Origin of the sequence: Hymenobacter metallilatus (assembly GCF_003944705.1) — a bacterium.
Taxonomy (GTDB): domain Bacteria; phylum Bacteroidota; class Bacteroidia; order Cytophagales; family Hymenobacteraceae; genus Hymenobacter; species Hymenobacter metallilatus.
Window position 1 is genome coordinate 1 of record NZ_RWIS01000001.1, and the last position, 57,671, is coordinate 57,671.

The following is a 57,671-nucleotide window of genomic DNA, read 5'->3' on the forward strand; positions in this document are numbered from 1 at the left end:
ACCGCTGCAAGCACTACTGGCTCACCCCGGACGACTATCGCACCGAGCAAACCCTACGCGACAAGCTCGACTACCTCATGCCCAGAGTCGGAACTGAGTATACGGTTACTTTTAGCTGACCACTTAAGCCGGTGCTACTCCGGCACTCCAACGCCCGCTTTTGAAAACAACCTAGCTCTGTTCCCTGCCCGCTATTCAAGCAAAAAGCCCGCAACGGTAGTTGCGGGCTTTTTGCTTGAATAGCGGGTGCCACTTAGTCGGCAATGCCGTCGTGGTTGCGGTCCTTGGTGTCGGCAGCTTGCTCATACTGCTGGCGGCCGGTGGGGCCGGCGCTGGTGTCGCGGCGGAGGCCGGAAGCGGCCGAATCGTCGGCTACGGTAGCGGGTTGGTTGTTAGCCGGGTCGAGGCTTTTTTCGGCCCCGCGTTCTACATTGGTATCACCGGTGCCAGTACCCGTGTTACAGGCCGATACGGTAGTGACCAGCAGTACGGCCACGGCCAGCGGACGAAGAAAGTTGAGCGTTTTCATGGGAGTATGAAATTGGAAGAGCAGTAAGAGACGAACTATTTTGGGCTGTACGGCTGACCGTCGGGCTGGTTTTTGCGTATGATGATTTCTGCATTGATACTACTGCCAACTCACCGTTTCTATTCGCTGTTTTATGCTTCGTCCACCTTCCTAGTCAGCCACTAACTGCCTGTGTCCAGCGGGTATGCAACAGTCAGTTATCTTTGCCTGTCTGTAGTACCCCCATGGCCCGATCCTCCTCCCCGCCCTTCGCCTACCACCTGCTCCTGCGAAAAGTTGCCTATTTGGCCGGAAGCAGCCTGTTGCTGGCGGTGTTGCTGACCGGCTACCTGTTCGGAACGCAGGACCATTTCTTTGGTCGACTTTTCGGAGCTTTTTTCGTATTTTTCTGGCTACTGGCTGTAACATTCCTGGGGGTGGTTCCCTTTGTGAATTGGGCGGCAGCCAACTGGTTTGGGAAACAATGGGCAGAGCCCGCGCCGGAACGTACCCGGCGGGCAAAGCCTACCGCTTCCCCACCTGCTTCTCGTAAACCAACGCGCACCGCAACGCGGTTGAACTCAACTCAACATCCGTGAAAACGACGCTTCTGCACATTAAGAACATGGTTTGCCCACGCTGCATTGATGCCGTGCGCAACCTTCTCGAACAAGCGGGCTACCGCCCCACCGATGTAACGCTGGGCCAGGCACAGCTGGATACCAGCACCCCCGCCGATCCAGTTTCAGTAGCTCCTATGTTGCGTGAGGCTGGTTTCGACGTGATTATGGGCCGCGCTGATCAGCTTACGGAGCAAATAAAATCGGCGCTGGTTGAGTACCTGGAGCACCTGCGCACGGCCCGTATGCCCCTAACTACTTCGGCCTTCCTCACCGACCGGTTTGCAGCCACGTATTCGCATCTGAGCAAGGTGTTTTCGCGCACGGCTAACCTTACCATTGAGAAATACCTGATTCGGCTGAAAATTGAGAGGGTAAAGGAAATGCTGAGCTATAATGAAATGACGCTAAGCGAAATTGCTGAGCAGATGCGCTATAGCTCAGGCCAGCACCTGAGCAACCAATTCCGCCAGGTTACCGGCCGCTCGGTAAGCGAGTTCCGCCGTGACCTGATGCCCCGCCGTCTTTCTCTGGACCAGCTGGTATAGGAAGGAAGTCAAAGAGAAAGGCCCGTATGCCAACGCCTCATTCGGTTATCCGGAACGGGGGCATTGGCATACGGGCCTTTCTCTTTGACTTCAACTTAGGCTTTACCTTTGCGGGCACCTTTACCGCCAGTTGGCGGTTGCTGTTCCCGTGTCGTCTTCTGCCCAACCCCGCATCCTGCTCGTTACGCCGCCGCTCACGCAGCTGAACACGCCCTACCCGGCTACTGCCTACCTCAAGGGTTTTCTGGGTGGGCGCGGCTACCAGGTCACGCAGGCTGATCTGGGGCTGGAATTGGTATTAAAGCTGTTTTCGAAGGAAGGCTTGGGGAGGGTATTTGCTGCAATTGAACGTGGCCACTTTGCGCTCAGCGACAATGCCCGGCGCATGGTGCGCCTCAAAAACAGCTACCAGAGCACGGTGGAGCCGGTTATCCGGTTTTTGCAGAACAAGGACAATACGCTGGCCCCGCGCATCTGCCACAGCCGGTTTCTGCCAGAAGCCAGCCGCTTCGACAACGTGGCCGACCTGGAAACGGCTTTTGGAACCATGGGCCTTACCGACCAGGCCCGCCACCTGGCCACGCTCTACCTTGAGGACCTGGGCGACCTGATAAAAGAAACCGTTGGTCCGCAGTTTGGCTTTTCGCGCTACGCCGAGAAGCTGGCTATGTCGGCCACTACTTTTGATGCTTTGCACGAGGCCCTGCAGGCCCCGCCCAACCTGCTCGACCAGATGCTGCTGGAGCTGCTGGACACGCTGCTGGTACGTACTCAGCCCGACATTGTGGGTTTCACGGTGCCGTTCCCTGGCAATCTGTACGGGGCGCTGCGACTGGCGGCCCGCGTGAAGCAGCTGCACCCCGGCACTTTCACCATGATGGGCGGCGGCTACCCCAACACCGAGCTGCGCAGTATCCGGGAGCCCCGCTTCTTCGATTATATTGATTTCCTGACCCTGGACGACGGCGAAGGTCCGTGGCTGCGGCTGTTGGAAGCACTAGGCAGTGAGTTATCAGTTGCTGATTGTCAGTTGTCAGATAACCAGAGTTTACTGGCAACCGCCAGCCAGCAACCAACAACTCCCAACTGCAACCTAACAACTGACAACCAGCAACTAACAACTAGAAACCTCCAACGCACTTTCCTGCGCAACGCGGCCGGGGAGGTGCAGTACGTTAATTACCCGCACCCCGACATTCCGCACCCTGAGGTAGGTGCACCCGACTATTCGGATTTGTCCCTGGCGGAGTATTTATCGGTGATTGAGGTATTGAACCCCATGCACCGGCTCTGGAGCGACGGGCGTTGGAACAAGCTTACTATTGCCCACGGGTGCTACTGGAAACGGTGCTCCTTCTGCGACGTGACGCTGGACTACATTGCGCGCTACGAAACCGCCCCGGCTACCTTGCTGGTGGACCGCATCGAGCAGATTATTGCCCAGACCGGACAAACGGGTTTTCATTTTGTGGATGAAGCAGCCCCTCCCCTGGCCCTGCGCGACCTGGCCGTGGAGCTTCTGAAGCGACGGGTAAGCATTACCTGGTGGGGTAATATTCGGTTTGAGAAAACCTTCACCCCCGACCTGTGCCGCCTGCTGGCCGCCAGCGGCTGCATTGCCGTAAGCGGGGGACTAGAAGTAGCATCCGACCGGCTGCTGGCCCTCATGGAAAAGGGCGTCACCATTGCCCAGGTGGCCCGCGTGACGGATGGTTTTACGCAGGCCGGCATTATGGTACACGCCTACCTGATGTACGGTTTTCCGACCCAAACCGCCCAGGAAACCATTGACTCCCTGGAAGTAGTACGCCAGCTGTTTCAGGCGGGCATTGTGCAGAGCGGTTACTGGCACCGGTTCTCGATGACGGCGCATTCGCCAGTGGGAAAAAACCCAGCCAAGTACCAGGTGGCTGCCGTCGGTCCCGAGCCCGGCCCCTTTGCCTGGAACGACCTGTGGCACGACGACCCAACCGGCACCGACCACGAGCAGTTTGGGGCCGGCCTTACCAAAGCCCTGTACAATTACCTCCACGGCGTGGCATTGCAGGAGCCACTGGGCTTCTGGTTTGATTTCCGGGTACCTAAAACCACTGTGCCCCGCCACCTGATTGCGCAGGCCTTACAGGAACCCGCCCGGCCCGATGCCAGCCGGCCCAACAACCGCCTGTTCTGGCTGGGCAATGCCCCCGAGCTGCGCCAGGAGTCCGGCAAGAAAGGCAACCGGGCCGTACTTACCTTTTATGAGCAGGCCGAGGATTTCGAAGTAAGCGTCCCGGCCGTCCTCGGCCCCTGGCTGCAGGAGCTGCTCACCCGCCTCAGTGCCGACTACGATGCAAAAGTGCTGCTGAAAGATGCTGCCGCCAGCTATCCTGCCGCCGCTAATCAGCCCTGGGAGCAGTTCCTGCAGAGCCAGGCTTGGCAGCAGCTACGCGAAAAGGGCCTGTTAGTACTGTAGAACGTGCACCTTCGAGCCGGTCTTTAAGGTACTAGGGCAACAACAGGTAGAATACCGCACCGAAGCACGCTTACCGCTGCCGCAGCCACTCCAGCATACCAGCCCAGTAGCCAGCAGCCGGTTGGGGCCATTGCCACTGTCCGTCGGGGCGGGTACGGCCGGGCTGCACAAAGTCAGGAGTAGCCTGGGGCAGGATGCGCACCTGCGTGCCACGGCGGTATCCCAGAGCTGTGCGCAGGCGGCGGGCACTTTCCCGCACCTGCACGGTAGTATCCAAGGCACCATAGCAGGCCAGCACCGGAACCCGAAGCCGGTTGAATACACTGTAGAGTTGAGCTTCGTCCCGGGTATCGGCAGCTGCGCCTTCCAGCAGCACAAATTCTGGCCGGGGGCTTAGGCTGGCGGCTGCAGCCACCATGCTGGTGGTACGGCCCCGGCCCCAGTACCCTACTTTGCTGGAGTCGACGCCGGCCTGCTGCCGTAGCACGGCCAGCACGGCCGCCAGCGCCACGCCCCCCGCCGAATCCGGAAGAGTTGCCGAGGCAGGCAGCACCAGCGCTGCAATGCCGTGGCGGGCCAGATACATGGCCCGCTGCCCCGCCGCTGCCGCCGTGGCCGGCGAGGCTACCAGGGCCAGTGTAACGTGCCGGGCAAGGGTATCATCGGGGAGCAGAAGCCGCAGTTGCTGATAGCCGGGAAGCGCCTGCTCCCGAAAGCCCCGGGGAGCAGCTTCCCCACGCCGGGCCCACACAAAATCAGCCTGCAAACTGTCCCAGCTCAACACACCCCGCAGAAAATCACCTTCCTGCACTGCCTGTACCTGTATGCCCCCGGAACCCGTAGCCTGCTGTGCCACCCGAAGCTGTGGGGCCTGGTAGGAAACCCGGGCGGGCTCAAACCCTAATTCCGGCAGCTGCGGAAAGCGTACTTCTGCCTGCAGCTGTCCGGGGCGGATTTCGCGTAGCTCCAGAGCCACCCGCAACTCACTTCCCTGGTAAGTAATGGGTCCCTCGTAGTGCCCGGTTGGTGGCGGAGCGGCAGTCTTGTTTTCAGGTCCGGTGTTGCCGGAGCAGGCCACTGCCAACCCCAGGCTTACTCCGCCTCCAACGCGCCAGGCAACGGAATACATGATTCGGCTGAAATGCATACGCGGCGTGCGGAGGAAACTAAACACAGGGAGGTTGCTAGTGGGGCCGCTAATATAAAGGAGCTGCCTAAAGTCCTTTGCGCAGAATCAGGTCGTTTTGCACGTCAGAGCCGATGGTAAACGTATGCTCCCCGATTTGCTTAAACCCAAACCGTTGGTAGAACATCCGGGCCCGCTCATTCTTCTCCCATACGCCTAGTACCACCGCCCGGCTACCCTGCTGCCGGGCTTCTTCAATGGCCCGGCGCATTAGCGCGGCGCCTAAACCGGTACCAATCCAGTCTTCGGCCACGTACAACCGCTCAATTTCCAGCCGATCTTCCGGGGTTTTCGTGGGGTCGAGGCCCAGGGCGGAGTGCAGCCTAAGCTTGGCATAGCCCACTATTTCCTGCACCAGGTAGGCCACCAGAAAAATCGTGTCAGGGTCCTGCAGCTCGGCCAGCTGTTTATCGGGACCAAAAGCAGCCGCTTCGTACGCGGCCATATCTTCGGGGCTGTTTTGGGTAGCATATGTATCGTGAAACATGCGCTGGCCGATTTCAGCCAATCGGGCAGCAGCGGCAGCAGTTCGTTTGGCTACCTGAATTTGGAGCGGAGAGGACATACAGAGGATATAGCCGCAAACCCACGGCCCGGCAAAGGTAGGAGTGTTAGTCCACGGTATCGTTGCCGCGCCGCTCACGCCAGCCGTAGCGCAGCATCATAACCCCGCCAATCACCATCATCAGGGATAGAATTAGCTGGGTAGAGCCCACAGCATCGGCCCCCAGGCGCTGGTAGGCATCGTATATCACATACAAGCGCAGCGCAACCCCAAGCAGCAGCAGGAAGCCCGCAATCAGAAACAACAAGCCCACCAGACGGCGGGTAGCGGGAGGAAGCGGCCAGGCCATAAGGAGATGTCAGCAGTTAATGCGCAGCTGCACCGCGCCGTTTAGCAGCAAGATGATACTCTTCCCGATACGCAAGCGGTTGGATTTTGATTTTTCACCCGTACTTTTGCTTCACTCCAGAAGCGGGAGTAGCTCAGTTGGTAGAGCATCAGCTTCCCAAGCTGAGGGTCGCGAGTTCGAATCTCGTTTCCCGCTCATTCAGCAAACGGCCTGACACATTCCTTGTGTCAGGCCGTTTGGTTTATGCTTGGTCTAGCGCCTGCTGCAACGCCTCCACAAACAGCCCCACATGGTAGCCGTCGGCCAGGCCGTGGTGCACGTTAATGGCTACAGGCATGAGTTGACGGCCATTTTCGGGGCGAATACGGCCTACCGAAATTTTGGGGATGCTATCGGGGTGGGCGAAGGCGCGGGCGTGGGTGAGGCCGGTGAAGGACAGCCAAGGCATGGCCGAAAAGTGAATGACATCCGTACGGCCCGTCTCGGGTCCGAGGCGCAGGCCCTGACTGGCGTGTACGGCGGCTATTTCGGCCCGCAGCCCTTCCCCAAAAGCCGCCAGCTCCGGGTGGTAGGGCACAAAACCAAAACCAAAGGTATGATCGGGCCGGCCCAGGGTGGGCGAGGCGTGAATCTGGTCGTAACACACTACCTGGCCCTCTTCGATACGGTAGCGCAGGTTCTCCACCTGATTGACGGCTTGAAGGGTGCAGTGCAGGTACAGTTGAAAAAACGAACAGCCCAGGTCCCGGGCGCGTTGCAAAGCCTGTGTGGCATCCACGTCCGTCACAACGCCCCAGAAAGGCTCCTCAAAGCCCGAAAAGAAGGTAAAATGCTCCCGCCGGTTCCAGGTACTTAGGTCAATCAACTGCTTCATGGGCCGCAAGTTCGGTAACTTCGCGCTACCAATTTCCCTTGCCGCCATGCCTGCACCCCGCCTCATTGCCTTCGACGCCGACGATACTCTCTGGCCCAATCAACCTCACTTCGACCGGGCCGAGGAGCGCCTGTACGAACTGCTGAGCCACTATGGCACCGCCGACGAGCTTAGCGGGCAGTTCTTTGAGGTGCAGCGCGAAAACATGCCCTTATTTGGGTACGGGGCCAAGTCGTTTATGCTATCCATGATTGAAACCGTTATCCGGCTCACTAATGGGCAGGTAAGCGGCCAGGAAATTCAGCACATCCTTGACTACGGCAAACGTCTGCTGGACTATCCAATTGAATTGCTGCCCCACGTACCGGAAGTGCTGGCCGCCGTGCAGGCCCAGGGAATACCGCTCATGCTGCTCACCAAAGGCGACCTGTTTGATCAGGAGAGCAAGCTGGCCCGCTCCGGCCTCGGCGACCTGTTCGAGCACGTAGAAATTGTAAGTGAGAAAAATGAGGCTACGTACCGCCGTCTGCTGACCCGCTACGGCGTAGCTGCCGAGGAATTTGTTATGATTGGAAACTCGCTGAAATCGGACGTGCTGCCGGTGGCGCGCCTGGGCGGGCGGGCCGTGTATGTGCCTTACTACACCACTTGGGTAATGGAGCGGGTTTCGGAGGCCGATGTAGCAGGCGTGTCGTTCCAGGAAGTGGCTTCCCTGGCCGAGGTACCAGCCTGGCTGGCACAATTGGGGTAACAGCCCGGCCACTGACACTCATGGGCCGGGCCGAGGAGGTTCTCTGATTGTGCGCCCTCTGGAGTATAGTCAGAGCGAGGCGAGAAGCTGGCAGAACAAGTGTTGGACCCAGCTCTAGTTGGCTGCACTACACGCGGCCAATCCACCACCAGCAAAAAGCCAATCCAGCATTAGTATTATCCCATGAAAGGAAATAAGAAATTTTACCTTTGCATATAGTACCAAACTACAGCAAGTCATCTAGTTAGTCCGGAATGAGAAACCTTTTATGCTACGTAAGCGGCCTGGCCGCTTTTTTTGGGCTCCTGCCGCAGCATCCGTTGCGGGCCCAAACCATCAGCGGCACCGTGTTCGAGGATGTGAACTATGGAGGTGGGGCCGGCCGGCCGCTGGGCGGTACTGCCGGGGCGGTGGCAGTGGGGCGCATAGCAGGTACTACCACCGTTACGGCCGGAGCGCGGGTGGAACTCTATGACGGGGCAGGCAACTTCGTGGCTACTACTACCACCAGCACGGCGGCCAGCCCGGCGTTGGGCACCTACTCGTTCAGCACCGGCCTCACGGCGGGAGCCACCTACACAGTGCGGGTAACCAGCGGGTCGGTTCGCTCGACGCGCACGGGCACCACCAGCGGCCTGCTGCCGGTGCTCACCTACGTAAACGGGCAAACCGACCGGGTGGGCGGCCAGGACCCGGCCCGGGGCGACGCCGCCAACGGCGCCGGCGGCACCACCCTCACCAGCCTCGACGTGGCTACCAGCGGCGGCACCATCGGCACCCTGGCCCAGAACGTGGCAACTGTGACGGCCACCAGCGGCACCGTGAGCGGAGTTGATTTCGGCTTTAGCTTCGATGTAATAGTGAATACCAACGACGCTGGCCTGGGCTCGTTGCGGCAGTTCATAGCCAACGCCAACGCCCTTACGGGTGAGGCCAGCCTGGCACAGAGCGGCTTTTTCCGGGATGCCGTAGCAGGCAACGCGACGCCGAATACTGCTTTGCCGTCGGGAAAGGAAACCAGCATTTTCATGATACCGGACGGGCTGGCGCACCCGGGTCTGCGGGCCGCCACGGCCGGGGGGCCAGCTTCGCAGCTAAGCAGCGGCGTGGCCGTAGTGGCACCCCTCACCGGGTATTCACTGCTGAGCACCAGCACCAACCTCGACGGCCGTACGCAGTCCTACAACGTGGGCAACACCAACGCGGCCGTGCTGGGCACGGGCGGCACGGTGGGCACCAGCGCCACCACCCTATCCCAACTCGACGGCCCCGAAGTACAGCTGAGCGGCCCGCGCCTGAGCGGCAACGGGGCTACCATCAACCTGGGCCTGAGCCTGAGCGGAGCCAACAGCGGGGTGTTTGGTCTGGCGCTGGTGGGCTTCACCGGCGGCGACTCGGACACCCAAGGGGCGCTGCGGCTAACTGGCAGCAGCAACATTACGGCCAGCCAGAACGTGCTGGGGGCCACGGCTACCAGCTTTGCCAGCCCCGGTGCGGCGGCCCGCACCACCAGCAGCAACCTCATCGTGAACAGCACCACGGGCAGCGTCGTCAATCAGAACCTGATTGGCTTCGGGGGCGTGGTGGGTATCCGGCTGGTGGCCAGCGCGGTGAGCAGCCTCACCATCAGTGGCAACGAGGTAACCAGCCACGACCAGGATAACCTGCTGGTGCGCGGCAGTACCATCAGCATCAGCGGCAACCTGATTACGGGGGCCAGCACCGGCTTTGGCATTGATATGCTCAGCTCGGCCGGCAGCACCAGCATCCTCGACAACACCATCAGCAACAACTCGGGCGGCAGCACGGGCACCACCGCCGATAAGGGCGGGGTGCGGGTGTTTGGCACCGGCAACGAGCTGCGCCGCAACCTCATCAGCAACAACGCCGGCTCGGGCGTGCTGGCTACCTTCGTGACGGGCTCCCAGACCCAGAACACCATCCTCAGCCAGAACAGCTTCGTGGGCAACGCCTTTCTGGGCATTGATCTGGTGAGCACCTTGTCGGGTGGCCCTACGGCCGCGGCCCAGACCCAGGGCGTGACGCCCTTCGTTTCGGTGAATGCCGACGGCAAAACCACCAGCAGCGGGGCCAACAGTCTGCTCAACTTTCCAGTGCTGGAATCGGCGACGGTGGTGGGCACGAACCTGGTGGTGCGCGGCTTTGCTCCGACCGGGGCCACGGTGGAGGTGTACCTGGCCAGCCCCGGCGCTACCAACGCCAGCACCACGGCCGGTATTGATACCCGCAACTTCGGGCAGGGCCAGACCTTCCTGTTCGGGGCCGCCGAGGGCAGCGGCTCCGACGCCGACGGGGGCACCGGCAGCTACTCGGCTCCTTTCAATGGCTTCAACCAGGGCACCGAAACGGGGGCCAGCCGGTTTTCCTTCACGGTGCCGCTGGCATCCTTGCCGGGCGGCGGGGCAGGCCTTGCGGCTGGCTCTTCGCTGCTCACGGCCACGGCCACGGTGGTGGGCACCGGTACCTCGGAGTTTGGGGGCAACGTAGTGCTGAACGCGCCGCCGGTAGCCAATAACGCCACCAACGTGCAGCTTTCCACCATCAGCGGCACGGTGGCCCTGAGCCCGGGCCTATCGGGCACGGCATCGGGGCCCGGCAACGCGGTGGCTTCCTACACCATTCTGAGCCTGCCCAGCGGCGGTACCCTGAGCTATTTCGACGGCACCACGACCACGCCGGTAGCGGCCAACCAGGTAATCCTGGCGGCCAACATCGGGGGGTTGCGCTACACCCCGGCCGCCGGTACTACGGGCTCGTTCACGTTCCAGTTCAGCGTAACGGACCAATTTGGCACGGCCAGCACCCAGAACAGCACCGGCGGCACGCTGGCGGCGGGTCCGGCCACCTACACCCTGCCGGTGCGGGCCGCCGCCGACGTGGCCACCAGCATAACGCCCACGCCCGCCGGCTCGGTAAATGCAGGGGCCAGCCTGAGCTTCGCGGTGACGTTTACGAATGCCGGACCCGATGCGGCTACCGGCTACGCCCGTACGCTCACGCTCACGCCCGGCCTGGGCACGGGCAGCAACGTTACTATTACGGGCAGCGGCTTCACCGCCAGTTATAACAATACCAGCGGCGCGGTAACTTTTACCCCGAGTGCCACCTCGCTGGCCAGCGGAGCCAACTTGAACGTGACGGTAACCATTACCGCCGTGCCGGCCGCCCTGAGCGCCGTAACGGCCAGCACCACTACCAGCACTACCGCCGACCAGGGCGCCGACGTGGGCCCCAACTCGGCCACGGCCACGGTAACCGTAACGCCCATTGCCGACGTGACGACGACCCTAACGGCTGTCACGGGCCAGACCCAGTTTCTGCCGGGCGGTACGGGTGTGGTGACGGTGAACTTCCGCAACGCCGGCCCCAGCTCCGCCGCCGACCCTACCCGCACCGTGACGGTGCCGGCGGGCTTCACGGTGGTTTCGGCCCCCGGCAGCACATCGGTAGTCGGCAGCACCATCACCTACCCGGCGGCCAACCCGGTGGGCGTGAGCACCGCAGGTATCAACTACGATATTACCCTGCAAGCCCCTACGCCCACCGCGCAAACCGATTATACACTTAGCAGCCTGGCTACTACCAGCACCAGTCAGGGCACCAACGCACTGGCCGACCAGGCCACGCTAAACCTGAACGTTATCGGGCCCAACCTGGGCTGCACGGCTTCGTTTTACCGGGTGCGCCAGCCCAACGGCTCCAACGCCTCGGTGCTGGAGCGGGTGGACCGCACCGGCTCGGGCTCTACCATTACCTACTCGGCTACACCCATCTACACCGTCAACCGCAACGGGGATGTGGCCCTGAACGCGCTGTCGTACAACGCCGCCGATGGCTACCTCTACGCGGTGGTAATCGGCTCTAACCGCCTCTACCGCCTGGGCCTGGACAGCTACCAGGACCTGGGGCCGGTAGCGGGCCTATCATCCGTTAACTCGGCCAGCGCCGATGCGGCGGGTGTGCTTTACCTGGCCAACGACAATTCTACTACCCTCTTCCGGCTGGTAGTAGCCACCCGCACCCTTACAACCGTTACCCTGCCCGCCTCGGTGCGCGTGGGCGACCTGGCTCTGAATCCGCTCGACGGGCTGATTTATGCTACCCGCTACTATAACTCGGCCGGCAACAACGGGCTGATTCGCATCAACCCCAGCACCGGCGCTACTTCCACGCTGGCCCCCAGCGGTACGCTCACCACCACGGGGCAGGATGTGGGGGCACTGTTTTTTGATGCAGCCGGCACCCTCTACGCCGCCACCAACCAAGGCACCCTGGTACTCTACAGCACCGCCGATGGCTCGGTAACCGACATTGGCGTGGTAGATGGGGCGGCCCAGGCCGACGGAGCCTCCTGCGCCAACCCGCCCCAGCGCCTTGATGTAGTGCGCACGGCTTCCCAGCCAATAGTGGTAGCACGCGGCAGCGCCAGCAGTCAGGTTATCATTGATGTGCCCTTTACGGTGCAGCTCCAGAACACGAGTCCGGTAGATGCCCCGGTGGTTCAAATCAACGACTTCCTGGCCCGGGTGTTTACGCAGGGCAGCCCCACGCTCAGCATTGCGGTAGCACCCAGCGTAACGGGCGGGATACTGGTGGCCAACACCGGCTTCACGGGCCAGAATGGCAATTCCAACCTGCTCACGGGCCAGGTAGCCCTGCCCAGCGGCGCCAGTGCCATCATCACCTACACCCTACGCCTCACCTACGCCAACACCGGCGCCGTACCCCGCACGGTAATCAACACGCAGTCGTTGGCCAGCACAGTGGGCAGCAGCAGCAACCAAGGATATACCATTGTAAACAGTGCCCTGGTACCCCCGGCCGTGGTACTGGCCGTAGACCAGTCGACCAATTCGGCCAGTCTGCCGGCATCGGCCAACGCCGACCAGGCTTCGCCCACGCCCGTATCGTTTGCCGATACGCCGCTGCCCGTGACGCTGGTGAGTTTCCGGGCTACCGTCGCCGCGTCGGATGCGCTGCTAACCTGGGCCACGGCCGCCGAGTTGCGCAACGACCGGTTTGAGGTGGAGCGCTCCAACGATGGCCGCCGCTTCGAGCGGGTGGGCACCGTAGCCGGCCGTGGCACCACCAGCCAGGGCCAACAGTATAGCTTCCGCGACGCAGGGGTGGCCCGCCTGGGCCAGCAGCTCTACTACCGCCTCCGCCAAGTAGACACCGACGGTACCAGCAGCCTGAGCGGCGTGCAGGTTGTGGCCTTCTCCGACGCGGCTGCCTCGTTCAACGTAGCGCCCAACCCCGCCACCGACCAGGTGACGCTCACCCTGAACACGCCGGCCCGGACCTATACCGTGGTGCTATTCGATGTGCACGGGCGTGAGCTGCGGCAGTGGCAGCTTGGCGGCGGGCAGCAGCACCCGCTGCCACTCAGCAGCCTGCCCACCGGCGTGTATCTGCTGCGCGTAGCCGGCCTGCCCGGCGTGCAGCGGCTGGTGAAGCTGTAAGCTGCCTTTTGGCTGCGCAAACAAAGCGCCCGGTTACTTCAGTAGCCGGGCGCTTTGTTTATACCTGAGGTTGCTGTACCAAAGTACCAACCATCGTGCTGGTTCATTTCTCGCAGTGTTTCGCAGAGGGTTACGCAGTGTTGCGCAGTGTTTCGCAGTGCGCTAACGACCCATTGCGTAAGTTCTGTGCACTGCACACGACAAGCATTTTCGCGAATTGGCCTTACAACCCAGCTTATCAAGCTGACTGCGTACGGGCCAGGTGCACGGCGAACTGCTGGCCCAGGGCCAGCAGGCGGGGAGTGTCTTTGCGGAACACCAGCAGCACTTGTAACTCGTCGCTGTAGGAGTCGCCGAACTCCAGCAGTTCGTAGCCGCCGGGCTGGGGGCCGCGTCGTTGCAATTCGGTATCCAACAAATGCAGGTATTCGTGCAGGTAGCGGTAGTGCGAAGGAGCTTCCGGCAGGGGCTCACTGAACTGCTCACTCACTTGCTCGTACAGCTCATCGGCTTTGTCGGAGCGGCACAGGTCCTGCCCAATGGCTTCCGTCAGGGCCACCTCCACCATCGACGCGCCACAGTCGCGCAGCCAGCCGTGCTCCTCTTCGTTCAGGTACTGGTCGAAGTAGGCGTCCGGGTCGTGGGCGGCCAGCAGCACGGCCTCCGTGGCAGCTGTCAACTCCTCGGCGGAGAGCGTGCCGGTGGTAAGCAGCGTCAGTAGTTCGGCCGCATCGGCAGCTACTGGAGCGGAGGTCATACAGTAAAGAGGATTGGGGCCAAAGCAAACAGTTGGGCAGAGCGGGGAACAACAGTCTGGTAAGCAGCCGCCGAAAACAAAAAACTGCCCGGCTTCCGTAGCGGGCGGCAGCCGGGCAGTTGCGTATTTTTAATCCGATAATCTACTTAATCCAAGTTGCGAATTAGAGCTAGAGGCCAGTTCCCCTTCTTGGAAAGGAGGGACTAGAGGTGGTTGATAGACGCCAGAACAGTTTTTAGAATTAGCTCTAGCATCGTTCAATAAATATCGACCACCCCTAGCCCCTCCTTTCCAAGAAGGGGAACTGGCCTCTAGCTCTAGTCCGTAACCCAAATTCCTTTACTCCCGCTTGGTTTTCAGTACTTGCTTGAGGCCGGCCAGCTCGTCGCGGAGCTTGGCGGCAGTGAGGAAGTCCAGGTCTTTGGCGGCGGCTTCCATCTGCTTCTCGGTCTGCTTGATGAGCTTCTCCAGGTCCGTTCGGTTCATCATCGACACCACCGGCTCGGCGGCAATGGCCAAGGCCGTGTCGGTATCGGGGCCGGCGTAAGCGGTGCCTTCCTGAATCCGGTAATCCGACAGAGAAGTTTGCTCCATGATGGCCTCCCGCGACTTACGCACCGTGCGCGGCGTGATGCCGTGGGCCTCGTTGTAGGCCATTTGAGTGGCGCGGCGGCGGTTGGTTTCATCAATGGCCCGCTGCATGGAGCCCGTGATACGGTCGGCGTACATAATCACCTTGCCCCGGTCGTTACGGGCGGCGCGGCCCATCGTCTGGATCAGGCTGCGCTGGTCGCGCAGGAAGCCTTCCTTGTCGGCATCCAGAATGGCCACGAGCGAAACTTCCGGCAAATCCAGACCCTCGCGGAGCAGGTTTACGCCAATCAGCACGTCAATTTCGCCCAGACGCAGCTGCCGCAGGATTTCTACCCGGTCCAGGGTTTTCACGTCGGAGTGTACGTACTGCGACTTGATGCCCAGGCGCTCCATGTACTTTTGCAGCTCCTCGGCCATGCGCTTGGTGAGGGTGGTTACCAGCACCCGGTCGCCCATTTTCACGCGGTTGTCCACTTCGTCCAGCAAGTCGTCAATCTGATTGGCGCTGGGCCGCAGGTCGATTTCGGGGTCGAGCAGACCGGTGGGCCGGATAATCTGCTCCACGATGATGCCGTTGGCCTGCGCCAACTCGTAGTCGGCGGGCGTGGCACTCACGTACACGGCCTGCCGGTACATGCTTTCAAACTCGTTGAAGGTAAGCGGACGGTTATCGAAGGCCGAGGGCAGGCGAAACCCGTACTCAATCAGGGCGGTTTTGCGGCTCCGGTCGCCGCCCCACATGGCCCGGATCTGGGGCATGGTGGCGTGGCTTTCGTCCACCACCAACAGGTAATCATCGGGGAAGTAGTCGAGCAGGCAGAAGGGTCGGCTGCCGGGCTGGCGGCCGTCAAAGTAGCGCGAGTAGTTCTCGATGCCCGAGCAGTAGCCCAGCTCCCGGATCATTTCCAAATCAAACTCGGTGCGCTCCATGATGCGCTTGGCCTCCTGGTCGCGGCCTTCCTTCTCGAAGTAGGCGTGCTGCTGCACCAAGTCAAACTGGATTTCCCGGATGGCCTGATTGAGCGTGTCCTTGCCGGTCACGAACAGCTGGGCCGGGTACAGCGTCACCGACTTCTCATCGGCCAGCTTCTTGCCGCTCTGGGGGTCAATCTTGTGGATAGCCTCAATTTCGTCGCCGAAAAAAAAGATGCGGTAGGCGTGGTCGGCGTAGGCCGGAAACACGTCTACAGTGTCGCCCTTTACCCGGAATGTGCCGCGCGTGAACTCCATCTCGGTGCGCGAGTACAAAATCTGCACGAACGAATAGAGCAGGTTGTTGCGCGAGTATTTCAGGCCGGGGGCCAGGTAAATCACATTTTTGCCGAACTCCTCGGGGTTGCCGATACCGTAGATGCACGATACCGACGCCACCACAATCACGTCGCGGCGGCCCGAGAGCAGCGTGGAGGTAGTGTGCAGCCGCAGCTTCTCAATTTCCTGGTTGATGGCCAGGTCTTTCTCGATGAATACGTCGGTGCTGGCAATGTAGGCCTCGGGCTGGTAGTAGTCGTAGTAGCTGATGTAGTACTCAACGGCGTTGTTGGGGAAGAACTGCTTGAACTCGCCGTAGAGCTGGGCGGCCAGGGTTTTGTTGTGGCAGAGCACCAGGGCCGGCTTGCCGGTTTCGGCAATGACGTTGGCCATGGTGAAGGTTTTGCCCGTGCCCGTGGCCCCGAGCAGCACCTGGGCCGGCTCGCCGTTGTTCACGCCTTCCACCAGCTGCTTAATGGCCTGGGGCTGGTCGCCGGTGGGTTTGAATTCCGAGGTCAGTTGATACTTCATGCAGGGGAAGAGAAACGTCGAACCGCCGGGCGGCGGGCTGGAAAATACCAGCCTTTGATAACTGCTTTAGCAAAGTGTAGGTTTCCCGGGAAACAAAAAAACCTGTCCGGACAACCGACAGGTTTTGTGCACCGCTCCGCCTTCCGCCCCGCTATCCGCCGGGCTGAATTCGGATGATGTTGTTGAGCTGGGCCCATTTCACCAGGTTGTGCTGCTGCATCTGGGCAACCCAGTATTTTTCGGAGCATACGCTTACGCCCAGGTGGCAGGAGGTAGCTCCCGCATTCTGCTGCTGGAGCTGCAGCCGCGCAACGGTTGCCTGCCAGTCCTGCTGGTTGGCCACGGTCATGTCCATCAGGCGCGGAATTACCGTCAGGGCCCGGGTCTGGAAGTGCAGATACACGTTGCCGTTCTTCACCGCTTTCCAGCCACCGGCGTTGATGTAGGACTTGCGGTTCAGCTCCCGAATAACGTAGTCGATGCTGTCGGCGGGCAGCGCGGAAATGTAGACCGTTCCCGTCAGGGACTTAATGACGAAAGCGTGGCCGTTGAACAGCTGCAGGGCCTGGGGCAGCATGGTTGTTTCCTTCATGCCTACCAGCACATCACCCGCTACGTAGCTGCCATCGGAGCACTCCATGGGCGGGCAGAATGGCAGCTCGGGTTCCACATCCGTCTGTTTCTGGCAGCCGGCCAGCCCTGTTACGGTAAACACGAAGCAGTAGAAGTAACGCATGGATACGGGTTGGGCATGAAACAATGTAGAGCACAATACCTGCCCCCCCAAACTGCTGCCCTATCGGGGGTCGCGCCAGAGCAGCTGGGGGTTGGTAGCCGTGGCCGAGAAATCGGGGCAGCGGCCGTCGCCGGTGCTGTTGGGTCCCACGGCAGCCGAACAGATAACCTGCCCGCAGGCATCAAATACGTAGCTGCTGTTGCCTCCCGTTACCAGGTACACAGTTTGGTTGCGGTACAGGTACTGCGTTACTTCGGCCGCCGGAGTTTGCTTGGGCTTTTGCTTGAGCTGCTCAATGAGCATATCAGCAAAATTGCCGGCGCACGAGGGCTCGGCGGCATCGTTGGTGGAAGAACAGGCGGTGGCTCCCCCCATCAGGAGGAGCCACAATAAACAAAAACTTATAAAGCGGTTCATGGGGTTTGCGGCAGCTGGCCACTACTACTGTACACCTGGCATGGGTTTGGGCGTACCAAATTCTACACTGGCTTCAATACCCAGGCTATACGGACGACTTTGGTTGACGGCTCGCTGGTTGGGGTGGGCATTGAGGGTGGTGAAGTACGCCTCGGCCACCGGGCCTACCGCCAGGCTCCAGCCCGCCGCAACGGGTTGATACCGCATACCAGCCCCGCCGCGGCCCGCCACCAGTACCTGCCGGTAGGGCGAATCGGGGGAAGAAGCCGTGTAGTTACGGGCGGCTTCCGGGGAGCCTTCCAGCTCGGAGCGGCTGCTGAGCAGTACGCTCACGGCAGCACCAACTTTAGCGTATAGCGAAAGGCCTGCCTTATTAGTACCATAGCGCACTCCTACTGGTACGGAGGCCGTCCGGTAACGGTAAGCTGTGGTGCGGGGCTGCGCCGGCGCAAAGCTATACGCCGCCGGCCGGTTGAAGATATCAGCCGCCTGAGGGCCCACCTGCTTCCCATCGATGAACCCGTAGGTGGTAGCCGAGGTAGCCCGCTGGTCGGCAGCTTCCACTCCGGAGGTCAGGGTCCAGTGCTTATTGAGGGCGTAGGAGGCCGTAAGGGCCACGCGCTGGCTGAAACCGGCGCGCAGGTTGCGGCGGTACTCATCTTCGGCTTCTTCCTGGTAGTAGGAGCGCAGAGCCGTCGAAACCGGGTCGGATTTTACGCGGCCATCGGTGCGGGAAAAGTTGATATTGGGGTTGAATGCCCCCACGGCGTAGCTGCCGCCCAGGCGCAGGCGCTTCCATAGTCTCGGGGTTTCCTTCTGCTCCGGCTCTACGGCAGCCAAGGCTTCTGCGGAGGGCTGGGGTACGGCCATCAGCGCGGGTTTCAATGTATCGGGGCGGCCCAGGCCTAGCAGATTCCGCAGGTAAGCCGTACGGGGTGCCAGCAGGCCTGCGCCAGAGAATGCGCTGCTCTCAGCAGTACCTGCACCCGCCTCACTCCCGGAGAAAAGCCCCCCAGTGGTGCCGGTTGTGTACCCTCCGTTTGAATAGCCCGCGGTGGTGTAGCCATACGGCTGACGCTGGCTGGCGACATTGCTGTAACCGGAGGCGGTGTAGCTGCCAGCCCCTTCGTAGCGGCCGTAGTACCGCTCAGCATCGGCAGGCAGTATGGTTCCGCTTCGGCTGGCTTCGGCGGCCCCGGCGGCCAGGTTGCTCAGGGCGGCTGCCATATCGGCGGCCCCGGAATACGCTTGCTCGCCCTCAATTGCCGGAGTATTGGTAGTGGCGCCGCGCTGGGCGGAGGCTCCAATCCGTAGCCCGGCCGGGTGGCTGCCCCCCGGCTGCGCGGCGAAATCCTGACCGGAGCCCAGGGGCTGCATGTTCAGGTAGGCCCAGCTGCCGAAGCCCAGGGCCAGCAACAGACAGGCGGCGGCAACCCAGCGGTGCAGCACTAAACGGCGGCGGTAGGCCGTGTTTTCCTGCATTACCTGCTCATGTTGCTGCACCACCAGCTCGTGGTCGAGCTGGTCCCAGAAGCCGGCACGCGGGGTTACCTCGGCCTCGGCAAACTTTTGCCGGAACAGGTGCTCCAGGTCGCCGGTGGGGTGCGGGGGCTGGTGGTTGGTATCGTTAGGAGCGGAAGCTGCCATGGGAGCGGTGAGCGTCCAAACGCTCGACTTTACTTTTCAAAATGGCCCGGGCCCGGGAGTACTGTGATTTGCTGGTGCCTTCGGAAATGCCCAGCATGTCGCCGATTTCCTTGTGCCCGTAGCCTTCAATGGCAAACAGGTTGAACACCATACGGTAGCGGGGCGCCAGTTCCTGGATCAGGTTCAGGAGCTCCTCAAAATTATAGTTGGAGAGCGTAAATTCTTCGCCGGCCAAGTCCTCGGGGTACTCGCCCCCGTCGCTGACGGCTACCAGCGGGGCGTTGCGGCGGTGCTGGCGCAGGGCGGCATTCACCATGATACGGCGAATCCAGAACTCCAGCGGGCACTCGCGGCGGAAGCTGCCCAGGTTTTTGAACACCGTCAGAAATCCTTCCTGCAGCACATCCTCGGCCTCGAAGGTGGTTTGAGCGTAGCGCAGGCATACAGCCATCATGCGGCCGGCAAACCGTTCGTACAGATACTTCTGCATCAGGCGGCTGCCCGCCAGGCAACCGTCGAGCAGCTCCAGGTCGGAGAGCTGGGAAGGCGGGGTAAGGGTGCGCACGGGAGCGGATAACGACGAGGATAGGGACTCCGGACGCTCGGCGGCGACGGGCAGCAGGCTGCGCAGCCCACCTCCACCCAATGTGGCCGACAGGGCGCTCATCGACGGTTCCGGCCCCGGCAGGGGCTGGCGTTAGGGTGCACACTAGCGGGATTCTCGGTGGAGAGGCGGGCCCCGCACAAGTACGAATGCTGCATATGCTGCAAAGTCGGATAACTGGTTAGCTGCTTCCGGCATAGCCACCAGAAGCATTACACCCACAAGAGCTTGCCAGCCCCGCCAGAGGTTGCATGGAAGACATGGTTTTTCGGCACCAGCAAGGTAAGCTTTTCACTCACAGCATACTACCCCTACACAATTTCGGCTTTTGCAACCCGCAGGCAGGTAACCAGGTAGGTACATACACTGCTTCAGCCACTTACTGAAGCAGGTGGTATTCATTTTTTCACTCAACTGCTTTTTTCATGAAAACCCTGGTGCTGTTTTACTCCACGTATGGTCACGTGTACAAACTGGCCGAAGCCGTTGCCGAAGGAGCCCGTCAGGTTCCGGGCAATGAGGTCGTTATCAAAAAAGTACCCGAAACCCTGCCCGCCGAGCTGCTCGACCAGATTGGAGCCACCCAGGCACAGAAAGCATTTGAGCACATCCCGGTAGCGAAGCCGGAAGAGCTGGACCAGTACGATGCCATTATCATCGGGACCCCCACCCGCTATGGCAACGTGTGCAGCCAGATTCAGGCATTTCTGGACGGTACGGGGGCACTGTGGGCCCAAGGGAAACTGGTAGGTAAGGTAGGTGGGGGCTTCGTGAGCACCGCCACGCAGCACGGCGGCCAGGAAGTAACGCTACGCAGCCTGCACACCGAAATGCTGCACCACGGCCTCGTAATTGTGGGCTTGCCCTACGCCTGGCAGGGCCAGATGGGCCATACAGACGTAACCGGCGGCACGCCCTACGGCGCCAGCACCGTGGCCGGTGGCCAGGGTGAGCGGCAGCCCAGCGACAATGAGTTGGAAGGTGCCCGTTTCCAGGGCCGTCACACCGCCGAAATTGCCCAGAAGCTGGCGAAGTAGGAGCCAGGAATAATTCTGTCATCCTGAGCTTGCGAAGGACCTTATTACGCTGGAACAAGACTCGTAACAACGACTCGAGCTAACGTGATAAGGTCCTTCGCAAGCTCAGGATGACAGAATTATTCCTGGCTCTTACCTTCTTTCCTTCTCTCTACAACAAATTATACGCTTTGATGAGGGCGTTAAACGAGTCCCGGTAGGTGTCGCCGATGGGCAGGAGGCGGCCGGCTACCTGCACTTTGCCGCGCTCCACATGCTCAATGCGACTCAAGGCCACCAGAAACGACTTGTGAATGCGGGCAAACCGCTCGGGCGGCAGCACCTCCTCTACCCGCCGGAACGACTGCAGCGTGAGCACCTTGCCGGTGGTGGTGTAAATCATCAGGTACTCCTTCATGCCCTCGATGTAGAGAATATCGTCGAAGGCGACGCGCTGGAGGCGGTGGTCGTTTTTCACGAACATGGCATCCGGCGCGGTGGGTGTAGCCTCAGAGTGCGCAGCAGTTACGGCCGGGGCACCCGTTGCGGGTGCTGTTGGCTGCAGTTGCTGACGTAGCTTCTGCACCGTTTGCACAAACCGCTCGAAGGCAATGGGCTTGAGCAGGTAATCGGCGGCGTTCAGCTCGTAGCTGCGCACGGCGTACTGGTCGTAGGCGGTGGTAAACACGATGCGGGGGCCGGGCTGGGGCAGCAGCTGCGCCAGCTGCACGCCTGTAAGCCGGGGCATGTGAATATCCAGAAACACCACATCCACGGGGTTATCCTGCAGGTAGGCCAAGCCCTGGAGCGCATCATCGAACTGCCCTTTCAGCTCCAGGCCGGGCACCTGGGCGCAATAGTCAGCCAGCAAATCGAGGGCCAGGGGTTCATCATCAAGGATAACGCAGGTCATCTTTCTTAGGGTATGAAGGTAAGAGAGTAGAAGGGTGCGAATTTGGGAAGGTAAGATAGAACGTCATTCCGAGCAGAGAGAGGAATTTCGCGTGCTGACTTGGAGGTGGCAATAAGTAGCCGGCGGGTGCAGAGATGCATCTACTGCCGCATCCTCCCACCCTCATACCCCCAAACCCTCCTACCCTATCTTACTGCAACAACACCAGCGTTACCACGTGCTGGCCGGGGGGAGTTTGCACATCAAGGGCGTAGCGGCCGGGATAGAGCAGCTCCAGGCGGCGGTGCAGGTTTACCAGGCCTACCCCGCCGGGCTGTTTAGGAAGCTCCCGCTCGGCATCGGCGGGGGCCACGTGGTTGAGCACGGTAAAGCGCAGCAGCCCATCGGAGGCCAGCAGCAGGGAAATATGCACGGCGTGGGGCCGGGCCGTCAGGTCGCCGTGCTTGAAGGCATTTTCTACCAGGGGCAGCAGCAGCAGGGGCGCAATGGGGTGGGCGCAATCGGGCGAAGTGCCTTCTACCTCAAACTGAATAGCCTCCTGGGCCGAGGCCGGCAGCCGCAGCCGCTGCAAGTCCAGGAAGCTGCGCAGGTGGGCAATTTCCCGGCTCAGGGGTACAGTATCGGTGCTGCTTTCATACAGCAGGTAGCGCATAATCTCGGCCAGGCGCAGCACGGCCTCCGGAGCTTTATCGGACTTGCGGCTGGTAAGGGAGTAGATGTTGTTGAGCGTATTGAAGAGAAAATGCGGGTTGATCTGGGTTTTGAGCATGGCCAGCTCCGTGAGCAGCTGCTGCCGCTCCATTTCGCGGCGGTTGCGCTGACCCCGCACATAGTCGGTGGTAATGCGCAGGGCTGAGCTGCTCCCGATGATGAACACCCCCACAATGGCCGAGCTGAAGATGCGCGCCCATACCTCGGGGGTAGCGGCGGCGGGTTTGCGGCCCTGCACAATGGTGGTTACCTGCCGGCCGTTGGGGCCCACCGGGCGGGTTACGCGGTAGGCCGAAATCTGCACGCCTTTACGGGAGGTCTGGGCCGTGAGCCAGCCGATGGCCACCGCGTAGGGCAACACCAGCAGTACCGTGAGCAGGGCATACTGTACCACCCGGGCCCGGCCCAGGGTACGCGGAATCAGCCAGCGCCAGGTGAGGTAGAACAACGTGGCCGCGCAGATGTCCTCTGTCACCAGGCGCCCCACCATGGGCCACAGCGGCTGCCACTCGGGTAGTGTGGCCGGAAAGCGCGGCAGCACGTTGATAACACTGGCCAGCTTGAGGCCATCCAGCAGCAGCAGCACCACCCACAGCACCCCATGAATCCAGCGGGGCACGCGCAGGTTTTCCTGGGCCGCCGACCACGTATCGGGCCGGAGCCAGGCGCGCAGGCGCTTGCGCCAGCCCCGGTGGGCAGCAACGGCATCTTTCCCAGACGAGGCCCTTAGGGGAGCCGACAGAACTTCCATCATCGAAAATAGTACGTAGTGGGGCTTTTTACGGCTTTTTTTCAATCAACCCGCCCGTAACTGCCGCCAACGCCCACTGCCGTGGGCCAAACATGAACAGCAGCCCGGCAGGTGGGTGAAAATCGATTTTGAGCGAAAAAAACCGTCGTTTCGGGGCTGGGCCGGTGGGTTGGTTGAATAGCCGGCGGCAGCAATACCCAGGCCCTTAGGTTTGCTGCCGTTCTATCTGTCTTTCTGGGCTATGAAGTCAACTACTCCCCTGCTGCTGGAAACCCGCAGCCTGCATTTCCGCTTCGGCCAGCGGCCTATCCTGCACGATGTACACCTGCAAGTGGAACCGGGCAGCCTCTACGGTTTTCTGGGGCCGAACGGAGCCGGCAAAAGCACGACCATGCGCCTGCTGCTGGGGCTGCTGCGGCCGGCCAGCGGCTCGGTGCACCTGTTTGGGCACGATCTGGCCCGCCACCGCGTGGCCCTGCTGGACCGGGTGGGTGCCCTCATCGAAAACCCTTCCCTCTACGACCACCTCTCGGGCCGTGAAAACGTGGAAGCCACCCGTCGTTTGCGGGGCGTGGCGGCCGGCCGCACGGCCGAGGTACTGGAGCTGGTAGGCCTCACGGATAATGCTCACCGTCCTGCCAAGGAGTATTCCCTGGGAATGCGGCAGCGCCTGGGGCTGGCCATTGCCCTGCTCTCCGACCCCGACCTGCTGTTGCTGGATGAGCCTACCAACGGCCTCGACCCCAACGGCATTATAGAAATGCGGGAGCTGCTGCAGCACCTGTGCCGGCAGCACGGCAAAACTATTGTGGTGAGCAGCCACCTCATCAGCGAAATTGAAAAGATGGCCACCCACGTGGGCGTAATTCAGGAGGGCCGGCTAGTGTTTCAGGGCAGCCTGCCCGATTTACGCCGTCTGCAAACCGGCCGCTCCCGTTTGGTAGTAGAAACCCAGGACGCGGAAAGCTGCCGCAACCTGCTGCCCCGCCTGCTGGCCGGGGCCACCGTAGCTGCCCCCGGTACGCTGTGGCTGCCCTGGCTGAGCCAGGAGCACACGGCAGCCCTGGCCGCCGAGCTGGTAGCGGCCAACCAGCCGCTATACGGCCTGCGCCTGGAGCAGCCCACGCTGGAAGATACCTTCCTGCACCTCACCGAATCCCGCACGGCAGCCGTGTAAGCTCACTTGTTGTTTTGAGCGAGGCAAGAAATCTGGGGCCCCGTCCCGCACATAGCCTGAAGGCAAAACCAGATTCCTTGCTTCGCTTGCAATGACGACTACCTCCTATCCACTCTCTCCTATGGAAGCTACCCTCCTCCCCGCCCCCACCGACTTTACCCTGCTGCCTGCTGCCCCGGCTCCACTCACGCAGCTGCGCCGCAGCCTGGCCGCCGATACACTGAAGCTGAAGCGCACGGCTGCCCTGCGGCTTACCCTGCTCAGCGGTGCCTTCCCGGTGCTCATTACGTTTCTGATTTTCTTTTTCAAGGGCGACATCATCATGAAAACCGGAGGGAGCCCCTGGCCCCGGTTTATCAGCACCAGTTGGCAGACGGCGGGCACCCTGCTGCTGCCGCTGTTTGTGGTGCTGCTCACCAGCCTGGTAGTGCACATTGAAACCAAAGCCACGGCCTGGAAGCATCTGTACGCTCAGCCCGTGGGGCGCGGGGCAGTATTTGTATCCAAGCTCCTGTTGATTCTGGCCCTGAACGCCGTGGCCCTGCTGCTGTTTGCGGCCCTGGTGCTGGGCGCTGGCCTACTGCTGAGCGTGCTCCGGCCCAAGCTGGGGTTTGTGCTGGCCACTATTCCTTTCGAAACCGTGGTGTGGATGCTGCTGCGCACCTACGTGGCCACGCTGGGTTTGCTGGCGGTGCAGTACGTGGTGAGTTTGTTCTGGCGCTCCTTTGTAGTGCCGGTGGGCGTGGGCATGGGCGCCGTAGTGGCTACTATTGCCCTGCTCAGCTGGGAGCACGCCGATAAAATTCCCTACGCTGCGCCCCTGGGCACCGCCATGGCCATGAAAATGGAGAAGGCCACTCTCACCGTGGCCCATGAGCTGGCCAAGCACGAGTGGTACTCCTTGGGCTGGTTTGCCGGGGTGCTGGTGCTGGGCTACGTGCTGCTGCTGCGCCGCAACGTGAGTTAATGGTTCCGCCCTGCGTTTCCGCATACGCCCCTGCCGGTTATCCGGCAGGGGCTTTTTTGTGCTGGTATATGGCAGTGTTTCAGAGTGAAGACACTTGCCCGTCAGGCAGGGCGCACTTCTTACCTACCTTGATTTTTTTCTGAAAAGCAAGAAAAACTGCGTTTCATCCGGCGTAACGGCCTTTTGCGCTACTGAAGTACAAATACGGACGGGGCTGAGAAAAATATTTTTCGGGGGGCGTGTAACGAATGGTTATTTACCCGGTAATCGAAGCAAACACCACTATTCGCAGCACCGCGTGGCAGCTACTTCTCCTCTCAGCGACGAGCACCTGATGCTTCAGGTTCAGGCCGACGACCTGGACCAGCTCACGCTGCTGTTTGAGCGGTACCACGGCCCCCTGTTCGGCTTCCTGACCCGCCTCAACGGCGGCAACCGGGAAGTGGGGCGGGATCTGACCCAAAACGTGTTTCTGCGGGTACTCAAGTACCGCCACACCTTTCAGCCCACTCTCAGCTTCCGCACCTGGGTGTACCAGCTGGCCCGGCACGTACACGCCGACCATTGGCAGCGCCACCGCCCCACCACCGACCTCGACCACCTGGAGCAAACCCCCGGCTACCACCACGCCGCCCAGCACCACCACGCCACCACCGACTGCGCCCAATCGGTGCAGGAGGCGCTGAGTTTACTGCCGGCGGCCCAGCGCGAAGTGCTGCTGCTGCACCGCTTCCAGGGCTTCAGCTACGCCGAAATCGGGGAGATGCTGGGGTGCTCGGAGGGAGCAGCCCGGGTAAAAGCCCACCGGGCGCTGGAGGCTTTGCGGGCGGTGTATTTCCACTAACTCTTATGGGCTTCGTACCCCTGATGCGTATGGCTACTTTTCCTGCTACTGCCACCGAACTACCCGAATGCTCGACGTTGCGGCCGTTGCTGCCCGCCTTTGTGGAGCAGGAGCTGCCCACCAGCGACAGTGCCGCCGTGGCCGCCCACCTGCCCCGGTGCCCGGCCTGCCAGCAGCAGGTACAGCAGCTCCGCACCCTCCTCCATGCCCTCGACGACGAGCCGCTGCTGCTGCCCCCGCCGGCCCTGCACGATGCGCTGCTGGCCGCCATTGCCCACGAAAAGCAGCACCTGCCCCACTCCGCTCCCGCCTTAGCCCCTGCTGAAGCGCCCGCCACCCCCCAGCCGGGCCGGGTGCTGCCGCTGTGGGAAGCCAGCCCGGCCGGCGCGTGGCTGCGGGTAGCCGCCTCGGTGGCGCTGCTGGCGGTGGGCATGGTGCTGGGGCTGCTGTTGCGGCCCAGCCAGCCGGAAGTAGCCAGCCAGCCCGCACCCGACTCGGGGGTGGCGGCCCGGCTCACGGCGGCCATAGTGCAGTCGGCCCCGGCCAGCCGACGGCTGAGCCTGGTGAGTGCCGTGCCCGCGCAGGTGCAGCCCGGCGACCCGGCCGTGCAGGTGCTCATTACCCTGCTCAACGCCGACCCCAACCCCAATGTGCGCCTGGCTGCGGCCGAAGCCCTGTTTCAGCTCCGTACCGACCCGCGCGTGGGCCCGGCCCTGGTGCAGGCCCTGCCCAACCAAACCGATCCGAACGTGCAGATTACGCTGATTGAGCTGCTCATCAGCCTGCGCGACAAGCGGGCCGTGGCCCCGCTGGAGCAGCTGGCCCGGCAGCCCGGAGTGCTGCCCCCCGTGCGGCAACAGGCCGAGCGGGGCCTGGGCCTGCTTATCTAACTCTTTCCACTCTCTGCTTGCTCACCGTGCTGCGGGCGCGCCCTGGGGCGTTGCCGGGTGGCGCCTACCCCACAGTTTTTCCTTCATCTCCCTTTTTTCATTCTGTATGAAACAGCTCCTACTGCTGGCCTTACTGACGGCCGGCGTGGCCCCTACCCTACGGGCCCAGGAATACAAAACCCGCTTCGCTAACCGCCAGGACCGCCGCCTGATTATGGAAATGCGCGGCAGCGACGTGGTGGTAGAAACCTACGACGGCGACGAAGTGCTCATCAAAGGCGGTACGTACGAGGCCCCGCCCAAGCGCGCCGAGGGCCTGCGGCCAGTGTATCAGTCGACCGAGGACAACACGCGCCAGGGCCTGGCCGTGAGTGCTGAGGGCAATACCCTGCGGGTGCAGCAGGTGGCGCGCAAGGAGGCCATCTATACCTTGCGCGTACCCCGCAATACCAGCCTCACGTTTCGGGAAGGCACCTGGACGGGCAGCAACCTTACCGTAACCAACCTCAGCGGCAGCCTGGAGCTGGCCATGAAAAACGGTAATGCTACGCTCCTGGGTATTACAGGGCCGGTAGTGGCCAACAGCACCAGCGGCGACGTGACCCTGCAGCTTGCCCCGGGTGCTCAGGGCCCCACGGCCGTGTCGCTGATCAGCGGCAACCTCGATGTGACCCTGCCTACTGCTACCAAAGCCACGGTGAGCCTGCGCTCCATGTCGGGAGAGGTGTACACCGATTTCGACCTGAACCCCAAACCTACCCCCGATGGCCTGGCCCGCGTGGGTGGCCAAACCGTAACGGTGCCCCTGAACGGGGGAGGCTTTAAGATGACGCTGAATACTATCAGCGGCAACGTTTTTCTGCGCAAAGCCAAATAAGGCGGCCCGCACCTACTCCGTTTCACCTTTTCTCTTCCAACTCGTCATGGTTCGTTTTCTGCTGCTGGGGCTGCTGGCCCTCTTCACTGCTCAGGCCGCCCGGGCCCAAACCGTTACCGAGCAACGCGCCCCCATAGCACCCTCGCAGATGGTGCTGCTGAACCTGAAGTTTGCGAATACCATCCGGGTGCGGCCCGCCACCGATGGGCAGCTGCGGGTGCGAGCTACCGTAAACATCAACCAGAACACCCTCAACGATGCCTTTCAGCTGAACCTGAGCCGCACCGACTCGCAGCTGACGGTAACCTCCAACCTGGATACGCAGCGTTTAGCCCAGGCTCAGTCCGGCAACTGCCCCGACAGCGCCTCCTGGTACTACGGCGGCAAAAATTCTGCCCGCGTATGCGCTGATATTGTGTGCGAGGTAACGCTACCGGCCAACACCAGCATGCGCATCAGCACTATCAATGGCAACGTGGAGGTGCAGGGCCTTACGGGCGAGCTGTATGCCAAGTCCATCAGCGGCTTTGTGGATGTGAGCTGGCCAGCCAACCGCAGTGCCCAAGTGGCCCTGAAATCCATTACGGGCGAGGTATATACTAGTCCGTCGGTGGCGTTTCAGCAACAGCAGCGGTACAGCTCCCCGGTGGGCTACGAGGTGCGCGGTAGCCTGCGCGGGGGTACAGGCCCGGCGCTGCGCCTGGAATCCATTAGTGGGGACGTGTTTTTCCGGGAAGCCCGGTAGCCCGCGCCGGGGCCTTATTGGCGGGAGGTGCGGGGGCGTTGCCGGTTGTCAGTATCGGATTTGTTGAATAAACCGGCGTGACAAACGTGAGCGGCAGAGCTTTGTCTCACTGAACTACCTATCCGCCCTGCCTGCTACGGGCCCTTACCACAACCACCCCCGGCACGATTCTGCTCCTGGTCATTGCGGCCACCACACTTCGGAATCCGCCTGCTACACTTCAGCCAATTTTTCTTGTCTTCCGCCTTGGTGGCGGCTCTCTTTGTCTACTCATTCCTGGCTACCCATTTCTATGAAGACTGTTACCCTCCCGCTGCTGCTTACCGGTTTGCTGGCAACCCCGGTGCTGGCCCAGACTACGCCCCCGGCCGGCGCGCCCCCGGCCACGGGCCAGCGCCCCGCCGGGGCCCCGGGCCAGCCCGGCACCGCGGCTCCGGCCAAGCCAATTCTGCCCACGGCAGCCAAAGGCAGCGGCCGGCTGGAGGGCACCGTGCTGGATGCCGCTACCAAGAAGCCCGTGGAGTTTGCTACCATTACGCTGCTACCGCTAAGCGGCACTACGCCCCTGGATGGGGGCGTGTGCGACGAGCGGGGCCGCTTTAAGCTGCAGGGCCTGGCCGCCGGCGAGTTCCGGCTCCAGATCAGCTTTATCGGGTATGCCACCCAGACGCGCAACGTAACTATTGGCGCGGGCCTGACCACGGTGCCCACCATCAGCCTGGAAAGCTCGGCCCAGAAGCTGGGGGAAGTAACCGTGACCGGGGAACGGGATGTTATTGAAACGAAGCCGGACCGCATTGTGTACAATGCTGAGAAGGACCTGACCAACACCGGCGGCACGGCGGCCGACGTGCTGCGCAAAGTGCCGCTGGTAAACGTGGACCCCGACGGCAACGTGGAGCTGCGCGGCACCAGCAACGTGCGGGTACTCATCAACAACAAGCCCTCGGGCATTGTGGCCTCCTCCGTGGCCGATGCCATGAAGCAGATTCCGGCCGACCAGATTAAGAGCGTGGAGGTGATTACCACGCCCTCGGCCAAGTACGACGCGGAAGGTACGGGCGGCATCATCAACATCACGCTCAAAAAGAACAACCTGGAGGGCGTGAACGGCTCGGTGGGGCTGGCGGCTGGTACCCGTAGCTCCAACGGCAACGCCTCACTCAACTACCGCAAGGGCAAAGTGGGCCTCACCAGCTCCGTCAGCGGCTTTATGTTTTACAGCCCCAACCGCAACGACCTCACCCGCTACCTCAAGGACGGCAACGGTCAGGAGCGCCTTTCCCTGGAGCAGCAAGGCGACGGGAATACCATCGGGGGTGGCGGTTTTGGGCGCCTGGGCCTGGATTATGACCCTGCCCAGTACCACAACCTCACGCTGAACGTGCAGGGCAACCTGTTTCGCAACAGCGGCAACTACGACCAGTTCAACAACGTGCTGCTGCCAGTGAGCAGCCCTTTTACCCGCGACACGGAGCGCCGCTTCCGCACCCAGAGCTACGACATGAGCGGCTCCTACACCCGCACCTTTGCCGAAAAGCGCCGGGAGTGGAGCGTACTGGCCCAGCACACCCGCAACCGCAACGTGCAGGCCTACCACCTCGATCAGTTTGCGGGCAATACCACCGAGAACCAGGCCAAAAACTACCGGGAGGAGTCGGATAACCTCTCGCGCAACGTGGAAACCACCCTCCAGACCGACTACGCCCACCCTTTTTCGGAAACGGCGTTGCTGGAAACCGGAGCCAAGGCCATTCTGCGCCGCGTGAGCAGCGACTATGACGTGTTCAACAGCCCGGCTACGGGCAGCAGCCTCGACCCGGTGTACAACCCCAGTCGCTCCAACCTGTTCGACTACAACCAGGATGTGCTGTCGGGCTACGGGACCTACGGGTTTTCGGCCAGCAAGAAAGTGAGCTTTAAACTGGGGGCCCGGGTGGAGAATACGCGCATTAACGGCAACTTCCAGCAGCAGCAGAGCGAAAACTCGGCCGTGCAGCAGAACTACACCAACCTGCTGCCCAACCTGAGCCTGAGCTACCAGCCCCAAAACCCCAAGAAACCGGGCCAAACCCTGCGGCTGGCCTACTCCAAGCGCATCCAGCGCCCCCAGATTTTCTACCTGAACCCCTTCCGCAACACCTCCGATACGCTGAATGTGAGCTACGGTAACCCCCAGTTGGAGCCCGAGCTGACGGATAGCTACGAAATCAACTATACCACCTTCATCAAAGGCTCGGTGCTGAATATGTCGGCCTACACCCGCCGCACCGGCAACGCCATTGAAAGCTACCGGTTCGTGGAGAATGGGGTGAACAACCAGACCTTCCGCAACATCGGCCGCAACGCCACCTACGGCATCAGCCTGTTTGGCTCGGTGAAGCCAGTGCCGAAGTGGGATGTGAGCGGCAACGTGAATGTGTACTACGTGTCCTTAAAAAGCGCGGCCCTGGGCCTTAACAACAGCGGGGTGATGTACAACCTGAACCTGAACTCAGGCTACAAGTTTGAGAAGGGCCTGAGCGTGCAGTTCTTCGGGGGTCTAAACTCGCCCCGGGTGCAGTTGCAGGGCCGCCAGGCGGCCTGGACGTTCTACTCCCTGGGCCTGCGTAAAAATTTGCTCAAGGACAAGGCTGATTTGACCTTGAACGCCGACAACTTCCTGCAGGCAACCCGCAACCTGAGCACCACCCTCAACACCGACCAGTTCCGCCAGGAGAGTAACAATTACATCTACCTGCGCGGGGTGCGCCTGGCCTTCAACTACCGCTTCGGTAAAGTGTCGCAGCAACCCCAGAAACGCCGCAAGAGCATTCAGAACGACGACGTGAAGCAGGGCGGCGACGGGCAGCAAGGGAATTGAGTCAATTAATAATTGAGAATTAAAAATTAAAAATGAGCCGTTGGACGAAGCCGAAACCGGACCGTCCAACGGCTCATTTTTAATTTTTAATTGATTTCACAGCTTTCCATGATACCGCAGCAGTTCCAGGAATGCCTCCCGGTAGGTTTCGCCGATGGGCAGGCTGGCGCCGTGCACCTGCACGCGGTGGCGCTCCACAAACTCCAGGTGGCGCAGGTTAATGAGGTAGGATTTATGGATGCGGGCAAAGCGGCCGGCCGGTAACAGCTCCTCCAGCTTGCGGAAGGACTGTAGGGTTAGCACTTTGCCGGTGGCCGTATAGTACATCAGGTATTCCTTCTGACCCTCGGCGTAGTAGAGCTCATCAATGGGTACGCGGCGCAGGCGGCTGTCCTGCTTCACGAACAGAGCCTCGCCGGGCTCGGCGGTTTCGGCCGGCTCCGGCTGGCCCGCCGCCGCGGGAGCTGGCAGCAGGGCGGCGCGGGCCCGGTGGGCCGCCTGCACAAACCGCTCGAAGGAAATAGGCTTAAGTAGGTAATCGAGAGCGGGCAGCTCGTAGCTCTGCACGGCATAATCGGGGTGGGCGGTGGTGAAGATGATGAGCGGGCGGGGCACGGGCAGCAGCTGGGCCAGTTGCAGGCCCGTAAGGCGGGGCATCTGAATGTCCAGAAATACTACATCCACGGGGTTATCCTGCAGAAACGCCACCGCCGTCAGTGCCTCCTGAAACTGCCCCCGCAGCTCCAGAAACGGTACCTGCGCGCAGTAGTCAGCCAGCACTTTTAGGGCCAGCGGCTCATCATCCACCACCACGCAGCTCAGCGGGCGACGAGTATTGGCTTCGGGAAGGGACATGGCGGATTGGTTGCTGCTAGTTGGTGGTTAATTGTTGTTGTTCCGTTATGCTTCATCTGTCGTCCGCCTGCGAGGGACCTTCTCACATTGGAACGACAAGCTACTGAACAGCCTCTGCTCTCCTCTCTGCGCATCCCTCTGCGAACCTCTGCGAGAAATGATGCCAGAACAGAAGGTCCTTCGCGGGGCTCAGGAGACCGGGCTACTCACCTGCACCGACAGCCGCACGGCGTATTCCTGGGCGTTGGCGGTAATTACCAGGGCGTGCCGCTCGGGATACAGCAGCTCCAGGCGGCGGCGCAGGTTTACGAGGCCCACCCCGCCGGGACTTGCAGCCTCCGGGGCTACCCGGTTGCGCACCAGAAACTGCAGCTGGCCCTCGGGCGTGAGCTCCAGCTTGAGGCGCACGGCGTGGGGCCGCACCGTCAGGTCGCCGTGCTTGAAGGCGTTTTCTACCAGGGGCAGCAGCAGCATGGGCGGCAGTTGGCAGGCGTGGTCGGCACCGGGCGGCAGCAGCACCGTGAACTGAATTGCCTCATCGGCCTCTTCGGGGGGCAGGCGCAGGTGCTGCAGCGTGAGGAAGCTTTGCAGGTGGTGAATTTCCCGGGCCAGGGGCACCAGGTCGTCCTGGCTGTCGTAGAGCTGGTAGCGTAGCAGCTCGGAGAGGCGCAGCACCGCTTCCGGGGCCTGGGGCGAGGCGTGCAGGGTGAGGGAGTAGATATTGTTGAGGGTGTTGAAGAGGAAGTGTGGGTGCAACTGGTTTTTGAGCAAAGCCAGCTCAGTACGCAGGTGCTGCTGCTCCAGCTCCCGGCGGTGGCCTTGCTCCCGCAGGTAGTCGCCGGCCAGCCGCAGGAAGAAGCTCAGCAGCAGAATCAGTCCGCCCAGCAGCAGGTAGTAGCTCTGCAGCACCTGCACGTAGAAGCCCAGCGGCTGCATCTGCCCCCGAATTTTCACTTCCTCAAAGTAGTAGCTCACCCCAATGCGGGCCGCGCAGAACACGCCCAGCCCCAGCGCCAGCACCAGCACGTACGCCCCCAGTCGCCCCCGCCGAAGCAGCGCGGGCATCGTCAGCCAGTTCAGGTAAAACAGGCCCGAATCCAGGGCATCGGTGGTAAGAGCCAGGGGCCAGAAGTGGTTTTTGAGCGGCGGTACGAGCACGCCCTGGTTGAGCAGCCAGCCCTGGGCATCAAAGTACAGCAGCAGCGCGAACCAGCCCAGGTGCACCCAGGGCAGCCGCCGCAGCCACGCGGGCAGCGGCCAGGCCGGACGGACGCGGCGCGAAAGGGGACGGGAGGGGTTCTGAAACGGCAAAGGCAACGGGTGAAACGGCAGGCCGGCAAAGTAGCATATCTGCCGGCAACCAGACGGGTTTTTCAACCAGCCTGGCCCGGGTTTCAACCAATGCGGGTTGGAAGAGAATAAGAGAGAAATGCTACCGGGAGCAGTACTGATATGGCAGCAGGCCGCCGAAGCAAACCGCCCCCGCAGGTTAGCGGTGTGCGCATTCTGCCTATTGATTGACCGGGGTGCAACGTTGGTTGAATTATTCCGCTCCTTGCCGGTACTACGGCTACGTTTGTATCATTTCGCTCCCGATTCTGCCCTATTATCCCGCTTATCGTTTTTATGAAGCAATTCTTCCCGGTGCTTTTGCTGGCGGCCACGGTGCCGGTGGCTACCTTCGCCCAGACCCCTCCTGCCACCACCGTTTCCGCTACCAAGGGTCCCGGCCGCCTGAGTGGGCGCGTGCTGGATGCCACCACCCAGAAGCCCGTGGAATATGCCACCGTGGCCCTGCTGCCCGCTACCGGCACGGTCCCGCTGCTGGGCGGCACCTGTGATGCGGATGGCCGCTTTGAGCTGCGCGACCTGCCCACCGGCGCGTTTCGGCTGCAAATCAGCTTTGTGGGCTATGGCAGCCTGGTGCAACCGGTGACTATTACCGCCGAGCCCCAAAACCTGGGCAACCTCACGCTTACGGCCTCGGCCCAGAACCTGGCCGGCGTAACCGTGACCGGGGAGCGGCCGGTGGTGGAAACCAAGCCCGGCCGCCTGGTATACAACGCCGACCAGGACGCCAGCAATGCCGGGGGCACGGCCACCGATATTCTGCGCAAAACCCCACTGGTGAACGTAGACGGGGAAGGCAACGTGCAGCTGCGCGGCACCGGCAACGTGCGCATCCTCCTCAACAACAAGCCCTCCGCCCTGTTGGCCGGCAACCTGGCCGAAGCCCTCAAACAGATTCCGGCCGACCAGATTAAGGCCATTGAGGTGATTACGGCGCCCTCGGCCAAGTACGACGGGGAAGGCTCGGGCGGGGTCATCAACATCGTACTCAAAAAGAACAGCCTGCAGGGCACCAGCGGCAGCGTGGGGGCCAGCGGGGGCAACCGCAACCAGGGCCTCAACGGCAGCCTGAACACCAAGCGCGGCAAGGTGGGGCTGAACACCAAGCTCAGCGGCTTCCGCAACCTCTACCCGTTCAAAAGCCTTACGGAGCGCACCAGCTACCTGCCCGGTGGCGGTACCGGCCAGCTTACCGAGCGCACTACCTCCCGCAACCAGGGCCGGGGCGGCTACGGGCAGCTGGAGCTTACCTACGACCCCTCGCCCCTGCACAGCTTTACGGTGAGCGGCAACGGCAACCTCTACCGCAACAGCACGCCCCAGGAGCTATTCAACCAGTACCAGGGCCAGCCCCGGCTGGATACGCTCTATACCCGCGACATTCTCCGGCAGGATGAAAGCCGCAACTTCGACCTGAACGCGGGCTACACCCGCACTTTCGGGGAGCAGCAGCCCCGCCGCGAGTGGAGCGTGCTGGCTCAGCATACCAACAACCGCAGCCAGGGCCAGTACCGCCTCGACCAGTTTCCGACGACTGAGCTGTACGGCGGCCCCGTAGAGTACCGGGAGGCCAGCCGCAACCTGGCCCGCAACCTCGAAACTACCTTCCAGACCGACTATACCCATCCGTTTGGGGAGAAGAACACACTGGAGCTGGGGGCCAAGCATATTGGCCGGCAGGTGCGCAGCGACTACACCCTGGACACGCTGCTGGTGAGCCGGCAAACCGACTTCGCGCGCAGCATCCCGCGCTCCAACCGCTTCGACTACCGCCAGAACGTGCTGGCGGCCTACGGCACCTACAATTTTAGCTTGGGCAAGAAGTATGCTTTCAGCCTGGGCACACGCCTGGAGCGCACGGGTATTGCGGGCGAGTTTCAGAACGAAGCCGGCCGCTTTCAGAACGACTACCTGAACGTGCTGCCCAACCTCAGCGCCACCCGCACCCTCCGGAAGGACGGTCAGACGCTGCGCCTGAGCTACTCCCGCCGCATCCAGCGCCCCCAGATTTATTTTCTGAACCCCTACGTCAACCAGGTAACGCCCAGCTCGGTCAGCTTTGGCAACCCCCGCCTGCGGCCCGAAACGGCCGATTTACTGGAGCTGGGCTACGGTACGTTCAGCGAGAAAGGCTCCTTCAACGGCTCGGCGTTTGTGCGGCGCACCGGTAACTCGATTGAGCAGTTCAGCGCCTACAATCAGGCCTTAGCCCGCAACGAAACTACTTTTGGCAACCTGGCTACGGTGTACAACTACGGCGTGAATCTGTATGGCTCCTGGAAACCGCTCAAACACTGGGACCTGAGCTCCAACCTCAGCGCCGACTATACCCGCCTGTACAGCACGGTATTGCAGGGCACCAACAGCCGGGCCAGCCTGTACATGAACATCAACTCCTCCCTGAAGCTGGGAAAAACCTACACCGTTCAGGGCTACGGCGGCTTCTGGACCGGGGGCGTGCAGCTCCAGACGCGCTACTCCGGAGGCGTGTACTACGGCCTGAGCGCGAAAAAGCTGCTGCTGGCCGAAAAAGCCGACCTCACCCTCGGCCTCAACAACTTCCTGGCCCCCGGCCGCGAGTTCCGCAGCACCACCACTACCCCCGATTTCGTCAATTACGGCTCCTTCTACTCCTATCAGCGCAGCTTCCGCCTGTCCTTCAACTACCGCTTCGGTAAGCTGGAAGGCGGCCAGCGCCAGCGCCGCTCCATCCGCAACGACGACGGCAAAGGCAGCGGCAGCGGCGGCCAGCAGGGCGGGTAATAAACGCCTGTCATCCTGAGCTTGCGAAGGACCTTATTACGTTCGAACGACTCGTTCAGACAAGATAAGGTCCTTCGCAAGCTCAGGATGACAGGCCTTTTCTACTTCTTTCACCTATTCCAGATTTTCCAGGCGGCTTCGGCTTGCAGGCAGAGCATCTCGAAGCCGTTTTTGGTGGAGGCCCCGGCGGCCTGGCCGCGCCGCATGAATTCGGTTTCGCGGGGATTGTAAATCAGGTCGTAGAGGTAGTGCTGGCCACTGAGGGCTTCGTAGGGGATGGGCGGGCACTCGTGCACCTCCGGGAAAGTGCCCAGCGGAGTGGTATTGATGATGAGCTGATGTTCCTGTAGCAGCCGGGGCGTCAGCTCCTGGTAGGTAAGGCCCGCCCCCATGGCATTGCGCGACACCACCCAATAACCGATGCCCAACTCCCGTAAGGCTACCTCTACCGCCTTGGAGGCTCCGCCGCTGCCCAGCACCAATGCCCGAATTGCCGACAGGTTGCCATTAGGCAGGAAGCTGCGCAAGGAGTCCCGGAAGCCTGCATAGTCGGTATTGTGCCCAATCAGGTGCCCATCTTCCCGAAATTCAATGACGTTTACGGCTCCTACTTTCGCGGCGGAGGGTGCCACCGCATTCAAAAACGGCCACACCTGCTCCTTGTACGGAATAGTTACATTAAGCCCCCGCAGCTCCGGATGCGCCGTTAGCAGGGCGGGCAACTCCTGAATTATGGTCAGCTCAAACAGTTCGTAGTGGTGGTCGTCCAGTCCCAGGTTATGAAACTTCTGGGTGAAGTAGGTTTGGGAAAAGGAATGCTTCAGGGAGCGGCCAAGGAGTCCGAATTCCGGCATAATGCGGGGGCTGGGGTTCAGGTGGTAAGCAACAAAAAAAACCGCCCCGGCCAAAGCAGCCGGGACGGTTTCTGTGGTAGAGGTGTCCGTTTCTGGTTACGCTACCCGGCGCTTGCTCTCCCGGCGGGCTTTAAAAAACTCCCACACGGCCGGCAGCACCGACACGAAAATAATGAGGAGTGTGAGCAGGCCGAAATTGTTCTGAATCCACTGGAAGCTACCCAGGAAGTAGCCAGCCCCCGTCAGCAGCACTACCCACAGCACCGCCCCAATCAGGTTATACGACAGAAACTTGGAGTAGCTCATGGTGCCGATACCTGCCACAAAAGGGGCAAACGTGCGGATGATGGGAATGAAGCGGGCAATAATGATGGTTTTGGCCCCGTGCTTGTGGTAGAACTCCTGGGTGCGGTCCAGGTGCTCCCGCTTCAGCCAGCGCGAGTTTTCCCGAAACACCCGCGGCCCCAGGTAGTCGCCGATGTGGTAGTTGAGCGTATCGCCCAGCACGGCCGCCAGAATCAGCAGCCCAATTACAATCCACACGCTCAGGCCGTTGGCTGGGTTGGCGGCCAAAGCCCCGGCGGCAAATAGCAGGGAGTCGCCGGGCAGGAAGGGCAGCACCACCACCCCCGTTTCCACGAAGATGATCAGAAACAGAATGGCGTAGGTCCAGGTGCCGTACTGCTGAATAATTTCAGCCAGGTGCTTATCGAGGTGGAGCACAAAATCAAGCAGATGCTTCAGGATTTCCATAGGGGCAGTAATGAGGCTGCAAAGAAAGCGCTTTATCCGTTGCCCGCTTCATGGCCTCCGGTGGGGTGTAGCGCCGGCGTGGCTTCAGCCCCGCGCAATCAATACCAAGTTATACTCCACCTCCAGCTCTTTCACCTGTAGGCCCAGTCCCGGCAGGTACTCCGGGGCGGGCTGCCCGCCGATGTAAAGCGGGACCTGGAGCAGGGTGTTCAGCACCACCGTGCCCCCAGGCCGGAGCACCCGCCGCAGGTGCTGCCAGCAGCCGGGCTCCGAGAGTGCCGGGGGCAGCAGCAAATCCAGAAACACATCCACCACCACCAGCTCGTAGGCGGCCGTGGGGGCCGTGGGCAGCCAGGCAAAGGCATCGGCGCACACAATGTCCAGCGTGGCATCGGGCCGGATGTTGAACTCCGTGGCGGCCACCTCTACCACGGCAGGGTCCAGCTCCACGGCCGTAATCGGGCCGGTATGGCCCCGCTCCTGCCGCAGCAGCTGAATGATGCCCCCACCGCCCATGCCCAGCACCAGCACGGGCGCGGCGGGCGAACCGGCGCCGACGTGCAGAAGAGCATAGCGCAGTACCTGCTGCAACGGCCCGTAGCTGTAGTTGGCGAAGCGCGTATCGAGCACCTTACGGCCCTGGTACTGGCGCACCACCAGCCCCGGACTGTAGCGCGAGGGCACACGCCGGGCCAAAGGCAGGGCATAGCTTATCCAATTGTGCAGGGAGGTCAGCAGCTTGTTCATCATGAGAGACAAACATACGGCCTCCCGGTGGCGCAGCGGTTCGCTGCGCCACCGGGAGGCCGCCAGGAGTTGGTATCCAGCCGTTTACTGCAGTACCGGCGTTACACTATACCCTTGCTGACGCAGCAGGTTAAGCACCCCCTGGGAGCCCCCCAGGTGCGCCGCACCTACTGCAAAAAACGTGGGCTGCGCGGCGGCCTGCTTCTCAATGCGGGCAATCCACTGCTGGTTGCGGCCGTCCAGCAGCAGTTGCTCATACTCCTGAAACCCAAAGCTGCTTTTGCTGCTCACGGTGCGCAGCTCCTCCACGTTCTGAGCCTTGTAGAGGGTAAGCAGCTGCTGAAATTCCCGTTGGGCCTCGGCCTCTTTCGTTACCATATCGGCCAGCATCTTGCCCTGCACCGCGTACGGAATCTTATCGAAAAAGCCCATTTGCTCCTGCACCGTTTCCAGACCCGTTACTTCCTTGTGTTGCTCCTGGGCCAGCTTTACAAAGGTAGTTTCGTAGCTGGCCGGAGTGCAGCCCAGCAGGGCCGGGTACAGAATAGAGCTGACAATAAACGGTTTCAGCATACCCAGCTGGGCAATGGGCATACCGGCTTTGGCCTTGAGGTAGTCACCCACGCGGGCGTAGTCGGCGGCGGGCAGCAGCTTTTCCAGGGTCTGGCCGTCGGCCATCATCATGCCGGCCTGCATTTCCTGCATCATGGTGGGGCTGTCCATATCCAGCTCCATTACCACCTGCTTGCTGCTGCCAAAAGCCCGCTTCATCGGCTCGGTTACCTGCAAGTCCTGGGGGCAGATGAGGTGAATGGTGCCGTATATGTAGGATGGTTGCGCCAGCCCCTTGCCCGATACCTCCCACAACAGGGAATTGGCCGGAGCCGCCGTAACGGGAGTTTTATCCGCCGCTTTGGCTTTGATTTTGGTTTTCTGAGCCTGCGCGCTCAGGGAAGTCAGGGCCAGGGTGCCGGCCAGCAGCAGGGTACGAAACATCGTCATGGCAGTAGTGAAATAAGGGGTGTCGGAAGAATGAAGTACCCAAAGATGCAGGGCGCTGATTCAGCTAGCCGGATTATTGCACCAACCCGATACTCCGGCGCCTAAACGCCGCAAACCGACCCACCAACCGCCGCAGCGGAGGCAGGCCGGTTTGCCTGATCCGGACCCTGAAATACTTACCGGGCGGCCACCCGCCACAGGGTGTCGGCCGCGTCGTCGGCTACCAGCAAGGAGCCGTCGGGCAGGGCCGTAATGCCTACCGGGCGGCCGTATACCTCCTTGTCGGCCTCATTGGCAATAAAGCCGGTCAGAAAATCCTCCATCGGCCCGCTGGGCCTGCCGTTGCTGAAGGGCACAAACACCACCTTATATCCCGAAAACGCCGAGCGGTTCCAGGAGCCGTGCTGTCCAATGAAAGCCCCGTTGCGGTACTTCTGCGGGAATGCCGAGGCTTTGTAGAAAGCTAGCCCCAGGGAGGCCGTATGCGGGCCCAGCGCCACCTCAGGCAACACAGTTTGCTGCACCAAATCGGGCCGCTCCCCCTTGCGGCGGGGGTCTTCCTTCTGGCCGAAATAAGCGTAGGGCCAGCCGTAGAACTTGCCGGGCTGCACGCTGGTCAGATAGTCGGGCACCAGCTCATCGCCCAGCTCATCCCGCTCGTTCACGGCCGACCACAGGGTTTGGGTGCCAGGGGCCCAGTCAAGGCCCACGGGGTTGCGCAGGCCGGCGGCATACACCCGCTCCCCGCTGCCATCGGGGTTTATTTCGAGCACGTTGGCCCGGCGCTCCTCTTCCTTCATGCCGTGCTCGGCCACGTTGGAGGCCGAGCCCACCGATATGTACAGCTTCCGGCCCCCGGGCCCGGCCAGCAGGTTGCGGGTCCAGTGGTTGTTGTAGCCCCCAGCCGGCAGGGTCAGAATTTTCTCCCCCTTCCCGCTGATGCTGGTGGCGCCGCTTTTGTAGGGGTAGCGCCACACGCCGTCGGTATTAGCCACGTAAAAATTGCCTTCCAGCAGCGCCATACCAAAGGGCTGGTTCAGGCCGGCCAGAAAGGTGGTGCGGGTATCGGGTGTACCGTCTTTATTGGTGTCGCGCAACAGGGTAATGCGGTTGGCACTGCGGGCCCGCAACGATTTGGAGGGGTCCAGCTCCAGCTGCGCCGTTACTTTTTCCTTCACGTCAGTGGGCACGGTGTTGGCCTCGGCCACCAGCACGTCGCCGTTGGGCAGCACGTACGTGTTGCGCGGACTCACCAACCCATCGGCATACTTGGTCACAACGAAGCCAGCTGGGGCGGTGGGCATTTTGCCGGCGGGCCAGCCAATTACCTTGCTGCGCTTGGTTACCGATTTGGTTGCGTAGGGCTCGGGCAAGTTAACCGGGCTGGCCGCTGTGGCCACCGTATCGGCGGGCGTGGTGGTGGCGGCTTCGGCTTTTTCCTGCTTGCTAGGGCCACCGCAGGCGGCCAGTAGCGCCAGAGTGGCCCAGGCAGAAGTGGTACTGGAAGGGAATCGGTTCATATTAAGGAGGATGCTAACAACAAAAAAAGGCCGAACCATACCACGGCTCGGCCTTTTCTTGTACTGATTTTGCCTTGGATAAGTTGACCTCATCCCCGGCATCCTCCAGCCTGCGCAGCGCAGCAGGCAAGCTTTTCTACGGCACAATATCAATTTCAACGGGCAGCTGCAGGTCGCTAAAGTTAGACGTTGCCACGGCCTTGTATTTGCGCGCGGTTACTCCCATTATATGTACTCGCAGCACGTCCGTTGGCTGTCCCCGGTATTTCTCGGGGCCTTTCAGCAACTGCTTGTCATACAATTCGTAGGTGCAGTCATCGAGCCAGCGCACCTTGAATACAAGCTCAATACCATCCTGTTGATTCACCTCATACTGGGTGCTGTCGGTACGGCGGATGTCGGTAGATGACTTGGAGCTGCTTAACCGAAATTGCCCCGTGTGCACTGTCTGGCAGGCCGGCTTGCGGGCCACCTGAGCTGGTGCGCCCCAAAGAGCCACGGAGCAGCAAACCATACTTGCTAGTACCGTTCCGGCAATGGTCAGAAACCGGCTCATCCGCGAGGCATGGAGGTGCCGGGCTTGCCCTGGGCTTTGGGCTCGGGCTTGAACATCTCGTCCACGTTTTCCAGGTCCAGGAAATCCAGGAAGGTGTCGCCGCGCAGGCCCAGCCGAATGGTTTCCAGGCTGATGATTTCGTTGGGGGCAATGTTGCCCAGGTTCACGTTGGGGCCCAGCAGCTTGATAAACCACACCTGCTGCGCTTTCTGGGGGGCTTCCCAGATGATTTTCTCGAACGGAATCTGGGTCAGGATTTCCTCCACCAGGCCCGAGCGCACCTCGCCGGTGCTACGGAACAGTCCCACGTTGCCAGCCTCCCGGGCCTCGCCAATCACCTTTACGGCGCCGGCCTCCAACTCGGTTTTCATCTGCGAAATCCACTTGTAGGGCGGAATAATTTTCTCCGCATCCTTGGAGCCTACTTCGCTCAGCACCTTCACGTCCTGCGACAGGGTCCGGATGAAGTCCAGCTTTTTGTCGTGGTTCAGGTCCAGGGAGCCATCCGATACCTCGGCGTACTCCATGCCAAACTCGTGCAGCAGGCGGCGGTAGTCATCGAACTGGTTGCGAATGATGAAGGCCTCAAACAACGTTCCGCCGAAGTACACCGGAATACCAGCCTCTTTGTACACGGCCAGCTTGCGCTTCAGGTTGGGGTTCACGTAGGAAGTGGCCCAGCCCAGCTTCACAATATCGGTGTACTCGGCCCCGACTTCCAGAAAATCCTCCACTTCACGCACGCTCAGGCCTTTGTCCATTACCATGGTAAAGCCTTGCTCGCGCGGTTTCTGCGTCCGTTCGGGTAGTTGATTGAGGGTGTAGTTCATCAGTTAGGTCTTGGGGATAGGGGCTTGCGGACCGAGGTACGCTGCGGTCAGTCGCTTCGCCCAAAAAACAACGGGCGTAAAAGTACGCCCGAATTCTGTAAGTGAGGATTAAGGATGAGGGTAGTAGGTATTGGGTAGTAGGATGAAGGACACCGTTGAACGATAGTCCTTCATCCTACTACCTAATACCCACTACCTACTTCCGGTATTGGTCAATCAGGCGGGCCAGGGCCTTCTGCGACTCCAGCTCCGGGAAGTATTCAAACAACAGCCGGTGCTTGTCGAAATCCAGTACCAGGGCGTTTTCCAGGCATTGATAAGCCTCCCGATAACGGCCCGCGGCCAGCAGATAGGCACACAGGCGGTAGTGCAGCTCGGCTTCCATGGGCTGAATCTCCACGGCGTTGCGCATCAGGTCGATGGCGCCGTCAAAATTGCCCTGCTCGTACAGCAGAATGCTCCAGTTCAACCAGGCATCTTTGTTGTCGGGCGCCGTTTCGGTAGCCTTTTCGTACGCCTCCACGGCCGATATGATGTTGCCAATCTGGTATTCGGCGGCCGCCAGCGCCAGCCAGTATTCCACGCTTTCCTGGTACAGGCTCACGGCCTTGCGGAAGAAGTGGATGGCCTCAAAATATTTCTCCTGGGCATTCATCACAATGCCAATGCCAAACCAGGCCTCGTCCATTTCGGGGTCAAGGTCGATGGCCCGTTGGTAGAAGCGGCGGGCCAGGTCCCACTCGGCCAGCTTCTCGTGGCACTCCCCGATGTTGCAGAGGGCCTCCGGGCTGGGCTGACCCTCCGGGTAGCTGAGCTCAAACTCGGCAATGGCCGCCCGGTACCGCTCCATGTTTACGTAGGTGCTGGCCAGAAACCCGTGGGCCTCGTACAGCTTACTATCGATGAGGATGGCATAGTCGAAAGCACTGACGGCGTCGTCGAGCTTATCGGCGCGGTAGTAGGCCTGCCCCAGGTTGTACCAGGCTACCGCCGAATAGGGGTCCTCATCGGTGAAGCGGCGGAAAAACTCCAGGTTCTTTTCCAGCCGCTCGCTCACCTCCAGGCAGTACAGCAGCTCCTGCACGGCCACGTCGTTGTCGGGGTTGAGGCGTAGACTCTGCTTGTAGTACTTGGCGGCACTCTTGAATTTCTGCCAGCTCTGGTAAGCCAATCCCAGGTTGAAGAAAATATCGTCCCGCTCCTGGGCCCGCTCCGCCGCCTGATGGAAAAAGGCTACGGCCTCCGCAAACTCGCCCTTCTGGGTGGCAATGATGCCCCGCGTCACGGCCACGTCAGGGTTGTCGGGGTCAAGTTGGGCTACGTCTTCAATCTGCGTACTGGCCGCCACGTACTCGCCCTTCATGGCCAGTACCTGTGAGCGGTCAATCAGCAGCTCGGTGCTAAACGGATATTGGGCAATGGCGGCCTCGCAGGCCTGCAGGGCTTTATCGTATTGCGTGGTGGAAGTATAGTGGTCGATGATGTTTTCAAAATCGGCCAAGTCAAAAAACACGGGCTCATTGTGGGCTACCATCTGCTCAAAGCGGCGTACGGTGGCCAGCACTTCGTCCCGGTCCTCAAAGTTTTCGTTCATTCTCATGCGGCAACTATCGGCGCGAAACCGCCAAAACGGCAGGTTGCGCGGGTGAGCCGGCGCTTTTCCAACCCGGAAAAGCCACCTGCCCTTAATATACAACAACCACACCGGACGCCGATGGGTTCTTTGTGAGTAGCGGAGTAGCGGAGTAATCGTTCGGTATGCGCCAATTGCGCAGACTACCCTACCGAACAATTACTCAGTTACTCCGCTACTCCGCTACTCCTGAGCCCCTGGCAACACCACTGAATTGTTTCCGACAAAGGTCGGAACTCCCGGCCCAACTCCTGCCGGATTTTTTCGGTGCGGTACACCACGGGCTGCCGGCCGGCGCGGGCGGTGTCCTTGGTAATGAGGGGGCGGGCGCCGGTCAGCAACGACCGGACGTGCTCCAGCCGCCAGATACCCTCCGCCGCCCATTCCGGCACCAGCACCGAAGGCGGGCGCTTCTGAAAACAAGCGGCCGCCTGCGTCAGAAAGTCGCGCAGGAGCATACTGCCGGCGTTCAGCACGTACCGCTCCCCGCTGCGGCTGGTATGCAGCGTCAGGTGCAGCAGGGCTTCCACCACGTCGCGCACATCAACCAGGTTAATGCTACCAGCCGTGTAAAACAGGTGCTCCTGGTAGGCATAGCGGAACAAGCGGGTGCTGCTCCGCTCCCAGTTGGCTGGCCCCAGAATCACTGAGGGGTTCACCATCACCGCCTCTAACCCCTCCGAAATGCCGCGCCACACTTCCAGCTCGCCGAGGTATTTGGAGGTGGAGTAGGCATTGTGCTCGGCGCCCAGGTCCCATTTGGTGTGCTCATCCAGCACCACCGGCCCGGGGGCATCCTCTGCCGCGCCGGCCCCGCCCCCCAGCGCCGCCACCGACGACACCATGCCCAGCCGGATGCCCGGGCGCTCCAGGCAGGCATCTACCAGCGCGGCAGTGCCCTCCACATTCACCCGCAGCAGCTCTTCCTCATCCTGGGGGGCGTAGGAAACCAGGCCGGCGCAGTGCAGCACGTGGGTTACGCCCTCCAGCGCCTGCCGCAGAGCCAGCGCGTCCCGAATGTCGCCCTGCACCCATTCTATGGCCTCACCTCCCGGCACCGATGGTACGTGCTGCCGGTACAGAGCCCGTACCGGCCGGCCCTGGGCCACCAGCTCCGCCAGTACAAAGCTGCCTACCAGTCCGCTGCCACCAGTAACGAAAATCATAGGGCTCAGGTAAAATGACGGGTCCGGAAACGGGTTACAGCGTGCTGTTCAGCAGCGGCAGGGCCAGCACTTTGGGCAGGTAGGCGCTGAGCAGCACTTTCTCCCGAATGTTGTCGAGGTGTTTGGTGTTGTGCGTATCCGTGCCCAGCAGGTCTACCAGGCCGGCGTCAATCAGCTTTTCGGCTACCCGCTTGGCCCCGGCCGAGTAGTATCCAATCAGCGAGTTCAGGTTCACCTGCAGCAGCACCCCCAGGTCCCGGATTTTCAGCAGCTCCTCAAACCGGCCGTACAGATAGGTGTATCGCTCCGGGTGGGCCAGCACGGGCTGGTAGCCCGCCGCCTGCAGGTTGAAAACTATTTCCGGCAGGTTGAAGGGCTCGTTGATGTAGGAGGTTTCTACCAGTACCATGCGCCGCTCCCCGCCAAAGCTCAGCAGTTCCTCCCCACGCTCCAGCCGGGGCAGAAAGCTTTCATCCAGGTAGTATTCGGCGGCGCATTCCAGCGCTACATCATCCAGGCCGGCGGCGGCGGCGGCTTGCCGCAGCGCTTGTAGGGTCTGCCGGATGCCTTCGGGCGTGTTCCGGTAAAAGTCACCCATGACGTGCGGGGTCATGATGAGCTTGCGGTAGCCCAGGCGGCGCAGTTCCCGCAGCATATCCACTGACTGCTCCAGGGTTTCGGCCCCGTCGTCCAGACCGGGCAGCAGGTGGGAATGCATGTCAACCTCCAACACTCCGAGCGAAGGGAGTTCCGGAGCAGCAGCCTCGCGCCCAAACAGCTTCTGGAAAAACGACATGCGCTGGGGCCGCTGAATTAGGAAAAGCGCTTCCGGATGCGGGTCAGCAAGCCCGTTGGGGCCGACGGCTCCTCGTAGTAGCCTTGTCCGTAGCCATAGCCGTAGCCATAGCCGTAGCCATAGCCATACCCACCGGTTGTTTTGGCGTCGTTCAGGATGGTGGTGAGCTTGGTAAAGCCATTTGCCCGCATCAGCTTGTTGATGTTTTTCAGGAACGACTTCTTGGAGTAGTTGGCCCGCACGATGTAAATCGGCACGTCGGCCTTGCGCATAATCAGGATGCCGTCCGTAACCAGCCCAACCGGCGGGGTATCTATCATCACCACATCGTAGTGTTGATGCAGTTGGGTTATCAGCTCATCAAAATGGGAGCTGAGAATGAGCTCCGAGGGGTTAGGAGGAGTGGGCCCGGCCGAAATAAAGTCCAGCGTCGGAATACTGGTGTGCTGTACGCACTCCTGCCACGTGTGCTTCTCAATCAGGATGGTGCTCACACCTTTCGTGTTGTCGGCGTCGAAAGCCAGATTCACCTTCGGCTTGCGCATATCCAGGTCCAGAATTACCACCCGTTGGTCGGAGGCAGCAATAATACCGGCCAGGTTTACCGTTACAAAAGTTTTGCCCTCGCCGCTGATGGTCGAAGTGATGGAAATCAGGCGCTTCTTCTTGGAAGAAGCCATGAATTCCAAATTGGTCCGGATGGAGCGGATGGCTTCAGAAATGGCCGATTTGGGGTTACGGTCCACCACCAGCTTCGAAACGGCCATCTTCTCTTTGTCGTAGGTTGGGATAACGCCCAGCACGGCCGCGCTGGTGTTGCGCTCCAGCTCCCGGATGTTGGTGATGGTATTGTGCATCAGATAACGCACTGCAATCAGCCCCAGTCCCAGCACAATTCCGGCGGCCAGCCCGATGGCGTACACCATCAGCTTTACCGGCGAAATGGGAACGGTCGGCACCGTGGCCGGCGACAAAATCTGGAAATCGGCCGTGGTACCTGCCATAGATATCCCGAAGTTGATTTTCCGGTCCATCATCAGCATGTTGTACTTTTCGTACAATTCCAGCGGCCGTTGCAGGCGCGCCTGCTCGGTTTGCTTTTCGGGCAAGGTTTGCAGCTTTCCTTCCAGTTCGGCACGTTTAGCCGACATTTTGGCCAGCTGCCGCCGCACCAGCTGCTGATTTTTGCGCAGCAGCTCCCGGATGATGCCTTTAATATTGGCAATTTCGGACCGCCGCAGCTTCACGGCCGTTGTCGTTTCCTGATATGATTTCAGCAGCTGGCTTAAATCAAGCTGCAGGTTGCTCAGCTCCGTAATGCGCTGCAGCAACTGTCCATCCTTGATGGTGCTCAGAGCCGGAATAGTTTGAAATACGTCCCCATCTTCCCGGTCAGTCAGGCGCTCCTGCTCGACTAAACGGGCCAGGTCGGCCAGCATATCGGCCTCTTCCTGCAGCTTTTCCTGCTCGGCTTCCTGGGTGGTCAGTTGGTTGTTGATCAGGCTGGCCTCCGATTTAACGTCGAACACCCGGTTACGCTTCACGAAGTCCTGCATGTTGGACTCAGCCTGGCCCAGCTTATTGTCGTTGATGCCAAGCTGCTGATCAATATAGCTGGTAGCCCGGGCCATGGTTTCCTGCTTCCGCAGCAGCTTCTCCACCAGATATACCGTGTCTATTTTATTGACGATATCACTCGCCTTCACGGGGTTATGATCAGCAAACGAGATGCTGATTGTACTGGCATCCGGGTTTACGATATCCACTGCCAGATTCTGCGTCAGGTACGCATTTACGGTGCCTCCGTCCTGAATAACGAAGGAGTACGTTGCGTCCCGGTCGGCGCTGGTGTACTGTGCTGTTTTGTACACGCGCAGCGTAAATCCGGCTGCCTGGAAAGGCTGACCAAATGTCAAGGCGCTGGTTTCAGACCCGTTTCCGGGCAAGTGCAGTTTGAACTGGTCGTTATCCAACAGCTCCAGCCCAATCTTCTGGTTGAATGCGGCGCCTTTATTGGCAGTGTACTCCACCCGCACCGGAGACAGGTTGTAGAGCTCCGACTCCAGCACGGTACCCTGCACGTAATAGTTCACGTCCAGTTCCAGCGAATCCTTCAGCCGTCGGTAGATAATGTCGGACTTAATCAGTTCTACCTCCCCCGACAGCTTGTTCAGGTTTTGCTTTTGCTCAGCGGCCTGCCCCACATCACCCAGCAACAGCCCTGCTTCCGATTTTTCGTCGATTTTCAGCGTAGAGGAGGCCTTGTACAACGGAGGTGTGTAGCGTAGGAAAAGCCAGGATGCCGTTACGCCTAACGCAATCAACAGGAGCATCCAGGGCAGACTCTTCCGGGCCACCATCAGGAGTGTACTCAGATCCAGTCCTCCACCGTCTTCTTCCTCCTCTGGTTCACCACCCGCGCTGCGGATGAGCTCTTCTAGTTCAGCATCTTCTTTCGCCGCCATGTAAGGCTAGTTTAAGTCAAGAATAGTAACGGAAGCGTTTAGCCGCGTCAACTATCTAATGTTGGAAATGAAGTACACCGCACTAGCCAACGAGGCAACGCTGGCAATAAGTGTAAAAAGTGGGGTCACCTCCTGCAGGCGCTCATAGAATGGGCGCCGAATGGGCTCAACATATACAATATCATTAGGTTCCACCTGCAGGTTAGCCCGGCGCATCCCGTCAATGGTAGTCAGGTCGATGATCTGTACCTGAGGGTTCTTGAGGGAACCCCTGATCAGACGGATGTTATCGGCTCGTCCAACCCGGCTTTGGCCGGTAGTTCCTGCCGCTGCCCCATCAATACCGCCGGCGGCAGCCAGTATCTCCAGCAGATTCATATTATCGTTGTTCATCTGAATCACCTGGCCGGCCCCGCCGGAAGAGGCCCCCAGCACGATAATCCGGTTATTGGTAACCCGCGTGGTCACGAATACATCCTTATAGAACTCCGTGTACTTAATCTGCAGCAGGCTGTCGGCCTGCAGAAGCGTAAGCCCGGCAAGTTTCTGGTAGTTTACCAGCGGCAGCTTCACTAAGCCATCGTGCTGCACCAGAAATTCCGTGCTGCCAACCTGGCCACTTCCTCCCCGGGCCCCACCCCCGGCAGTAGTGCGGCCACCGCCCCCCCCTCCGGTGGTTTGCCGGCTAATACCGCTGGCTCCGCCCATCGCGCCACTGGGAGTTCCAAATAATAATTCCCCGTTGGGGTCCAATATCCGCTCCCCATTGTTGGTGTACACGTGCACCTCCAGGTAATCATTGGCCTGAATCAGGTAGTTGCGCTCAGCTCTGTTTACTACGTTCCGCAGCTGCGCAGTGTCCATCTGGCCAGCTCCGTCGGTACGAAACAGGATGTTTTGCTGTTGAATGCGGCTGGCGGAGCACGAATCCAGCAGCAGCACAATGGGTAGGCAAACGAGCCAGAGGCTCAGGAAACGACGAAAAGGGAAATTTTGCATGAAAACCGGCTTGACCGGAGTCTGGTTTCGGAAGCAACGGCATAACGGCCGCGGATATTGGGCAGTTTTTGCCTAAAAACCATCAAAGAAACCGAATTAGCCGGCCCTATCAAAATTGCACGAGGCGAAGGCCTTAATCCTATACTGGCTTGTCGCCTGTAAAATCATACTTTCGCGGACCCAAATCTGAGCGGAGTGAGTTGTGTAAACACGCTGCTTTGTTCAACTTCCCACCCCCACCCTATTTACTATGGAACTGGTAACGACCGAAAACCAGACGATGATTGCCCAGATGGTGCGCGACTTTGGCGCCCAGCACATCAAGCCCCACATGATGGAATGGGATGAAACCCAGGAGTTCCCCGCGCACATCTTTCATCAGCTGGGCGAGCTGGGCTTGATGGGGGTACTTGTACCCCAGGAGTACGGCGGCTCCGGCTTTGGCTACACCGAATACGTAACGGCCATTGCGGAACTGGCCAAAATTGATGGCAGCATTGGCCTGAGCATGGCGGCGCACAACTCACTCTGCACCGGCCACATTCTGCAGCACGCCTCCGAGGAGCAAAAGCACAAATACCTGCCCAAGCTGGCCAGCGGCGAATGGATTGGGGCCTGGGGCCTGACGGAGCCGAACACAGGCTCGGATGCCGGCAATATGCGCACAGTGGCCGTGGAGGATGGCGACTATTTCGTGCTGAACGGTGCTAAAAACTTCATTACCCACGGCAAAACCGGCAACGTGGCCGTGGTTATTGCCCGCACCGGAGAAATTGGCGACTCCCACGCCATGACGGCCTTTATTGTGGAGCGGGGTACGCCGGGTTTTGCGGCTGGCCGCAAAGAAAACAAGCTGGGTATGCGGGCTTCCGAAACCACCGAGCTGATTTTTACCGATTGCCGGGTGCCCAAGGAAAACGTAATTGGTAAGGTAGGCGACGGGTTTGTACAGGCCCTGAAAGTGCTGGATGGGGGCCGCATCAGTATTGCAGCCCTGAGCCTGGGCATTGCCCAGGGTGCCTACGAAGCAGCCGTACAATACAGCAAAGAGCGGTACCAGTTCAACCAACCCATCAGCAACTTCCAGGGCATCAGCTTTAAGCTGGCCGATATGGCTACCGAAATAGAAGCTGCCAGCCTGCTCACGTACCGGGCCGCCGATATGAAAGACCGGGGCCTGAACGTGAATAAAGAGTCGGCCATGGCTAAACTGTACGCCTCGGAAGTATCGGTGCGGGTGGCCAATGAGGCCGTGCAGATTTTTGGGGGCTACGGCTATACCAAAGACTACCCCGCGGAGAAATACTACCGCGACGCCAAGCTATGCACCATCGGGGAAGGAACTTCTGAAATTCAGAAGTTAGTTATTGCCCGCACCCTGCTCAAGTAAGGCACAGATTTAACAGATTTTCCGCTGATTAGGCAGCTTAGAAACGGTCTGGTAGTTCACGGCTGAAAAAATCTGCGTAATCAGCGGAGAATCTGTCAAATCTGTGCTTATCTTTGCGGCCCCTCCAACCTGGGTTTCCAAGTTCACTGAAGATATGATCATCGTCCAAATCAAAGAAAACGAGTCGGTTGACCGTGCGCTGAAGCGCTTCAAGAAGAAATTTGAGCGCACCGGCGTTCTGAAAGAACTGCGTCGTCGCACGTTTTTCCAGAAGCCTTCCATCACGAACCGTAAGCAGAAGCAGAAGGCTATTTACAAGCTGGCCACGTACGGCCCCGACGCTACCAACGCGTAGGTTACTGCCGAGCTTTTTGCCGGACAAAAAACCGGCTGATTTGCCCACCAGGTGCGAATCAGCCGGTTTTTTCGCGTCCAGATAATTCTGTTTTTTTCTTCCCCTGAATTCCATACATTGGGTATCCGGCCCCGGCGGCCGGCGCCTTTGTGTATGGAATTGTTTTTTGACTACCTGCGGTTTGAGCGGCGCTACAGCCCCCATACTGTGCTGTCGTACCAGACTGATCTGCGCCAGTTCTCAGAGTTTCTGCAGGCTACCTATGAACTCCCGAACCCCGCGCAGGCCGACCATCCCCTGATTCGCTCGTGGGTGGTGGAGCTCATGCAGCAGCACCGTGACCCGCGCACGGTAAACCGTAAAATTGCTTGCCTCCGCTCTTACTACAAGTACCTGTTACGGACTGGGGTTATTCAGAAAAACCCGATGCTGCGCATCACGTCGCCGAAGGTAGCCAAGAAGCTGCCCGACTTTGTGCCGGAAGATTCTTTAAATAACCTGCTGAACTCATTTGCCTTCCCGGCTACGTTTGCGGGCCTGCGCGACCAGCTTATTCTGGAACTGCTATATGGCACCGGCATCCGGCTTTCTGAACTACTTGGTATCAAGCACATTGACCTGAGTTTGCCAGGGCAAACTGTGCGGGTAACCGGCAAAGGCAACAAGCAGCGCCTCGTACCACTCAACCCCAGCCTGCTTGCAGTAGTGGAGCGTTATATAGCGTTTCAGCAACGCGAATTTGGCGCGCTGAGCAACGCCCACGGCGTCCTGCTCGTTACGGATAAGGGAGAGCCGCTCTATGAAAAGTTCGTGTATCGGACGGTGAAGCACTATCTGAGTCAGATAACTACTGCTCCGGGCCAGCAGCACCCGCACGTGCTACGCCACTCCTTTGCCACGCATCTGCTAGGCAAAGGAGCCGATCTGAATGCTATTAAGGAGTTGCTTGGGCACGCCAGCCTGGCGGCCACGCAGGTGTACACGCACCTCAGTATCGACAAGCTAAAATCAGTGTTTGAAAAGGCCCATCCGAAGGCCTGATTTTTGTTCCCTTTCTTCCCATTTAACCCCACGACCGATGAAAGTACAGATGCAATCGGTGCATTTTGATGCCGATCAGAAACTGCTCGACTTCATCCAGAAGCGCCTCGACAAACTCGAAACCTTCTATGACCGCGTGACCGAGGGCGAAGTAATTATGCGCCTCAACAACAAGGATGGTATCGACAATAAAACGGTGGAGATTAAGCTGTACGTACCCGGCAGCACCTTATTTGCTCAGGAAGATGCCGCCTCATTCGAAGCAGCCGCTGATGCCGCTTCGGAGAGTCTGAAACGTCAGATCACCAAGCACAAGGAGAAACTGGTAAGCCATTGATTTTTTTAGCTGTTAGCTTTTCATGAAAAAGCCCCTTCTGAAAGATTCAGACGGGGCTTTTCATGAATATACTGCTGATACGGCACCCGCGGAGGCGTGTGCCACGTCGGCTACAGGCCAAACTCGGCTTTGATTTTATCGACGTAGTCGAGCTTTTCCCAGGTGAAAGTTTCCACGGTGCGGGTATTGCCCTGGCCGTCCTGCACCTGCTTGGTGCCGGGCTGCCGGCCCATATGGCCGTAAGCGGCCGATTCGGCGAAGATGGGGTTTTGCAGGCCCAGGCGCTGCACAATGGCGTAGGGGCGCAGGTCGAACAGCTTCTGCACTTTCTCGGCAATCTGGCCGTCGGTGAGCTTGTGGCCCTGGCCGTTGCTGGCTTGGGTGGTACCGTAAGTAGTCACGAATACGCCCACGGGCTCGGCCACACCAATGGCATAGGCCACCTGCACCAGCGCCTGATCAGCTACGCCGGCAGCTACCAGGTTTTTGGCAATGTGCCGGGCGGCGTAAGCGGCGGAGCGGTCCACTTTCGAAGAATCCTTACCGGAAAAAGCTCCGCCACCGTGGGCACCTTTACCACCGTAAGTATCCACGATAATTTTACGACCAGTGAGGCCGGAGTCGCCGTGGGGGCCCCCAATAACGAACTTGCCAGTGGGGTTAATGTGGTGCTTGATGTCGGCGGTGAACAGCTTCTGTACCTCGGGGCTCAGCTGAGCTTTCACGCGCGGAATGAGGATGTTGATAATATCCTCCTTGATGCGGGCCAGCATCTGCTCCTCACTGGCATCGAAATCGTCGTGCTGGGTGCTTACCACAATGGTTTCGATGGCCTCGGGCGTATTGTCGTCGGCGTAGCGGATGGTTACCTGGCTTTTGGCATCAGGGCGCAGATAGGTCATTTCCTGACCGGCTTTGCGAATGGCCGACAGCTCGCGCAGCAAGCGGTGCGAGAGGTCGAGGGCCAGGGGCATGTAGTTGTCGGTTTCCTTGGTGGCATACCCGAACATCATGCCCTGGTCGCCGGCGCCCTGCTCCTCAGCTACGGCTCGCTCCACGCCCTGGTTGATATCAGCCGATTGCTCGTGCAGGCGGTTCATTACCTCGCAGGTATCGGCATTGAACAGGTATTCGGGCTTGTTGTAGCCAATCTGACGAATAACCTCCCGGATGATCGGTTCAGCCTCCACGTGGGCCGTTGATTTGATTTCGCCGGCTACCAGGGCAAAATCGGTGGTAACCAACGTTTCGCAGGCCACCTTGGCAGTAGGATCCTGACGGAGGTACTCGTCGAGGATAGCGTCAGAAATCTGGTCGGCTACTTTATCGGGGTGGCCTTCCGAAACGGATTCGGAGGTGAACAGGTAGGGCATCAGCTTATAAGGTAGGAGTACGCAAGAGGCCGGCAGCCCCTGCCCTGCTACAGGCAACCAGCCAGGCAGGGCCGCAAAGCTACAAGTTTTCCGGCGGTTAGTTACTTGTTGCTACTGGCTTCTGCACAATGCAATATCCTATTGGGTTCAACCCACGGGGCCGGCCTGCGTTTAGGGCAACTCTCCTATTCCGCTTTTCTCCAACCCTGTACATGAAAAAACCTCTTCTCCTCGCACTCGGAATGTCGTTGGTAGCCAGTGGCAGCACTCAGGCACAAAAGTCACCGTCGCCCTATCACACCCGCTTTGCCGTGGATGCTCCGGTTTCGGTAGGCCTGGGGGCTCTGAGTATCACAGGGTTGTTGCTGGTGCAGCAAAAAGATGGTCTCACGGATGCCCAACTGGCCACTCTCAATAAAAACGACATTCCCAAGTTCGACCGGTTTTCGGCGGGCTACTACAGTGATAAGGCTCAGACTGCTGGCGACTTAATTGTATATCCTTCGCTGGTGCTTGCGCCGGCACTGCTGGCCCTGGATTCGGAGGTGCGAGGACGGTATGGGCAGGTATTGGGGCTGTACCTGCAGACCATGCTGGCAGCCGATGCTTCCTTCACCATGAGCGTGGGCAGTATTACCCGGTACCGACCATTTCTGTACGGCACCCAAGGCGGGGGCGACCGAAACAGTAAGATTGCCACTAATTCCTTTTTTGCCGGCCATACCGCCCACACAGCAGCGTCGGCCTTCTTCGCCGCCAAAGTGTACCACGATTTTAACCCTGGCACAACCCTGGAGCCGCTCGTGTGGACGGCGGCAGCTCTGGTACCGGCGGCTGAAGGCTATACCCGCCTGAAGGCCGGCAAGCATTTCCTTTCCGACAACCTTGTGGGCTATGTAGTAGGCGCTACGGCCGGTATTATGGTGCCACAGCTGCACAAGAAAAAAGGCCGTACACTGAGCATTGTACCGTTGCAGGGCATCAACATGAACGGCTACTCGTACACGGGCTTATCATTAACGAAGCGGCTGTAACCAACCATTCACTGATGCACAAAAGTGCGGTTCTGCCATAGAACCGTACTTTTTTTTCCAGTTATACAGTGAGGTCCCGCTGGTGTTCTGCCAGCGGGACCTCACTGTATAATGGGAGGAATACGCAACGAGGCGCGGATTTACTGATACGTACCCGAATAGGCAGCAGGATCTTCCGGGACGGAAGCAGATGCAACGGCGTCCGTGCTGAACCGCGTGTGCAATTCGGTGCATATATGGGGCGGCACGCGGAGGTACTCTACTACGTCGGCGGTTTTTTCGGACGATTTACCTTTGTTGTCTACTTCCACCGTAATGTTTTCCAGTGAGAGGTAGCAACACTGCGGGTCGGAGGGGGCACGGTAGAAATGCAGGCGGCTGGAGGGAGAGGTGACCGTAATTTCCTCTTGAGCGTGTGGTTGTAGCTGATGCCAGTCAGCGGCCTCGAGGGCGGCTTTGGCGGCGGCGGCATCGGGGAAGTGGATGGCGCGCTGGGGAAGGGTGGTTTTTTCGGCCCATTCCTGCGCCAGTTCCGAGAAGGGTACGCCGGCCTCGCTGTGGGGCTGCATCCAGGTCAGGACTACAATAATCAGAAATTCGGCCAGCCAGATCAGGTAGAGGAATATACCGCTCGGCGTTGCGCTAAATATGCTCCAGGTGCCGTTTTCGGCCAGTTCGGGTAGTACTCCGAACAGGGTGCCAGGGTCGATGATCATCCCTAAGAATACGTCCTCCTGAAACGTGGTGTGCGCAAAAGACGCCCGGCTGCCGAGGCTCTCGGTTTCGCCGGCGCCGGCCAGCAGGGCCATGTATACGCACCACTGCACGTACCAGGCCCACACGCCCACGGCCACGCTCAGCCAGCCCGCCAACCGGGGGTTGCGGATTTTGCCGGTGCGTACCATTTTCTTCAGCACCCAGCCCAGCAAAAAGCCGAACATCAGCGTCATGAAGAAATTGATGTAGATAAACGGAATATACCACACCGCATACACGTACAGGAAAGCCAGCGGCACGGCGGCCAGTGCCCCCACCAGCAGGAGGCCCAGAATACCGCCCACCGTGAAACGGCCGGAAGGCTGGTAATACAAGTCAGTCATAACAGGAAAGAGATGAAAGGTTACAGGTGCCTGAACATAGGACTTTAGCCCACGCCACGCAATATCGAACCCGACGGTTTTGCTCAGGAGAACGGGCCGTAGGCCACCACTTGCCACAGGTGCCAGGCCCCCGCCGCACCCAACAAACCGGCCGTGAAGCGTACCGGCCGCTGCTGTACAGCCCCCGATGCCCCTATCATCAGCAGCAGCACCGGCACTAGCATCCAGGTAAGGCGTTCCTTGTAGTAGCCGAGCCCCACCAGAAAAATTATCAATAGCAGCGTCACTCCAAATAACAGGCGCATAAAGTGAGGCCGTTGCCGACGCCCAAACGCCCAGCCCCCAAGCAGCGCCGTTGCAGCGAATGGCCCAATAGCGGGCAGGGTGCTCAGAAACTTACCGAAGTTGACACTCAGCAGCTGCCAAAACGCCGGAAATGGTTGCTGCCACAGGGCTTGCAGCCACACTACCTGCCCGTAAGCTGCCGCCTCGTGGTTGTAATAGGCCACACCTTGCAGCCGCAGAATGCCAATCCAAGCCAGTGTTGGCACTGCAAACAGCAGCATAAGCAGCGGCGCCCAGCCCAGCATAGTCAGGCGGGAGCCTTCGGCCCGCTGTAGCCAGAGCCCGTACAGCAACACCGGCAGCACCAGCACAAAGCTGCCATACACCAACGACAACAATCCACCTACTACCGCCAGTAATGGCAGCTGCTGCCGCCACTGCGCCGAGGTGTGTAGCTGTGCGGCTACATACACCAGCACCAACGGCACCAGAAACGTAAACATTTGCTGGTGTACGGTCCAGAAAAAGGCCTTGGTTACCTGATTGGATACCAGAAATACGAAGAGCCCCGCCAGTATCCCGGAGCTACCTTGTTGGGCCGTGAAGCGGTAGTAGAGGTACCGAAATAGCAGCAGCGCCGCCAGCAGCACGGTGTAGTTCAACAGCACGTAGCCCACATAGAAACCCAGCAGCGGCTGATACTTGACCGGCAGCTTTTGCACCACCCGGGCCGGCAGCAGCCCGCTGGCTTGCGCCACTTGTACGGCCCAGGTGCAGGGGTAGCCCACTACGCTGCCCAGCAGGATGAATAAGGGCCGGGACTGACGCACCTCCCCGGACTCCAGCAAACGCGCGGGGTGGCGGGCATCTTCCATGTATACAAACCCGTCGCAGTTG

49 protein-coding genes and 1 tRNA gene (1 of these 50 running past the window's edge) are annotated in these 57,671 nt (G+C 60.3%); 20 read left to right on the forward strand and 30 right to left on the reverse strand.

The annotated features are described in order from the left end of the window. Positions 1–253: 253 nt before the first annotated feature. Positions 254–529 (reverse strand): hypothetical protein, encoded by a 276-nt coding sequence (locus tag EI290_RS00005; RefSeq protein WP_125425379.1) that lies wholly within the window; start codon positions 527–529, stop codon positions 254–256. Between the two features lie 224 nt (positions 530–753). On the opposite strand from EI290_RS00005, the gene EI290_RS00010 reads away from it, so the two are divergent. From EI290_RS00010 to EI290_RS00020, 3 genes are all read left to right on the forward strand, one after another. Continuing rightward, positions 754–1,107: a hypothetical protein gene (locus EI290_RS00010; protein ID WP_125425381.1), complete on the forward strand. Its 354-nt coding sequence runs from the start codon at positions 754–756 to the stop codon at positions 1,105–1,107. Continuing rightward, positions 1,104–1,676: an AraC family transcriptional regulator gene (locus tag EI290_RS00015; protein WP_125425383.1), complete on the forward strand. Its 573-nt coding sequence runs from the start codon at positions 1,104–1,106 to the stop codon at positions 1,674–1,676. Before EI290_RS00010 ends, EI290_RS00015 begins: the two co-directional genes overlap by 4 nt. Before the next feature lie 148 nt (positions 1,677–1,824). Continuing rightward, the gene (locus EI290_RS00020; protein ID WP_246008803.1) at positions 1,825–4,131 is read left to right on the forward strand and encodes a B12-binding domain-containing radical SAM protein; all 2,307 of its coding nucleotides are present in this window, start codon (positions 1,825–1,827) and stop codon (positions 4,129–4,131) included. A 70-nt stretch (positions 4,132–4,201) separates the two neighbouring features. On the opposite strand, the gene EI290_RS00025 is transcribed toward EI290_RS00020, so the two are convergent. The 3 genes from EI290_RS00025 to EI290_RS00035 all read right to left on the reverse strand — a co-directional run bounded on the left by EI290_RS00025 (position 4,202) and on the right by EI290_RS00035 (position 6,171). Next, a complete protein-coding gene (locus EI290_RS00025; protein WP_125425387.1) occupies positions 4,202–5,260 on the reverse strand; it encodes a dienelactone hydrolase family protein in 1,059 nt (352 codons plus the stop codon). Positions 5,261–5,345: 85 nt separating this feature from the next. Next, entirely contained in the window at positions 5,346–5,882 is a 537-nt protein-coding gene (locus EI290_RS00030; protein WP_125425389.1) for a GNAT family N-acetyltransferase, read from the reverse strand. Between the two features lie 46 nt (positions 5,883–5,928). Further along, positions 5,929–6,171: a hypothetical protein gene (locus EI290_RS00035; RefSeq protein ID WP_125425391.1), complete on the reverse strand. Its 243-nt coding sequence runs from the start codon at positions 6,169–6,171 to the stop codon at positions 5,929–5,931. 122 nt (positions 6,172–6,293) lie between these two features. Between EI290_RS00035 and EI290_RS00040 the strand changes: the two genes are divergently transcribed. Next, positions 6,294–6,366 (forward strand) — tRNA-Gly (locus EI290_RS00040). 46 nt (positions 6,367–6,412) lie between these two features. On the opposite strand, the gene EI290_RS00045 is transcribed toward EI290_RS00040, so the two are convergent. Continuing rightward, positions 6,413–7,045: a chloramphenicol acetyltransferase gene (locus EI290_RS00045; RefSeq protein WP_125425393.1), complete on the reverse strand. Its 633-nt coding sequence runs from the start codon at positions 7,043–7,045 to the stop codon at positions 6,413–6,415. 46 nt (positions 7,046–7,091) lie between these two features. Between EI290_RS00045 and EI290_RS00050 the strand changes: the two genes are divergently transcribed. Together EI290_RS00050 and EI290_RS00055 are read left to right on the forward strand one after the other, a co-directional pair. Beyond that, positions 7,092–7,796 carry an HAD family hydrolase gene (locus tag EI290_RS00050; protein ID WP_125425395.1) on the forward strand — a complete coding sequence of 235 codons (705 nt, stop codon included), beginning with the start codon at positions 7,092–7,094 and terminating at the stop codon, positions 7,794–7,796. Between the two features lie 254 nt (positions 7,797–8,050). Beyond that, positions 8,051–13,279 carry a T9SS type A sorting domain-containing protein gene (locus EI290_RS00055; RefSeq protein WP_125425397.1) on the forward strand — a complete coding sequence of 1,743 codons (5,229 nt, stop codon included), beginning with the start codon at positions 8,051–8,053 and terminating at the stop codon, positions 13,277–13,279. A gap of 238 nt (positions 13,280–13,517) precedes the next feature. Here the strand turns inward: EI290_RS00055 and EI290_RS00060 are convergent, their stop codons facing one another. The 6 genes from EI290_RS00060 to EI290_RS00085 all read right to left on the reverse strand — a co-directional run bounded on the left by EI290_RS00060 (position 13,518) and on the right by EI290_RS00085 (position 19,879). Beyond that, positions 13,518–14,036, reverse strand: coding sequence for a hypothetical protein (locus EI290_RS00060; RefSeq protein WP_125425399.1), 519 nt, complete (start codon positions 14,034–14,036; stop codon positions 13,518–13,520). A gap of 339 nt (positions 14,037–14,375) precedes the next feature. Further along, positions 14,376–16,412, reverse strand: a complete 2,037-nt coding sequence (gene uvrB / locus EI290_RS00065) for an excinuclease ABC subunit UvrB (RefSeq protein WP_125425401.1) — start codon at positions 16,410–16,412, stop codon at positions 14,376–14,378. 151 nt (positions 16,413–16,563) lie between these two features. Next, positions 16,564–17,148: a hypothetical protein gene (locus EI290_RS00070; RefSeq protein ID WP_125425403.1), complete on the reverse strand. Its 585-nt coding sequence runs from the start codon at positions 17,146–17,148 to the stop codon at positions 16,564–16,566. Positions 17,149–17,208: 60 nt separating this feature from the next. Then, positions 17,209–17,538, reverse strand: a complete 330-nt coding sequence (locus EI290_RS00075) for a DUF6970 domain-containing protein (RefSeq protein WP_125425405.1) — start codon at positions 17,536–17,538, stop codon at positions 17,209–17,211. A gap of 51 nt (positions 17,539–17,589) precedes the next feature. Further along, positions 17,590–19,212, reverse strand: a complete 1,623-nt coding sequence (locus tag EI290_RS00080; RefSeq protein WP_125425407.1) for an outer membrane beta-barrel protein — start codon at positions 19,210–19,212, stop codon at positions 17,590–17,592. Next, positions 19,193–19,879, reverse strand: a complete 687-nt coding sequence (locus tag EI290_RS00085) for an RNA polymerase sigma factor (protein WP_125425409.1) — start codon at positions 19,877–19,879, stop codon at positions 19,193–19,195. The genes EI290_RS00080 and EI290_RS00085 overlap by 20 nt, the downstream gene beginning before the upstream one ends. A 362-nt stretch (positions 19,880–20,241) precedes the next feature. On the opposite strand from EI290_RS00085, the gene wrbA reads away from it, so the two are divergent. Continuing rightward, entirely contained in the window at positions 20,242–20,853 is a 612-nt protein-coding gene (gene wrbA / locus EI290_RS00090; RefSeq protein ID WP_125425411.1) for an NAD(P)H:quinone oxidoreductase, read from the forward strand. 151 nt (positions 20,854–21,004) lie between these two features. Here the strand turns inward: wrbA and EI290_RS00095 are convergent, their stop codons facing one another. Together EI290_RS00095 and EI290_RS00100 are read right to left on the reverse strand one after the other, a co-directional pair. Beyond that, complete coding sequence (locus EI290_RS00095; protein ID WP_125425413.1) at positions 21,005–21,745, reverse strand: LytR/AlgR family response regulator transcription factor; 741 nt, start codon at positions 21,743–21,745, stop codon at positions 21,005–21,007. Positions 21,746–21,935: 190 nt separating this feature from the next. Then, entirely contained in the window at positions 21,936–23,210 is a 1,275-nt protein-coding gene (locus EI290_RS00100) for a sensor histidine kinase (protein WP_125425415.1), read from the reverse strand. A gap of 238 nt (positions 23,211–23,448) precedes the next feature. On the opposite strand from EI290_RS00100, the gene EI290_RS00105 reads away from it, so the two are divergent. The 7 genes from EI290_RS00105 (at position 23,449) to EI290_RS00135 (ending at position 31,570) form a co-directional block, all read left to right on the forward strand. Then, positions 23,449–24,384 (forward strand): ABC transporter ATP-binding protein, encoded by a 936-nt coding sequence (locus EI290_RS00105; RefSeq protein ID WP_246008804.1) that lies wholly within the window; start codon positions 23,449–23,451, stop codon positions 24,382–24,384. A 121-nt stretch (positions 24,385–24,505) separates the two neighbouring features. Then, positions 24,506–25,351: an ABC transporter permease gene (locus EI290_RS00110; protein WP_185816768.1), complete on the forward strand. Its 846-nt coding sequence runs from the start codon at positions 24,506–24,508 to the stop codon at positions 25,349–25,351. Between the two features lie 298 nt (positions 25,352–25,649). Further along, complete coding sequence (locus tag EI290_RS00115) at positions 25,650–26,195, forward strand: RNA polymerase sigma factor (RefSeq protein ID WP_125425419.1); 546 nt, start codon at positions 25,650–25,652, stop codon at positions 26,193–26,195. Between the two features lie 29 nt (positions 26,196–26,224). Further along, the gene (locus EI290_RS00120; protein WP_185816769.1) at positions 26,225–27,085 is read left to right on the forward strand and encodes a HEAT repeat domain-containing protein; all 861 of its coding nucleotides are present in this window, start codon (positions 26,225–26,227) and stop codon (positions 27,083–27,085) included. A 106-nt stretch (positions 27,086–27,191) separates the two neighbouring features. Beyond that, positions 27,192–27,962 carry a DUF4097 family beta strand repeat-containing protein gene (locus EI290_RS00125; protein WP_125425423.1) on the forward strand — a complete coding sequence of 257 codons (771 nt, stop codon included), beginning with the start codon at positions 27,192–27,194 and terminating at the stop codon, positions 27,960–27,962. 46 nt (positions 27,963–28,008) lie between these two features. Further along, complete coding sequence (locus EI290_RS00130) at positions 28,009–28,707, forward strand: DUF4097 family beta strand repeat-containing protein (RefSeq protein WP_125425425.1); 699 nt, start codon at positions 28,009–28,011, stop codon at positions 28,705–28,707. Positions 28,708–28,999: 292 nt separating this feature from the next. After that, complete coding sequence (locus EI290_RS00135) at positions 29,000–31,570, forward strand: TonB-dependent receptor domain-containing protein (protein WP_125425427.1); 2,571 nt, start codon at positions 29,000–29,002, stop codon at positions 31,568–31,570. 96 nt (positions 31,571–31,666) lie between these two features. Here EI290_RS00135 and EI290_RS00140 read toward each other — a convergent pair whose 3' ends face one another. Together EI290_RS00140 and EI290_RS00145 are read right to left on the reverse strand one after the other, a co-directional pair. Next, on the reverse strand, positions 31,667–32,425 hold the full coding sequence (locus tag EI290_RS00140) for a LytR/AlgR family response regulator transcription factor (RefSeq protein WP_125425429.1): 759 nt from the start codon (positions 32,423–32,425) through the stop codon (positions 31,667–31,669). 189 nt (positions 32,426–32,614) lie between these two features. Continuing rightward, positions 32,615–33,736, reverse strand: a complete 1,122-nt coding sequence (locus EI290_RS00145) for a sensor histidine kinase (RefSeq protein ID WP_125425431.1) — start codon at positions 33,734–33,736, stop codon at positions 32,615–32,617. 315 nt (positions 33,737–34,051) lie between these two features. On the opposite strand from EI290_RS00145, the gene EI290_RS00150 reads away from it, so the two are divergent. Beyond that, complete coding sequence (locus EI290_RS00150; protein WP_125425433.1) at positions 34,052–36,538, forward strand: outer membrane beta-barrel family protein; 2,487 nt, start codon at positions 34,052–34,054, stop codon at positions 36,536–36,538. 110 nt (positions 36,539–36,648) lie between these two features. Here the strand turns inward: EI290_RS00150 and EI290_RS00155 are convergent, their stop codons facing one another. The 12 genes from EI290_RS00155 to EI290_RS00210 form a co-directional block, all read right to left on the reverse strand. Then, positions 36,649–37,392 carry a shikimate dehydrogenase family protein gene (locus EI290_RS00155; RefSeq protein WP_125425435.1) on the reverse strand — a complete coding sequence of 248 codons (744 nt, stop codon included), beginning with the start codon at positions 37,390–37,392 and terminating at the stop codon, positions 36,649–36,651. Positions 37,393–37,488: 96 nt separating this feature from the next. Beyond that, on the reverse strand, positions 37,489–38,145 hold the full coding sequence (locus tag EI290_RS00160; RefSeq protein WP_125425437.1) for a DedA family protein: 657 nt from the start codon (positions 38,143–38,145) through the stop codon (positions 37,489–37,491). Positions 38,146–38,229: 84 nt separating this feature from the next. Next, entirely contained in the window at positions 38,230–38,895 is a 666-nt protein-coding gene (locus tag EI290_RS00165) for a spermidine synthase (protein ID WP_125425439.1), read from the reverse strand. A gap of 81 nt (positions 38,896–38,976) precedes the next feature. Next, entirely contained in the window at positions 38,977–39,894 is a 918-nt protein-coding gene (locus tag EI290_RS00170; protein WP_125425441.1) for a TraB/GumN family protein, read from the reverse strand. A 176-nt stretch (positions 39,895–40,070) separates the two neighbouring features. After that, entirely contained in the window at positions 40,071–41,414 is a 1,344-nt protein-coding gene (locus EI290_RS00175; protein WP_125425443.1) for a PQQ-dependent sugar dehydrogenase, read from the reverse strand. Positions 41,415–41,550: 136 nt separating this feature from the next. After that, on the reverse strand, positions 41,551–41,928 hold the full coding sequence (locus EI290_RS00180) for a hypothetical protein (RefSeq protein WP_148103613.1): 378 nt from the start codon (positions 41,926–41,928) through the stop codon (positions 41,551–41,553). A gap of 38 nt (positions 41,929–41,966) precedes the next feature. Then, the gene (locus tag EI290_RS00185) at positions 41,967–42,800 is read right to left on the reverse strand and encodes a phosphosulfolactate synthase (protein WP_125425447.1); all 834 of its coding nucleotides are present in this window, start codon (positions 42,798–42,800) and stop codon (positions 41,967–41,969) included. 196 nt (positions 42,801–42,996) lie between these two features. Beyond that, positions 42,997–44,394: a tetratricopeptide repeat protein gene (locus EI290_RS00190; protein ID WP_125425449.1), complete on the reverse strand. Its 1,398-nt coding sequence runs from the start codon at positions 44,392–44,394 to the stop codon at positions 42,997–42,999. Positions 44,395–44,600: 206 nt separating this feature from the next. Further along, positions 44,601–45,599 (reverse strand): NAD-dependent epimerase/dehydratase family protein, encoded by a 999-nt coding sequence (locus tag EI290_RS00195; RefSeq protein ID WP_125425451.1) that lies wholly within the window; start codon positions 45,597–45,599, stop codon positions 44,601–44,603. Positions 45,600–45,633: 34 nt separating this feature from the next. Next, positions 45,634–46,395, reverse strand: coding sequence for a tyrosine-protein phosphatase (locus EI290_RS00200; protein ID WP_125425453.1), 762 nt, complete (start codon positions 46,393–46,395; stop codon positions 45,634–45,636). A 17-nt stretch (positions 46,396–46,412) separates the two neighbouring features. Beyond that, entirely contained in the window at positions 46,413–48,860 is a 2,448-nt protein-coding gene (locus EI290_RS00205) for a GumC family protein (protein ID WP_125425455.1), read from the reverse strand. A gap of 51 nt (positions 48,861–48,911) precedes the next feature. Continuing rightward, entirely contained in the window at positions 48,912–49,859 is a 948-nt protein-coding gene (locus EI290_RS00210; protein WP_125425457.1) for a polysaccharide biosynthesis/export family protein, read from the reverse strand. Between the two features lie 250 nt (positions 49,860–50,109). Between EI290_RS00210 and EI290_RS00215 the strand changes: the two genes are divergently transcribed. The 4 genes from EI290_RS00215 to hpf all read left to right on the forward strand — a co-directional run bounded on the left by EI290_RS00215 (position 50,110) and on the right by hpf (position 52,982). Beyond that, positions 50,110–51,249 carry an acyl-CoA dehydrogenase gene (locus EI290_RS00215; RefSeq protein WP_125425459.1) on the forward strand — a complete coding sequence of 380 codons (1,140 nt, stop codon included), beginning with the start codon at positions 50,110–50,112 and terminating at the stop codon, positions 51,247–51,249. Positions 51,250–51,403: 154 nt separating this feature from the next. Next, a complete protein-coding gene (gene rpsU, locus EI290_RS00220; RefSeq protein WP_125425461.1) occupies positions 51,404–51,604 on the forward strand; it encodes a 30S ribosomal protein S21 in 201 nt (66 codons plus the stop codon). Between the two features lie 153 nt (positions 51,605–51,757). Then, a complete protein-coding gene (locus EI290_RS00225) occupies positions 51,758–52,645 on the forward strand; it encodes a tyrosine-type recombinase/integrase (RefSeq protein WP_125425463.1) in 888 nt (295 codons plus the stop codon). Between the two features lie 37 nt (positions 52,646–52,682). Then, entirely contained in the window at positions 52,683–52,982 is a 300-nt protein-coding gene (gene hpf, locus EI290_RS00230; RefSeq protein WP_125425465.1) for a ribosome hibernation-promoting factor, HPF/YfiA family, read from the forward strand. A gap of 110 nt (positions 52,983–53,092) precedes the next feature. On the opposite strand, the gene metK is transcribed toward hpf, so the two are convergent. Continuing rightward, positions 53,093–54,355 (reverse strand): methionine adenosyltransferase, encoded by a 1,263-nt coding sequence (gene metK / locus EI290_RS00235; protein ID WP_125425467.1) that lies wholly within the window; start codon positions 54,353–54,355, stop codon positions 53,093–53,095. Positions 54,356–54,567: 212 nt separating this feature from the next. On the opposite strand from metK, the gene EI290_RS00240 reads away from it, so the two are divergent. Beyond that, complete coding sequence (locus EI290_RS00240; protein WP_125425469.1) at positions 54,568–55,389, forward strand: phosphatase PAP2 family protein; 822 nt, start codon at positions 54,568–54,570, stop codon at positions 55,387–55,389. 140 nt (positions 55,390–55,529) lie between these two features. Here EI290_RS00240 and EI290_RS00245 read toward each other — a convergent pair whose 3' ends face one another. Further along, positions 55,530–56,489: a hypothetical protein gene (locus EI290_RS00245; protein ID WP_125425471.1), complete on the reverse strand. Its 960-nt coding sequence runs from the start codon at positions 56,487–56,489 to the stop codon at positions 55,530–55,532. Between the two features lie 83 nt (positions 56,490–56,572). Then, positions 56,573–57,671 carry the 3' portion of a hypothetical protein gene (locus EI290_RS00250; protein ID WP_125425473.1) on the reverse strand. It continues 155 nt past the right edge of the window, so only the last 1,099 of its 1,254 coding nucleotides appear in the window; its start codon lies off the right edge, out of view — the gene reads right to left on this strand; its stop codon occupies positions 56,573–56,575.

Coding starts and splice junctions, on each gene's coding strand:
- EI290_RS00215 (WP_125425459.1), top strand. CDS start 50,110: ATGGAACTGGTAACGACCGAAAACCAGACGATGATTGCCCAGATGGTG.
- EI290_RS00205 (WP_125425455.1), bottom strand. CDS start 48,860: ATGGCGGCGAAAGAAGATGCTGAACTAGAAGAGCTCATCCGCAGCGCG.
- EI290_RS00160 (WP_125425437.1), bottom strand. CDS start 38,145: ATGGAAATCCTGAAGCATCTGCTTGATTTTGTGCTCCACCTCGATAAG.
- EI290_RS00125 (WP_125425423.1), top strand. CDS start 27,192: ATGAAACAGCTCCTACTGCTGGCCTTACTGACGGCCGGCGTGGCCCCT.
- uvrB (WP_125425401.1), bottom strand. CDS start 16,412: ATGAAGTATCAACTGACCTCGGAATTCAAACCCACCGGCGACCAGCCC.
- EI290_RS00045 (WP_125425393.1), bottom strand. CDS start 7,045: ATGAAGCAGTTGATTGACCTAAGTACCTGGAACCGGCGGGAGCATTTT.
- EI290_RS00050 (WP_125425395.1), top strand. CDS start 7,092: ATGCCTGCACCCCGCCTCATTGCCTTCGACGCCGACGATACTCTCTGG.
- EI290_RS00025 (WP_125425387.1), bottom strand. CDS start 5,260: ATGTATTCCGTTGCCTGGCGCGTTGGAGGCGGAGTAAGCCTGGGGTTG.
- EI290_RS00055 (WP_125425397.1), top strand. CDS start 8,051: ATGAGAAACCTTTTATGCTACGTAAGCGGCCTGGCCGCTTTTTTTGGG.
- EI290_RS00240 (WP_125425469.1), top strand. CDS start 54,568: ATGAAAAAACCTCTTCTCCTCGCACTCGGAATGTCGTTGGTAGCCAGT.
- EI290_RS00005 (WP_125425379.1), bottom strand. CDS start 529: ATGAAAACGCTCAACTTTCTTCGTCCGCTGGCCGTGGCCGTACTGCTG.
- EI290_RS00170 (WP_125425441.1), bottom strand. CDS start 39,894: ATGACGATGTTTCGTACCCTGCTGCTGGCCGGCACCCTGGCCCTGACT.
- EI290_RS00120 (WP_185816769.1), top strand. CDS start 26,225: ATGGCTACTTTTCCTGCTACTGCCACCGAACTACCCGAATGCTCGACG.
- EI290_RS00095 (WP_125425413.1), bottom strand. CDS start 21,745: ATGACCTGCGTTATCCTTGATGATGAACCCCTGGCCCTCGATTTGCTG.
- EI290_RS00140 (WP_125425429.1), bottom strand. CDS start 32,425: ATGTCCCTTCCCGAAGCCAATACTCGTCGCCCGCTGAGCTGCGTGGTG.
- EI290_RS00085 (WP_125425409.1), bottom strand. CDS start 19,879: ATGAGCGCCCTGTCGGCCACATTGGGTGGAGGTGGGCTGCGCAGCCTG.
- wrbA (WP_125425411.1), top strand. CDS start 20,242: ATGAAAACCCTGGTGCTGTTTTACTCCACGTATGGTCACGTGTACAAA.
- EI290_RS00110 (WP_185816768.1), top strand. CDS start 24,506: ATGGAAGCTACCCTCCTCCCCGCCCCCACCGACTTTACCCTGCTGCCT.
- EI290_RS00175 (WP_125425443.1), bottom strand. CDS start 41,414: ATGAACCGATTCCCTTCCAGTACCACTTCTGCCTGGGCCACTCTGGCG.
- EI290_RS00105 (WP_246008804.1), top strand. CDS start 23,449: ATGAAGTCAACTACTCCCCTGCTGCTGGAAACCCGCAGCCTGCATTTC.
- metK (WP_125425467.1), bottom strand. CDS start 54,355: ATGCCCTACCTGTTCACCTCCGAATCCGTTTCGGAAGGCCACCCCGAT.
- EI290_RS00190 (WP_125425449.1), bottom strand. CDS start 44,394: ATGAACGAAAACTTTGAGGACCGGGACGAAGTGCTGGCCACCGTACGC.
- EI290_RS00060 (WP_125425399.1), bottom strand. CDS start 14,036: ATGACCTCCGCTCCAGTAGCTGCCGATGCGGCCGAACTACTGACGCTG.
- EI290_RS00185 (WP_125425447.1), bottom strand. CDS start 42,800: ATGAACTACACCCTCAATCAACTACCCGAACGGACGCAGAAACCGCGC.
- EI290_RS00030 (WP_125425389.1), bottom strand. CDS start 5,882: ATGTCCTCTCCGCTCCAAATTCAGGTAGCCAAACGAACTGCTGCCGCT.
- EI290_RS00100 (WP_125425415.1), bottom strand. CDS start 23,210: ATGATGGAAGTTCTGTCGGCTCCCCTAAGGGCCTCGTCTGGGAAAGAT.
- EI290_RS00165 (WP_125425439.1), bottom strand. CDS start 38,895: ATGATGAACAAGCTGCTGACCTCCCTGCACAATTGGATAAGCTATGCC.
- EI290_RS00200 (WP_125425453.1), bottom strand. CDS start 46,395: ATGTCGTTTTTCCAGAAGCTGTTTGGGCGCGAGGCTGCTGCTCCGGAA.
- EI290_RS00225 (WP_125425463.1), top strand. CDS start 51,758: ATGGAATTGTTTTTTGACTACCTGCGGTTTGAGCGGCGCTACAGCCCC.
- EI290_RS00135 (WP_125425427.1), top strand. CDS start 29,000: ATGAAGACTGTTACCCTCCCGCTGCTGCTTACCGGTTTGCTGGCAACC.
- EI290_RS00150 (WP_125425433.1), top strand. CDS start 34,052: ATGAAGCAATTCTTCCCGGTGCTTTTGCTGGCGGCCACGGTGCCGGTG.
- EI290_RS00130 (WP_125425425.1), top strand. CDS start 28,009: ATGGTTCGTTTTCTGCTGCTGGGGCTGCTGGCCCTCTTCACTGCTCAG.
- EI290_RS00035 (WP_125425391.1), bottom strand. CDS start 6,171: ATGGCCTGGCCGCTTCCTCCCGCTACCCGCCGTCTGGTGGGCTTGTTG.
- EI290_RS00245 (WP_125425471.1), bottom strand. CDS start 56,489: ATGACTGACTTGTATTACCAGCCTTCCGGCCGTTTCACGGTGGGCGGT.
- rpsU (WP_125425461.1), top strand. CDS start 51,404: ATGATCATCGTCCAAATCAAAGAAAACGAGTCGGTTGACCGTGCGCTG.
- EI290_RS00180 (WP_148103613.1), bottom strand. CDS start 41,928: ATGGTTTGCTGCTCCGTGGCTCTTTGGGGCGCACCAGCTCAGGTGGCC.
- hpf (WP_125425465.1), top strand. CDS start 52,683: ATGAAAGTACAGATGCAATCGGTGCATTTTGATGCCGATCAGAAACTG.
- EI290_RS00070 (WP_125425403.1), bottom strand. CDS start 17,148: ATGCGTTACTTCTACTGCTTCGTGTTTACCGTAACAGGGCTGGCCGGC.
- EI290_RS00210 (WP_125425457.1), bottom strand. CDS start 49,859: ATGCAAAATTTCCCTTTTCGTCGTTTCCTGAGCCTCTGGCTCGTTTGC.
- EI290_RS00155 (WP_125425435.1), bottom strand. CDS start 37,392: ATGCCGGAATTCGGACTCCTTGGCCGCTCCCTGAAGCATTCCTTTTCC.
- EI290_RS00080 (WP_125425407.1), bottom strand. CDS start 19,212: ATGGCAGCTTCCGCTCCTAACGATACCAACCACCAGCCCCCGCACCCC.
- EI290_RS00195 (WP_125425451.1), bottom strand. CDS start 45,599: ATGATTTTCGTTACTGGTGGCAGCGGACTGGTAGGCAGCTTTGTACTG.
- EI290_RS00010 (WP_125425381.1), top strand. CDS start 754: ATGGCCCGATCCTCCTCCCCGCCCTTCGCCTACCACCTGCTCCTGCGA.